The 57,139-nt window shown below is 43.4% G+C and carries 60 protein-coding genes (2 of these 60 only partly in view); 26 read left to right on the top strand and 34 right to left on the bottom strand.

The window, feature by feature from the left end:
- The 4 genes in view from ACFQZI_RS14230 to ACFQZI_RS14215 are tightly spaced (at most 58 nt apart) and all read right to left on the bottom strand, a layout consistent with a single transcriptional unit that may run on beyond the window.
- A protein-coding gene (locus ACFQZI_RS14230) for a RagB/SusD family nutrient uptake outer membrane protein (RefSeq protein ID WP_377143538.1) crosses the window boundary here: on the bottom strand, positions 1–538 show its 5' end (the start). Its footprint begins 1,094 nt before the window's first position; the window shows 538 of its 1,632 coding nt (coding positions 1–538); it begins with the start codon at positions 536–538; its stop codon lies beyond the left edge, outside the window.
- Between the two features lie 29 nt (positions 539–567).
- Positions 568–3,720, bottom strand: coding sequence for a SusC/RagA family TonB-linked outer membrane protein (locus tag ACFQZI_RS14225; RefSeq protein WP_377143536.1), 3,153 nt, complete (start codon positions 3,718–3,720; stop codon positions 568–570).
- A gap of 58 nt (positions 3,721–3,778) precedes the next feature.
- Positions 3,779–5,206 (bottom strand): sugar porter family MFS transporter, encoded by a 1,428-nt coding sequence (locus ACFQZI_RS14220; RefSeq protein ID WP_377143534.1) that lies wholly within the window; start codon positions 5,204–5,206, stop codon positions 3,779–3,781.
- Complete coding sequence (locus ACFQZI_RS14215; RefSeq protein ID WP_377143532.1) at positions 5,206–7,014, bottom strand: class I mannose-6-phosphate isomerase; 1,809 nt, start codon at positions 7,012–7,014, stop codon at positions 5,206–5,208. The genes ACFQZI_RS14220 and ACFQZI_RS14215 overlap by 1 nt, the downstream gene beginning before the upstream one ends.
- A 273-nt stretch (positions 7,015–7,287) precedes the next feature.
- Here ACFQZI_RS14215 and ACFQZI_RS14210 point away from each other — a divergent pair, with 273 nt between their 5' ends.
- Positions 7,288–8,016, top strand: coding sequence for a GntR family transcriptional regulator (locus tag ACFQZI_RS14210; RefSeq protein ID WP_377143530.1), 729 nt, complete (start codon positions 7,288–7,290; stop codon positions 8,014–8,016).
- 92 nt (positions 8,017–8,108) lie between these two features.
- Here ACFQZI_RS14210 and ACFQZI_RS14205 read toward each other — a convergent pair whose 3' ends face one another.
- The 4 genes from ACFQZI_RS14205 to ACFQZI_RS14190 form a co-directional block, all read right to left on the bottom strand.
- Positions 8,109–8,819, bottom strand: coding sequence for a hypothetical protein (locus ACFQZI_RS14205; protein ID WP_377143528.1), 711 nt, complete (start codon positions 8,817–8,819; stop codon positions 8,109–8,111).
- A gap of 163 nt (positions 8,820–8,982) precedes the next feature.
- Entirely contained in the window at positions 8,983–9,177 is a 195-nt protein-coding gene (locus tag ACFQZI_RS14200; RefSeq protein WP_377143526.1) for a hypothetical protein, read from the bottom strand.
- Positions 9,177–9,467 carry a hypothetical protein gene (locus ACFQZI_RS14195; protein WP_377143525.1) on the bottom strand — a complete coding sequence of 97 codons (291 nt, stop codon included), beginning with the start codon at positions 9,465–9,467 and terminating at the stop codon, positions 9,177–9,179. The genes ACFQZI_RS14200 and ACFQZI_RS14195 overlap by 1 nt, the downstream gene beginning before the upstream one ends.
- Before the next feature lie 60 nt (positions 9,468–9,527).
- Positions 9,528–9,965 carry an Hsp20/alpha crystallin family protein gene (locus ACFQZI_RS14190; RefSeq protein ID WP_377143523.1) on the bottom strand — a complete coding sequence of 146 codons (438 nt, stop codon included), beginning with the start codon at positions 9,963–9,965 and terminating at the stop codon, positions 9,528–9,530.
- 291 nt (positions 9,966–10,256) lie between these two features.
- Between ACFQZI_RS14190 and ACFQZI_RS14185 the strand changes: the two genes are divergently transcribed.
- Positions 10,257–12,584, top strand: a complete 2,328-nt coding sequence (locus ACFQZI_RS14185; RefSeq protein WP_377143521.1) for a S9 family peptidase — start codon at positions 10,257–10,259, stop codon at positions 12,582–12,584.
- A 68-nt stretch (positions 12,585–12,652) separates the two neighbouring features.
- Here the strand turns inward: ACFQZI_RS14185 and ACFQZI_RS14180 are convergent, their stop codons facing one another.
- Genes ACFQZI_RS14180 through ACFQZI_RS14145 form a run of 8 tightly spaced genes read right to left on the bottom strand, consistent with a single transcriptional unit; the run spans position 12,653 to position 17,290 of the window.
- Positions 12,653–13,051 carry a GlcG/HbpS family heme-binding protein gene (locus ACFQZI_RS14180; protein WP_377143519.1) on the bottom strand — a complete coding sequence of 133 codons (399 nt, stop codon included), beginning with the start codon at positions 13,049–13,051 and terminating at the stop codon, positions 12,653–12,655.
- Between the two features lie 39 nt (positions 13,052–13,090).
- Positions 13,091–13,534 carry a luciferase domain-containing protein gene (locus ACFQZI_RS14175; RefSeq protein ID WP_377143517.1) on the bottom strand — a complete coding sequence of 148 codons (444 nt, stop codon included), beginning with the start codon at positions 13,532–13,534 and terminating at the stop codon, positions 13,091–13,093.
- Between the two features lies 1 nt (position 13,535).
- Positions 13,536–13,895 carry a hypothetical protein gene (locus tag ACFQZI_RS14170; RefSeq protein ID WP_377143515.1) on the bottom strand — a complete coding sequence of 120 codons (360 nt, stop codon included), beginning with the start codon at positions 13,893–13,895 and terminating at the stop codon, positions 13,536–13,538.
- Between the two features lie 2 nt (positions 13,896–13,897).
- A complete protein-coding gene (locus ACFQZI_RS14165; protein ID WP_377143513.1) occupies positions 13,898–14,452 on the bottom strand; it encodes a hypothetical protein in 555 nt (184 codons plus the stop codon).
- Between the two features lie 12 nt (positions 14,453–14,464).
- Positions 14,465–14,962 (bottom strand): hypothetical protein, encoded by a 498-nt coding sequence (locus ACFQZI_RS14160; protein ID WP_377143511.1) that lies wholly within the window; start codon positions 14,960–14,962, stop codon positions 14,465–14,467.
- 11 nt (positions 14,963–14,973) lie between these two features.
- Complete coding sequence (locus ACFQZI_RS14155) at positions 14,974–15,900, bottom strand: TIGR01777 family oxidoreductase (protein WP_377143509.1); 927 nt, start codon at positions 15,898–15,900, stop codon at positions 14,974–14,976.
- 12 nt (positions 15,901–15,912) lie between these two features.
- Positions 15,913–16,728 carry a DCC1-like thiol-disulfide oxidoreductase family protein gene (locus tag ACFQZI_RS14150; RefSeq protein WP_377143507.1) on the bottom strand — a complete coding sequence of 272 codons (816 nt, stop codon included), beginning with the start codon at positions 16,726–16,728 and terminating at the stop codon, positions 15,913–15,915.
- A 55-nt stretch (positions 16,729–16,783) separates the two neighbouring features.
- Complete coding sequence (locus ACFQZI_RS14145) at positions 16,784–17,290, bottom strand: GbsR/MarR family transcriptional regulator (RefSeq protein WP_377143505.1); 507 nt, start codon at positions 17,288–17,290, stop codon at positions 16,784–16,786.
- A 131-nt stretch (positions 17,291–17,421) separates the two neighbouring features.
- On the opposite strand from ACFQZI_RS14145, the gene ACFQZI_RS14140 reads away from it, so the two are divergent.
- On the top strand, positions 17,422–18,270 hold the full coding sequence (locus tag ACFQZI_RS14140; protein WP_377143504.1) for a DUF3667 domain-containing protein: 849 nt from the start codon (positions 17,422–17,424) through the stop codon (positions 18,268–18,270).
- A 59-nt stretch (positions 18,271–18,329) separates the two neighbouring features.
- Here the strand turns inward: ACFQZI_RS14140 and ACFQZI_RS14135 are convergent, their stop codons facing one another.
- From ACFQZI_RS14135 to ACFQZI_RS14120, 4 genes are all read right to left on the bottom strand, one after another.
- On the bottom strand, positions 18,330–18,698 hold the full coding sequence (locus tag ACFQZI_RS14135) for a hypothetical protein (RefSeq protein ID WP_377143502.1): 369 nt from the start codon (positions 18,696–18,698) through the stop codon (positions 18,330–18,332).
- Positions 18,699–18,812: 114 nt separating this feature from the next.
- Positions 18,813–19,262 (bottom strand): ASPIC/UnbV domain-containing protein, encoded by a 450-nt coding sequence (locus ACFQZI_RS14130; protein ID WP_377143500.1) that lies wholly within the window; start codon positions 19,260–19,262, stop codon positions 18,813–18,815.
- 26 nt (positions 19,263–19,288) lie between these two features.
- Positions 19,289–20,809 carry a cryptochrome/photolyase family protein gene (locus tag ACFQZI_RS14125; protein ID WP_377143498.1) on the bottom strand — a complete coding sequence of 507 codons (1,521 nt, stop codon included), beginning with the start codon at positions 20,807–20,809 and terminating at the stop codon, positions 19,289–19,291.
- 32 nt (positions 20,810–20,841) lie between these two features.
- Positions 20,842–21,654 (bottom strand): DUF3108 domain-containing protein, encoded by an 813-nt coding sequence (locus ACFQZI_RS14120; protein WP_377143496.1) that lies wholly within the window; start codon positions 21,652–21,654, stop codon positions 20,842–20,844.
- Between the two features lie 244 nt (positions 21,655–21,898).
- On the opposite strand from ACFQZI_RS14120, the gene ACFQZI_RS14115 reads away from it, so the two are divergent.
- Together ACFQZI_RS14115 and ACFQZI_RS14110 are read left to right on the top strand one after the other, a co-directional pair.
- Complete coding sequence (locus ACFQZI_RS14115) at positions 21,899–22,918, top strand: sensor histidine kinase (protein ID WP_377143494.1); 1,020 nt, start codon at positions 21,899–21,901, stop codon at positions 22,916–22,918.
- Positions 22,915–23,625 carry a LytR/AlgR family response regulator transcription factor gene (locus tag ACFQZI_RS14110; RefSeq protein ID WP_377143492.1) on the top strand — a complete coding sequence of 237 codons (711 nt, stop codon included), beginning with the start codon at positions 22,915–22,917 and terminating at the stop codon, positions 23,623–23,625. The genes ACFQZI_RS14115 and ACFQZI_RS14110 overlap by 4 nt, the downstream gene beginning before the upstream one ends.
- A 99-nt stretch (positions 23,626–23,724) precedes the next feature.
- Here the strand turns inward: ACFQZI_RS14110 and ACFQZI_RS14105 are convergent, their stop codons facing one another.
- On the bottom strand, positions 23,725–24,399 hold the full coding sequence (locus ACFQZI_RS14105; RefSeq protein WP_377143490.1) for a tetratricopeptide repeat protein: 675 nt from the start codon (positions 24,397–24,399) through the stop codon (positions 23,725–23,727).
- Between the two features lie 232 nt (positions 24,400–24,631).
- Between ACFQZI_RS14105 and recF the strand changes: the two genes are divergently transcribed.
- Entirely contained in the window at positions 24,632–25,732 is a 1,101-nt protein-coding gene (recF, locus tag ACFQZI_RS14100) for a DNA replication/repair protein RecF (protein ID WP_377143488.1), read from the top strand.
- The gene (locus ACFQZI_RS14095; RefSeq protein WP_377143486.1) at positions 25,725–26,015 is read left to right on the top strand and encodes a DUF721 domain-containing protein; all 291 of its coding nucleotides are present in this window, start codon (positions 25,725–25,727) and stop codon (positions 26,013–26,015) included. The genes recF and ACFQZI_RS14095 overlap by 8 nt, the downstream gene beginning before the upstream one ends.
- 5 nt (positions 26,016–26,020) lie before the next feature.
- Here the strand turns inward: ACFQZI_RS14095 and ACFQZI_RS14090 are convergent, their stop codons facing one another.
- Both ACFQZI_RS14090 and ACFQZI_RS14085 read right to left on the bottom strand, forming a co-directional pair.
- The gene (locus ACFQZI_RS14090; RefSeq protein ID WP_377143484.1) at positions 26,021–26,221 is read right to left on the bottom strand and encodes a hypothetical protein; all 201 of its coding nucleotides are present in this window, start codon (positions 26,219–26,221) and stop codon (positions 26,021–26,023) included.
- A 138-nt stretch (positions 26,222–26,359) separates the two neighbouring features.
- Positions 26,360–26,779: a nucleoside-diphosphate kinase gene (locus tag ACFQZI_RS14085; RefSeq protein ID WP_377143482.1), complete on the bottom strand. Its 420-nt coding sequence runs from the start codon at positions 26,777–26,779 to the stop codon at positions 26,360–26,362.
- Positions 26,780–26,909: 130 nt separating this feature from the next.
- Here ACFQZI_RS14085 and ACFQZI_RS14080 point away from each other — a divergent pair, with 130 nt between their 5' ends.
- The 10 genes from ACFQZI_RS14080 to ACFQZI_RS14035 all read left to right on the top strand — a co-directional run bounded on the left by ACFQZI_RS14080 (position 26,910) and on the right by ACFQZI_RS14035 (position 35,520).
- Positions 26,910–27,920 carry a DHH family phosphoesterase gene (locus ACFQZI_RS14080; RefSeq protein WP_377143480.1) on the top strand — a complete coding sequence of 337 codons (1,011 nt, stop codon included), beginning with the start codon at positions 26,910–26,912 and terminating at the stop codon, positions 27,918–27,920.
- 15 nt (positions 27,921–27,935) lie between these two features.
- Complete coding sequence (locus ACFQZI_RS14075) at positions 27,936–28,901, top strand: FKBP-type peptidyl-prolyl cis-trans isomerase (protein WP_377143478.1); 966 nt, start codon at positions 27,936–27,938, stop codon at positions 28,899–28,901.
- A gap of 52 nt (positions 28,902–28,953) precedes the next feature.
- A complete protein-coding gene (locus tag ACFQZI_RS14070) occupies positions 28,954–29,949 on the top strand; it encodes an FKBP-type peptidyl-prolyl cis-trans isomerase (protein ID WP_377143476.1) in 996 nt (331 codons plus the stop codon).
- 42 nt (positions 29,950–29,991) lie between these two features.
- Positions 29,992–30,759, top strand: coding sequence for a TatD family hydrolase (locus ACFQZI_RS14065; RefSeq protein WP_377143474.1), 768 nt, complete (start codon positions 29,992–29,994; stop codon positions 30,757–30,759).
- Between the two features lie 31 nt (positions 30,760–30,790).
- On the top strand, positions 30,791–31,810 hold the full coding sequence (locus tag ACFQZI_RS14060; RefSeq protein WP_377143472.1) for an asparaginase: 1,020 nt from the start codon (positions 30,791–30,793) through the stop codon (positions 31,808–31,810).
- 108 nt (positions 31,811–31,918) lie between these two features.
- Positions 31,919–32,416, top strand: a complete 498-nt coding sequence (gene ribH / locus ACFQZI_RS14055) for a 6,7-dimethyl-8-ribityllumazine synthase (protein ID WP_377143470.1) — start codon at positions 31,919–31,921, stop codon at positions 32,414–32,416.
- Between the two features lie 236 nt (positions 32,417–32,652).
- Positions 32,653–32,982: a bacillithiol system redox-active protein YtxJ gene (gene ytxJ, locus ACFQZI_RS14050; RefSeq protein WP_377143468.1), complete on the top strand. Its 330-nt coding sequence runs from the start codon at positions 32,653–32,655 to the stop codon at positions 32,980–32,982.
- Between the two features lie 253 nt (positions 32,983–33,235).
- Positions 33,236–34,114 carry a lipoyl synthase gene (gene lipA / locus ACFQZI_RS14045; RefSeq protein ID WP_377143466.1) on the top strand — a complete coding sequence of 293 codons (879 nt, stop codon included), beginning with the start codon at positions 33,236–33,238 and terminating at the stop codon, positions 34,112–34,114.
- A gap of 24 nt (positions 34,115–34,138) precedes the next feature.
- Positions 34,139–34,693: an RNA polymerase sigma factor gene (locus ACFQZI_RS14040; RefSeq protein WP_377143464.1), complete on the top strand. Its 555-nt coding sequence runs from the start codon at positions 34,139–34,141 to the stop codon at positions 34,691–34,693.
- The gene (locus ACFQZI_RS14035; protein WP_377143462.1) at positions 34,693–35,520 is read left to right on the top strand and encodes an anti-sigma factor; all 828 of its coding nucleotides are present in this window, start codon (positions 34,693–34,695) and stop codon (positions 35,518–35,520) included. The genes ACFQZI_RS14040 and ACFQZI_RS14035 overlap by 1 nt, the downstream gene beginning before the upstream one ends.
- 227 nt (positions 35,521–35,747) lie before the next feature.
- Here ACFQZI_RS14035 and ACFQZI_RS14030 read toward each other — a convergent pair whose 3' ends face one another.
- The 4 genes from ACFQZI_RS14030 to uvrA all read right to left on the bottom strand — a co-directional run bounded on the left by ACFQZI_RS14030 (position 35,748) and on the right by uvrA (position 40,703).
- A complete protein-coding gene (locus ACFQZI_RS14030) occupies positions 35,748–37,253 on the bottom strand; it encodes an NAD(P)H-hydrate dehydratase (RefSeq protein ID WP_377143460.1) in 1,506 nt (501 codons plus the stop codon).
- Between the two features lie 38 nt (positions 37,254–37,291).
- A complete protein-coding gene (locus tag ACFQZI_RS14025; protein WP_377143458.1) occupies positions 37,292–37,546 on the bottom strand; it encodes a Txe/YoeB family addiction module toxin in 255 nt (84 codons plus the stop codon).
- On the bottom strand, positions 37,543–37,794 hold the full coding sequence (locus tag ACFQZI_RS14020) for a type II toxin-antitoxin system Phd/YefM family antitoxin (protein WP_377143456.1): 252 nt from the start codon (positions 37,792–37,794) through the stop codon (positions 37,543–37,545). Before ACFQZI_RS14020 ends, ACFQZI_RS14025 begins: the two co-directional genes overlap by 4 nt.
- A gap of 62 nt (positions 37,795–37,856) precedes the next feature.
- Entirely contained in the window at positions 37,857–40,703 is a 2,847-nt protein-coding gene (uvrA, locus tag ACFQZI_RS14015; RefSeq protein WP_377143454.1) for an excinuclease ABC subunit UvrA, read from the bottom strand.
- Between the two features lie 248 nt (positions 40,704–40,951).
- On the opposite strand from uvrA, the gene ACFQZI_RS14010 reads away from it, so the two are divergent.
- Positions 40,952–41,476, top strand: a complete 525-nt coding sequence (locus ACFQZI_RS14010) for a hypothetical protein (RefSeq protein WP_377143452.1) — start codon at positions 40,952–40,954, stop codon at positions 41,474–41,476.
- Entirely contained in the window at positions 41,443–42,252 is an 810-nt protein-coding gene (locus tag ACFQZI_RS14005) for an esterase-like activity of phytase family protein (protein WP_377143450.1), read from the top strand. Before ACFQZI_RS14010 ends, ACFQZI_RS14005 begins: the two co-directional genes overlap by 34 nt.
- Before the next feature lie 62 nt (positions 42,253–42,314).
- On the opposite strand, the gene ACFQZI_RS14000 is transcribed toward ACFQZI_RS14005, so the two are convergent.
- Together ACFQZI_RS14000 and ACFQZI_RS13995 are read right to left on the bottom strand one after the other, a co-directional pair.
- Positions 42,315–42,512, bottom strand: coding sequence for a hypothetical protein (locus ACFQZI_RS14000; RefSeq protein WP_377143448.1), 198 nt, complete (start codon positions 42,510–42,512; stop codon positions 42,315–42,317).
- Between the two features lie 186 nt (positions 42,513–42,698).
- On the bottom strand, positions 42,699–43,490 hold the full coding sequence (locus tag ACFQZI_RS13995) for a lytic transglycosylase domain-containing protein (protein WP_377143446.1): 792 nt from the start codon (positions 43,488–43,490) through the stop codon (positions 42,699–42,701).
- A gap of 221 nt (positions 43,491–43,711) precedes the next feature.
- Between ACFQZI_RS13995 and ACFQZI_RS13990 the strand changes: the two genes are divergently transcribed.
- The 6 genes from ACFQZI_RS13990 (at position 43,712) to ACFQZI_RS13965 (ending at position 49,347) form a co-directional block, all read left to right on the top strand.
- On the top strand, positions 43,712–45,130 hold the full coding sequence (locus tag ACFQZI_RS13990; RefSeq protein ID WP_377143444.1) for a pseudouridine synthase: 1,419 nt from the start codon (positions 43,712–43,714) through the stop codon (positions 45,128–45,130).
- 713 nt (positions 45,131–45,843) lie between these two features.
- Positions 45,844–46,530, top strand: coding sequence for an SIMPL domain-containing protein (locus ACFQZI_RS13985; protein WP_377143442.1), 687 nt, complete (start codon positions 45,844–45,846; stop codon positions 46,528–46,530).
- A 104-nt stretch (positions 46,531–46,634) separates the two neighbouring features.
- Positions 46,635–46,874, top strand: a complete 240-nt coding sequence (locus tag ACFQZI_RS13980; protein ID WP_377143440.1) for a hypothetical protein — start codon at positions 46,635–46,637, stop codon at positions 46,872–46,874.
- A gap of 85 nt (positions 46,875–46,959) precedes the next feature.
- Positions 46,960–47,370, top strand: a complete 411-nt coding sequence (locus ACFQZI_RS13975; protein WP_377143438.1) for a hypothetical protein — start codon at positions 46,960–46,962, stop codon at positions 47,368–47,370.
- 243 nt (positions 47,371–47,613) lie between these two features.
- Entirely contained in the window at positions 47,614–48,765 is a 1,152-nt protein-coding gene (gene bshA / locus ACFQZI_RS13970) for an N-acetyl-alpha-D-glucosaminyl L-malate synthase BshA (RefSeq protein WP_377143437.1), read from the top strand.
- Between the two features lie 81 nt (positions 48,766–48,846).
- Positions 48,847–49,347, top strand: coding sequence for a hypothetical protein (locus ACFQZI_RS13965; RefSeq protein ID WP_377143435.1), 501 nt, complete (start codon positions 48,847–48,849; stop codon positions 49,345–49,347).
- A gap of 120 nt (positions 49,348–49,467) precedes the next feature.
- Here ACFQZI_RS13965 and ACFQZI_RS13960 read toward each other — a convergent pair whose 3' ends face one another.
- The 5 genes from ACFQZI_RS13960 to ACFQZI_RS13940 form a co-directional block, all read right to left on the bottom strand.
- Entirely contained in the window at positions 49,468–50,601 is a 1,134-nt protein-coding gene (locus tag ACFQZI_RS13960) for a lactonase family protein (RefSeq protein ID WP_377143434.1), read from the bottom strand.
- 278 nt (positions 50,602–50,879) lie between these two features.
- Complete coding sequence (locus ACFQZI_RS13955; RefSeq protein WP_377143432.1) at positions 50,880–51,485, bottom strand: lipoprotein signal peptidase; 606 nt, start codon at positions 51,483–51,485, stop codon at positions 50,880–50,882.
- Complete coding sequence (locus tag ACFQZI_RS13950) at positions 51,486–51,863, bottom strand: TraR/DksA family transcriptional regulator (protein WP_067055645.1); 378 nt, start codon at positions 51,861–51,863, stop codon at positions 51,486–51,488.
- The gene (gene ileS / locus ACFQZI_RS13945) at positions 51,864–55,247 is read right to left on the bottom strand and encodes an isoleucine--tRNA ligase (RefSeq protein WP_377143711.1); all 3,384 of its coding nucleotides are present in this window, start codon (positions 55,245–55,247) and stop codon (positions 51,864–51,866) included.
- A gap of 220 nt (positions 55,248–55,467) precedes the next feature.
- The gene (locus ACFQZI_RS13940; protein ID WP_377143430.1) at positions 55,468–56,004 is read right to left on the bottom strand and encodes a hypothetical protein; all 537 of its coding nucleotides are present in this window, start codon (positions 56,002–56,004) and stop codon (positions 55,468–55,470) included.
- A 96-nt stretch (positions 56,005–56,100) separates the two neighbouring features.
- Here ACFQZI_RS13940 and ACFQZI_RS13935 point away from each other — a divergent pair, with 96 nt between their 5' ends.
- Positions 56,101–57,139, top strand: the 5' portion of a protein-coding gene (locus ACFQZI_RS13935) for a M28 family metallopeptidase (protein WP_377143428.1). Its footprint extends 611 nt past the window's final position; only the first 1,039 of its 1,650 coding nucleotides appear in the window; it begins with the start codon at positions 56,101–56,103; the stop codon falls past the right edge of the window.

The following is a 57,139-nucleotide window of genomic DNA, read 5'->3' as shown; positions in this document are numbered from 1 at the left end:
ATTCTTTAACCACAAAGTTTATTACATCAGCCTTTGGCGAACGCGGTATAGTTTGTGCTTCTTCCGGTGTTGCATCATGGTCTACAAGGGGTACATCACCATACCATTTAGTTAAGTTAAAATGTTCAAAAGCACGTATAAAACGGGTTTCGGCCACAAGCCTGGCTTTGGTAGCCGCAGGCAGCGTGGTGTTTCTGTCAATGTTTGCTAAAAAGATATTGCACGACTTTATAGCCGAATAATAATTATTCCAGTCGCCGGCAAATTTGCCTGTTTGCGATGTAGCATTACCGCTGGCAATTAAATTAAGGTCGCCGGAGGGCGAATATGCATTATCTGATATTGCTTCATTATCAAAATATAACCCGCTATTATATATTAAGCTATAGTTATTGTATAAAGCATTGTAAACGTTTGCATCAACCTGCCAAAAGGTAAGGTCAGAGAACCGGTCTGTTGGGGCGATATCGAGTTTCTTACAACCCGATACTGCTACAACCGCAACAGACACGATCAAAAGCTTTTTAAAAAATTTCATTTTCTTATGTTTTAAATATTATCTGTTCTTTAGAATGTAATGTCGAGGCCTGCACCATAAAATACCGGCAGTGGATATTGCCTCGCGCTGTTTGAAGCCGAGCCCGGGTTAAGGTTGTTACCAAACTCAGAAGTCTCAGGATCAATAAATTTCAGTTTGCTTAGTGTAGCAAGGTTTTGGCCTATAATAGACACCCTTAAACGCTGTATGCCCAGTTTTTTAGTGACGCCAGCTCCAAAATTGTAACCAATGTTCACGTTTTTTAATCTCGCGTAGGCTGCATTGTACTTATACAGGTCAGACCCGGTGCGCCAGTTGTTGGTGTTTGAAGGTGAACCTATGTTAGCCAATATCGGGTAACGGGCATCCGGGTTGGTTGGCGACCAAATATCCGTTTGGTGCTCATAAACCGTTGCCCCGTAACCATAGTGAAATGGCTCAACTAATTCGCCGCGCAGGAACGCGTCACGCTTGCCAACTCCCTGAATGAACAATGACAGATCGAACCCCTTGTAAGCTATGCGGTAAGTAAAGCCGAAAGTGTAACGTGGGAATGGGTTACCCAAAACAGTCTTGTCTTTTTCGTCAATGAAACCGTCGCCGTTACGATCCTTAAATTTAAGGTCGCCTGGTTGTACGCTGTTGCCTGCAATTTTTGGTGAGTTATCAATATCCTGCTGGTTTTGGAAGAAGCCATTGGTTTCGTAACCATAGTATTGTGTAACAGGTTCACCAACTCTTCTAATCAATTGGAAAACATCCTGATTATAAATAGTCTCTTTGGTGTTGCCTGTAAGTTGTAATACTTTGTTCTTATTATCAGCTACGTTTACACTAAAGCTTTGGCTAACTTCTTTCCCACGTAAATTATAGGTAAGCGATGCTTCCCAGCCGGTGTTACGAACTTTGGCTACGTTGTAGTCTGGTGAGCCGGCTCCGAAAATATAAGGCACATCGGCACGAGCCGCCAGGATATTGCTTCTTGTATCTCTAAAGTAATCGAACGTAGCGGTAATTTTGTCATTGAATAAACCCGCGTCAAATCCAAGGTTTAACTTGGCTGCTTTTTCCCAGGTAATATCGCGGTTAGCAATGTTGGTACCTGCGCCACCTACTATGTTATTACCAAAACCGTATGCATTAGGGTAATTGAAATAAGTAGTTTGATATTGGTAGTTATTAACGTTTTGGTTACCAACGGTACCGTAAGACCCCCTTAATTTAAAGAAACTTAAGGTGTTTCTAACAGGTTCCATAAACGATTCCTGAGTTACGATCCAGCCCGCGCTTACAGAAGGGAAGAAACTCGCCCTGTTACCTGATGCAAATTTTGACGATGCATCTTCACGGAATAAAGCTTCGAAGAGGTATTTGTCTTTGTAAGCGTAATTGACACGGCCAAATGCTGATAGCAAACCGTTTGAGTTTACAGCGATACTATTGGTAGAGTTTTGAGTATCAACAATTGTACCTGTAGTTGGCGTGCCTAACAGCGGGTCCGTAAGGGTTTTTTGAAGCTGAAAGCCACGTTGGCTGTAGGTTTCGCTCGAAACGCCCAACTGTACCTTGAAGGTGTGGTCACTTATTTTCTTAGAATACTCCGCAGATACTTTAGTATTTGTAAGGAAGGATTTGCTGTTACCATCTAACACGGTTAAATCATTACCATATACTCCGGCAGGTAGGTAATCTACCTGTGTACGGCGGAAGAAAGTACCGTTGTTTTGAACTGTTCCACCAAATTCGCCAACAAGTTTCAGGTCTTTAGTTATGCTAAGCTGACCGTTGAATGCTCCGAAGATCTCATCATTATCAGCTTGATTGTAACCGCCTTTTTCCAATACGCCATACTCGTTATATTGCGATGCAACAGGGTTGGTTAAATAGTTTCCGTTCTCGTCCTGCCAATTGTAGTTGTGAGGCACGCGGTTAGCATCAGCAAAAATATTGTTATCGCCTACGCTGTTGGTTTTGTTGCGTGTTTTGGTGTAATTTAAGATGATATTGGTCCTGAATTTACCTATGACCGATGTTTGGTTTACCCTTAAGTTATATTTTTGATAACCAAAGTCGGCACCTGTACCACCATTACCTATTAAGTTACTGCCCTGGTTTTGGTAACCGGCAGATATATAATACGAGTTGGTTTCGCCACCGCCTGTTATGCTTACATTGTGTGATTGTAAAGGCGCTTTTTTAAGCAGGTGCTCAATATCCCAGGTACCATTACCTGCATCTTTCAATGCCTGGATCTGATCTGGCGTATATGCAGCCGGTAAACCAGAGTTTATAAGCGACTGATTTTTGTAATAAGCGTTATCCCATGCATCAACTTTGTGTACCAATACCTTGGCATCTTGCAAACCGTAGCTACCATTATAGCTTACTGTTGGTTTTGCATTGAATTTGCCTCCCTTTGTGGTTACCAAAATTACGCCGTTTGCCGCGCGCGAACCATAAATAGCCGCCGACCCCGCATCTTTTAGTACCGACACGCTTGCAATATCATTAGGGTTAATGGTATTTAAGCTACCACCTATTACACCATCAATAACCACAAGCGGGGTGTTATCGCCAAACGTACCAACACCACGAATGTTAACTAAAACATCGCTACCAGGGTTAAGGTTAGTTTGCTGAATAATAAGGTTGGGCGACTCTCCCTGTAAAGCCTGGTAAGTGTTAAGCACCGGTTTGCTCTCGATGTTTTTTGAGCTGATAGTTCCCACTGCTCCGGTAACATTTACACGCTTTTGAGTGCCATAACCAACAACAACCACTTCGTTTAATGTTGAGTTATTCACTTTAAGGCTTACGTTAATTTCGGTTTTGCCCGCAATGGCAACATCTTGCTTAAGGTAACCTATAAATGAGAAGGTTAAGCTGCGGCCCGCATAGGCATCAGGGATGTTCAGTCTGTAACGGCCGTTAACATCTGTAACGGTACCAACGGTTGTTCCCGCGATACTTACGTTAACGCCTGGTAAAGGCTGGTTAGTTTCATCCAACACCCTACCGGTAACGGTAATATCGAACGCGTTTTTTGAATACTTGCTTGTTGCTTTTACCGGCGCTGCATCTGCCGCGCTGTTTAGCATGGCAAGGCCAAGCATCCCGGCCACCACGGGCCTGCTATAAAGCCGTTTAAGTTTTTTTAATTTTTGTAATAGTTTTAGTCTCATAACTACGGGGTTTGTTGGTTTATTTTGGTTGGTTTTATAATGATTAATTTGTTTAAGCTTAATTGCGCGCGCCGGCTTTATGCGTTTCCTTCCAATAGTTCTCAATATTTTCGAGCGAGCGGCCCTTGGTTTCGGGGATAAGTTTCCAGGTTATCCAAAGTGCAGGAGAACAGCATAGGGCGAACAGCCAGAAAGTCCATGAAGAACCCAGCCCTTCCAGCATTACAGGTGTTAACTGCCCCACTAAAAAATTGCCTATCCACAAGGATAATGTTGCCAGCGCCATAGCTTTACCACGAACGGCATTAGGAAATATCTCGCCTACAACAACCCAGCATACCGGGCCAAAAGAGAATGCGAAACAGGCTATAAATGCCAGAATGAAGATCAGGATCCATGGGCCCGAGGTTACCCCAAGCGCAAACAACGCACCTATGATAATAAGCGAAACTACCGCGCCGCCTACACCTACGTAAAGTAGTGGCTTGCGCCCCCATTTATCTATGGTAAAAATGGCTACAAAGGTGAATACCACGTTTACCAAGCCTATAGTTACCTGGCCGCCCAGGGCGTTGTTCAACGTAAATCCGGCCTGCTCCAGAATGCGAGGACCGTAATAGATTACCGCGTTTATACCACAAACCTGCGACAGGAAAGGCAGCAATAAGCCTATCCACAACGCTTTGCGGTAGACGGGTTTAAACAATTCCTTCAGGGAAGTATCGTCGTTATCATCTTGCTCTTTAAAGGCTTTTATCTCTTTAGCGGCTGCATCCGGGCCATCAATTTTTATGAGGATAACTTTCGCTTTTTGCTCTTCGCCTTTTAGCAGCAGCCAACGCGGCGACTCGGGAACCATAAACAACGACACTAAAAATATGGCCGCGGGTACTGCTCCTAAACCCAGCATGGCCCGCCATACCTCAGCAGAAAAAATGGTGTGCATAAGGCCGGTGCCGTATTGGTCGCCCGCGTGGTTGGCGAGGTAGGCATTAGTAAAATAAGCCAGCACAATGCCTATGGTTAAAGCTAACTGATAAAGTGATACCATCATACCGCGGTAGCGCGATGGCGAAAACTCAGAGATATACAATGGTGACACCATAGACGCCACGCCAATACCAAGCCCGCCTATCAAACGGAAAATAATCAGCTCGTTAAAACTGCTGGTAAGCATACAGCCCAGGGCCGAAGCCAGGAACAATACTGCCGACAGGATCAATACTATCTTGCGGCCATACTTGTCGCTAAGCTTACCCGAAAAACTTACGCCTATAATGCAGCCTAATAAGGCGCAGCTAACAAACCAGCCTTCGCTAACCGCATTCAGGCTAAAATCATTTTTTACCAGGCTTACCGTACCGGATATCACCGCGGTATCAAACCCAAACAAGAATCCGCCAAGCGCGGCTACCAGGCAAACCAGGTATAAATAAGTGCCGCTTTTTTTTGCAGCAGCAAGGTTTACTGTTTGTGTTGTTCCCATTATTTTAAAAAGGCTTTAATAACTTTTGCACGACCTTTGCCTAAATTGGTTAGGGTATATGAGCCGGCAGCAGCGGGTATCACAAAGGTTTCGGCGTAAGCGAAATCATGTTTGGTGCCATCGGCTGTTTCTACTGATATGGCTTTGCCTTCAACCAGCATCAGCACGTGGCATACATCGTTGGTTTCAAGCTTAACAATACGGTCAAACTCAATGCGGTGTACATCATAAAAATGCTCGGCGTGCGTAGGCACGTGTACCAACTGGTGATCTGCCGTTTTCTCTATTACCTGCGGTTTCGAGATCAGTTCGCGGTAAACCTGCTTTCCTTTGCGGTTAAAGTCGAGGTTGTTAAAGGCGTGATCGATGTTGATGGGGCGCGGGTTACCATCAAGATCAAGGCGCACCCAATCATACATTTTAAACGTGAAGATGTAAGGCGTGGCGCTTATCTCAAGCACCAGGTTGCCTGAGCCGGCGCTATGCACCGTGCTATTTGGGATCAGGAACAAGTCGTGCTTGTTTGCCGGGTGCGATTGTACGTATCGCTCAATCTCAATTTCGCGGCCGGTTTCCTGGCTTTCTTCTAAGGCAACCCTAAAACCTTCAGGGTTAATGCTTTCCTGGAAACCCAGGTAAACGCGGGCATTATCCTCGCATTCTAAAATGTAATAAGTCTCGTCCTGGGTGATGTTCTCGCCAAAATTTTCCTGTATGTATTTTAATTTAGGGTGGCACTGGATAGAAAGGTTTCCGCCTTCGTAGGTATCTAAAAAGTCAAAGCGGATGGGGAACTCCTCGCCAAAACGTTCGGAATGTTTACCCAAAACATTTCGGTTATTGCTAAACATCAGTGTATCGAAAGATACCTCAAGCAAATTGCCATCACTCTCAAACACCAAACCATTTTCGGGCACGATCAACTCAAACGACCAGGCAAGGTTTACTACATCGGTATTTAAATTTTTGATGTGCTGCTTCATCCACTGGCCGCCCCATGCACCCGGCTCAAACCACGGGCGTACACGCAATACAGATCTGCTTAAACCTTGCAAGCCTTTCAAAAGGTCGGCCTGGTACATCCAGTTTAGGGTATCGGGCCATTGGCCGTCGGCTATTACCGCAATTTTGCTGAGGATGGCTTTTTTGTGCGCGTTAAGCATTACCCAATCCACAAAATAAAAGCGTTTGTACATCCGGAAAGGCTCACTGACCTCATCGGCACCTAAATTGGTGATGCTACCGGCACGCATCCTGAATTGGATCTCGTTTTTCGGCAGGTCGAAATAGATGATTGGAGCATTCCAGCCCGCTAATGCGGCGCCTGTACCAATTACGATATTAATGTCGCTGCCGTTATCAGGAACTTGTGTGGTAAGATTATCATCATAAAGATCAATTAAAGAGAGCGAAGTTTTGGTACCCCAAACAGACGCCTGCTCGCCTAAAAATGGCTTCACTAATTCTTCAACCTCAGCAACAGGTTTTAAAAAACTTTCGGTTTGCACCCAATTTACGCTTAAGCCTGCCTCGGTAAAGCAGTCTTGCAAACCTGTTTGTATCTTGTGCCAAAGGATGCCGCCAAAGCCATCTATCACAACTGTTTTTTTGCTGATAATGTATTTCGCAAGCGAATCGAAGCCGTTAAAGATCTTGCCCGCGCCGAGTGGTGCAGCCGGGTATATATTGTACCCCCCATCTGTATCGAACGATTCGTCTAAATGCGGTGGCATCAGCCATTGTGATGTTTTACGCACTTGAGTTTTAACGCCTGACGACTCCATGTAATCTTTAGTATCAATATTCATTTATTTGTAGTAATGTATGTACATATTAAACACCACATAAGTTGACCACTTAAGGCCTTATTACTTTTAAAAATGTGGAATATTATAATTGGTTTATACTATAATGTACAAACATATGAACAAATTTAACAATACCAAATTTATTGAAAATTATTTTTTTGAAGGTGTAAAACGTACACATATAGGGAATTGAGGTTATTTACGCCCAACTATATGTACATACAATTGATACAATACCCGAAAAGTATTATCATTGCATAATTATCAACCTCAATGAAATATTCTATAGATCATAAAAGCCCTATCCCCCTGCACATACAGGCCGAGGAACTTTTAAGAAAGCTAATTGCCGAAGAGGAGTTTCAGAACGGCAAACTGTTACCTAATGAGGTTGAACTGGCCAAAGTGCTGGCCATCTCGCGCACCACGCTGCGCCAGGCTATAAACAAATTAGTTTTTGAGGGGCTGCTCATTCGTAAAAAGCGTACAGGCACCAAGGTAAACCAAGCTACTGTAAGCTCAAAATCCAACAACTGGCTTAGCTTTTCGCAAGAGATGAAGTTGCGTGGCATTACCATCAAAAACTTCGAGCTGCATGTTACCTGGGTGTACCCTGATGAAATGCTGGCTAACTTTTTTGAAATAAAAACCGACAGGAAGGTTTTGAAGATGGAGCGCGTTCGCGGCCGGTCCGACGAGCCTTTTGTTTATTTTATATCCTACTTCCACCCACGCATTGGCCTTACCGGCGATGAAGATTTTAAACGCCCGCTGTATGAATTGCTGGAGATGGATTACTCTACAGTGGCAACCCTCTCTAAAGAAGAAATAAGCGCCCACGCCGCAGATGATGAGATAGCCACCAAACTCCGCATAAAAAACGGCGAACCGGTATTGTTTCGCAAACGCTTTGTATTTGACCAGGGCGAACGCCCGCTTGAGTATAACTTAGGCTATTACAAAGCTGATAGCTTTATTTATACAGTAGAAAGCAGAAGGTAACTAAAAGATTATATTGGTTACAGCAGCCAACATCAGATACTTATCAGGTTAAGTGGCAGGTATTTTAATTAAGCGCAACAATAATACCGCCTTTATCTCTTGTCCTTTTTTAATGCTTGCTCGTATACTTTTAAGGCGCTGTTAAGGTCCTGCCCGTTAGTATGTATGGTTTCGCAAAATATTTTGCATGCGCCGGGGTTTTCGCTGTCTCCGCACTGGCGTTCGCAATCGGTTAAAGTGTTACGGGGCAAAATGTTATACATATGGGTAACCGTAAAACCCACTGCCAGGATTGAGGCAAATACACCAGCAAAGAACCATAAGGGGAATTTATTATTGCTAATTACCGGAATAGGCGGCGGGGTGTAGAATGGAAAAATAAACTTGATCCTGTCATAGTTCCAGCAAAGCAGGTAAATACATGCAATTACCATTAGCGGGGATGTGAGCAGCGACCCCTCGAACCTTACCGCAAGCGTTAATATGAAAATATTAAAAATGATAGGCAGATACAATAGCACACCTAACACAACTGTGCGCGGTATTAGCAGCAATAGTGCCGCTAAAACTTGTGCATAACCTATAAAAGTGTAATAATAACCTGTGCGATGCAATGCTTCGAGGTAATGCCCCATAGGTTGGTTATTATGCAGGTCGGTAAAGCGCTCGCCGATTATTTTTACGTAACCCGCCGGCAGAAAACCGGCCGCAAGCGCCAGGCGTGTAAAGGTTGTAAAATAACGCATCCATTTATTGCCTCTCACGCCTGCATGTATGGCATCTAATCTATTTATAAAATCCATTATTAAAAGTACTTTGAATAACAAAGTTAATTAATGAATTTTGTTTTGCAAGTTTATTTTTCATCTATAGGCGTCAATATTAATTGTTTAAACCAACCTGTTAAAAACTGACATTAGTTAACATGCATAGCTTATACAATTTTAACGTTTGTATAATATCCGATTATAATTGACCCGCCCAATCATCATAATCTCGACGGGTAAGTACCGAGATAAACCAACGTAAGAAAGCGAATAAGACGGTTTCTTTTACAAGATCTTCTGGGCGGTGTTCTGCAAAGCAAGCCCACCCTTCGCGCAATAATATTACGCCAAATAAAATCACTATAATGCCCTTAAACAACATTTCATTCTTCATCAAATCTCCTCCATGTTCTTTAAACGAAAAATTTCTTTTGCTATCAGTTTACTGTTCAAAGCAAGTTCATCTAACGTACAACATATGGTTTTTACCTTTACCGGCAAGCCTTTAACCGTTTCCATTAAATCAGTATGCAGAAGGCAGGTGTTGTTTATTTCGCGGCTGCCTTTTAACTGGCTAAACAGTTCGTTGGCCGCGGAGCGATCATTACCCAAAAAGAACTGTCCGTAATCAATAAACCCATCGGGCGTTTTTAAACTCAGTAAAATATAAAAACGTGTTTCCATTGCGCGCAAAAAAGAAGAGCCCCTGCCAGCAGGAGCCCTTAATTTTAAAAAAAATAACAATTACTTAATTTCTATCTGGCGGCGTATGGCTTTCGCCTCTTCGCGTTTTGCGATATCAATTTTCAGGATACCGTCAGTATAAGTCGCCTCTATCTGCCCATGGTCTGCGCTTTCGGGCAGCGTAAACGAACGCACAAAAGAACTATAGCTATACTCGCGCTTGCTGTAATTCTTCTGATCATCCTTTTGCCCGGCAGATTGTTCTACCGAAATGGTTAATACATTACGTTCGAGGTTCAGTTTAAAATCTTCTTTTTTTAAGCCCGGCGCTGCCAACTCAACATGATAGTTGTTTTCGCTTTCGCTGATGTTTACAGCAGGCACCCTGCTCACCAAACGGTCACTAAAAAAGTTATCGGTGAAGATAGAATCGAAAACATCATTAAAGCCTGGCATTAATGTGTTGTTAGGTTTGTTGTTAAATTTAACTAAGGTCATGGCCTTTTCTCCTTTAAATTACTTTAAAAAATAACGATCAATAATTAATTAAACTAACTACCTATATACAACCCTCATACCAATGTATAAACGAAGAAAAAATTTCAGTATCAGCCTGAATTTTTTTCAGCGCCGGTGTCATTTTTTCAGCTTATCAACGTCGAATGTTGCAGGTAATTCATAATATTAAGCATACCGCATGTAACAAGCATTATACTTTATTAGCCCTTGTTAATTGTTAAAATACTTTACCTTGGTATCTTCAAAGTTATACTGACTAATATTATTGAAATGAACAAATTTTTACTTACGGTAACGGCTTTCGCGATGGCACTAAGCGCCAACGCGCAACAAAACGCCACTATAACCGCTAAAGATTATGAGCGTGCCGAGGGCTTTTTAAGTTACAGCACTTCTCCACTGGTTTATAGGGCAAATGTTTCGCCGCGCTGGCTGCCTAATGGCAAATTTTGGTATAGCGTAAGCACTCCCAACGGTACCGAATTTATTTTAGTAGACCCGGTTAAGAGATCGCGCACGGCCGCTTTCGACGCGCAGAAACTTGCCTCGGCATTGTCAACTGCTTCGGGGCAAACCTATAATGCTAATAAGCTGCCATTTCAATCAATCGGCTACAGCGCCGATGGCAAATACATCACCTTTGGTGCCGATGGTAAAAAATGGATGTATGATGCGCAAGCCAACAAAGTTTTGGCCGACACTACAAAAGCGCAGGCTAATGCCGGTGGCCGCTTAACGGGCCGTGCCGCGCGTGGCGGTGGTAACGAAGTGGTATCTCCGGATGGCACCAAAGCGGTTTTTATACAGGATTATAACCTTTGGGTGCGCGATCTGTCCACTGGAAAAAAAACACAGCTGACTACCGACGGTGTAAAAGATTTTGGTTACGCTACCGACAACGCCGGCTGGACCATGAGCGACAGGCCAATTGTGTCATGGTCGCCCGATTCTAAGAAAGTTGCAACCTTTCAGCAGGATCAGCGCAAGGCAAGCGACATGTACCTCGTTACTACCAACGTTGGTAAACCAACCTTAATGGCGTGGAAATACCCATTACCGGGCGATAAAGATATTGTTACCATACAACGTGTTATTATAGATGTAGAGAAACCTAAGGTTATTCGTTTTAACATAGCGCCAGATCCGCACCGCGCTACGCTTAGCGATGATATTGCAAGCAGCGGCAGCCTTGATGATGCTGACTGGAAAGCCGATGGCAGCGAATTCGCGTTCGTATCAACCTCTCGCGATCACAAGAACGAAAAATTTCGTATAGCTAACGCCACTACCGGGCAGGTTCGCGAAGTGTTTGAAGAAACCGTTAAAACACAATATGAATCGGGCTGGGGCGCTATTAACTGGCGATACCTGCCTGCATCTAAAGAGATCATCTGGTTTTCGGAACGCGATAACTGGGGCCACTTATACCTTTACGACGCTACAACAGGAAAGCTAAAAAACCAGATCACCAAAGGCAACTTTGTAGTAACCAAACTGCTTAAGGTTGATGAGAAAAGTCGCACACTTTACTTTATGGCCGGCGGCCGCGAACCGGGTAACCCATACTTTGCACACTTTTATAAAATTGGCTTTAACGGCAAAGGCTTAACCTTGCTTACACCGGAAGCCGGTAACCACAACATTAGCTTCTCGCCTAAGGAGGATTACTTTGTAGACAGCTACTCGCAGCCAGATGTACCGGCGGTTACCGTACTGCGCGATATGAAAGGCAACCTGTTGGCTACCCTTGAAAAAACTGATATATCACGTTTGGAAGCCACCGGCTGGAAAGTGCCTACACCGGTTAAACTGAAAGCAAATGATGGTACAACTGACATATATGGGTTGATTTTTACCCCAACCAAAATGGATGCCGGCAAAAAATATCCGGTTATAGATTACATTTACCCGGGCCCGCAGGGCGGCAGCGTTGGCAGTTGGTCGTTCGCGGCATCACGTGGTGATAATCAGTCCCTGGCCGAACTGGGCTTTATTGTGGTGGTTATTGAAGGCACCAGCAACCCGCTGCGTTCAAAAAGCTTCCATGATATGAGCTACGGCAACATGGGTGAAAACACCCTGCCCGATCAAATAACGGCCATTAAACAGTTGGCTCCTAAATACCCTATCGATACTACTAAAGTGGGTATCTGGGGCCATTCGGGTGGAGGTTTTGCAACCGCTACCGCGATGTTTAAGTATCCCGATTTTTTTAAGGTAGGTATCTCCGAATCGGGTAACCACGAGAACCGCAACTATGAGGATGACTGGGGCGAACGCTATAACGGTTTGGTTGAAAATTCAAACTATGATGCACAAGCCAATCAGAACTTCGCTAAAAACTTAAAGGGTAAGCTAATGCTTGTACACGGTATGATGGATAACAACGTGCCGCCATACAACACTCTTTTGGTTGTCGAAGCGTTGGAGAAAGCTAACAAAAGCTTCGACCTGGTAATTTTCCCTAACAGCGCACATGGCTACGGGCAGTACAGCTACTACATGATGCGCCGCCGCTGGGATTACTTCGTAAAAAACCTTTTAGGTGCCGAACCGCCGTATGATTATCAACTTGGCCCAAAGGCTAACAAACGTTAAGATCAGCGACAAGTATAACAGTAAAAGTCCCGACAGCTATCGTCGGGACTTTATTATGATGCTAACTTTTATAAAGCTTCTGCACCTGCCGATGCTACTTCATGATCCTGGTCTACAGACCCACCTGATACGCCGATAGCACCAACAATCTTACCATCGCCGTCTTTCAGCACCACACCACCAGGAAAGCTGATCAACCCACCGTTTGAGTGCTCAATATTGTAAAGCGGCCCGCCGGGTTGCGACAGTTTGCCAATCTCGCCCGAGTTCATGTCAAAAAATCTCGCGGTTTTGGCTTTCTTGATCGCGATATCAATAGACCCCAACCAGGCGTTATCCATGCGGTGGAAAGCCACAAGGTTCGCGCCCTCATCTACAATGGCAATATTCATGGGTACGCCAATGGCGTTTGCTTTTTCTTTAGCTGCTTTAGACAATTGTTCTGCCTGTTCTAAGGTAACACTCATATTATTTTTGTTTAATTGAGTAGTTAGAACAGCCATCGCTTAACTAATGTTTAAATTATTTAACTCTTTTGTTTTAAGATCGCAAGCGATTTTGAATAAGCGCACGGCCAGATCCTTGTCAGCTTTTTCCTTCATATAAACACTTATCCATCCGCTGTTTTTAAAACTGTGATGATCTTTTATGCGTGCATCTTCGGCCATTAATTGGGCTTTTATGTTGCGGTTAAGGAGCATATCCAGCAAGCCGTTACTATGGATGTGCCCCATCTCGCGGTTGCCACAATTAAATTGCAGTCCGCCGTACTTGTGGGTAAAAACACGGATATTTTGCCAGCCTGAAACCTCGGTTTCGATTTCGTCTATCCATACCAGTAATTCGGGTTTTAAGACTACGGATTGCATCCTTAACATCCCGTCATAAACATGCGCCAATCCCGGTACAAATTTCAGGAAACCCAAATACTTGATAACGAATTTAAACATGCTAATTCTCCTCGGCCAGGTGTTTAATATGCTCCATTACGCGAAGGTGTACATTTCGGGTAATGCTTTCGGCCCAAATATCGTAATACCAAACCGGGAATACGTACAGCCTGTACCAGCTATTGCCGGTAAGCGTTGTGGTGCCGTCGCCGTTATCTTTTAACAGGAATTGCCCGCGCAAAATATCTATATGGCCCATAATTTCAGGGTCGCGGGGTTGGTTGGTGATATCGAAAGTGAGGTTTTTGTTCTCATTGTAAGTCACTATCTTTTCATCAAACACATAGCCGTTGCTAAAAATACATTTGCGTTTGGCGCCAAGGTAGTACCCTTCGGCAGTAGACTGCACCGGGCTCGGCATCCCTATTCTGAACAGCCAGTAATCACTTTTTCTCTCGATGCTTTATAAGCCACAACATACTTCCAAACCTCACTTGGTGGCGCGTTTATTACTACAGTATCGGCCACCATATTTTCATAATGATGTACAGATAGTGAATCGACCACAAAGATCCCGAATAGCATCACAAACACACTAACATTGAGCGTTTGATTGTTCTTCTCGAACATCCTTTTGCCTGCAAGTTCCCCTGTCCAAATAAATGTGAATAGCAGCGGTGAAACAATAACGAGGCAAATCATTCCTTCTCCCAAAAACACCGTGCTCAAAATACAGACGAATACCGTGTTATAAAAAGCCCAGGCTGCCAGCTTTGCGTTTTTGGGATCAAAGTCCCGCCAAAACCACGCGCTGATAATGCCCATAACAAATGGGACTATTATAAATTCAGAAAAGATAAGCAGGCCGGGGCTGTAAAAATATTTTTCAAAAATGTACCTGGTTATTCCTATTACTGTTAAAGCGAAAATGTTCGGGAAAATGAAGCCGTTGGCTTTTGGGCTAAAAATTTTATTCATGATGATAAGTTATCAGGTGGTTTTTAATATTTGTAAAGTTTCCAGTCTGCGGGCGTAGCGGTAAGCTACATACAACGGAATAATGCCAATTACCCCGAACGAGCAATCTACCAGTTGCCAAAACTGCGGGATGTGCCGGATAGGCCCGGCGATAAAAGCCAATGGAAAAATGAGCACGCAGGCAATCATCCCAAATTGCAGCACCCAGATGTTCCGGGCGGGATCGCGCAGCGGACCAATAAACGCCAGCGCGATAACCGCGTGGGCAAAGGCAAGCCAATCGGTGCCGTAACTTAGGTATGGGTATTGGGCGTTGGTAGTTTTTACCGCAGTGTAAATTGTAGTAAGCCACTGCTGCATTGTGGGCGAAAAGGCATCGATGTTATGCATGGCGACGGCCATTTCACTTTCTATCGGGAAGGCGGTTATGCCGCTTAATATTAAACCCACCATCAGAAAGATGATCCATCTGCGGGCTTTTGTTTTTAATTGTGTTGGGGTGAGGTTCATGGTTGTGTAGGTTATAAACGAATACTTAAAATATCTTTAAGGGCATGTTCGGCTTTGGCGAATTGGAATTCGAATCCTCCGTCGAGCAATCGTTTAGGCAACACCCAGCGACTCTTTAATATCAGTTCGGTTTCGGTACCAATAATGGCCGCGCCCATTTCCAGCAACCAGGCCGGTGCAGGCAAACCGAAAGGGATGCCAATGGCATGGCGCAGTTCCTTCATAAGTTCGGCGTTTTTAATGGGTTCGGGCGCGGTGCAATTAACTACGCCATCTATGTTTTGGTGTTGCATGAGCCATTCGGTTGCCTTAACCACGTCCTGCTCGTGCACCCATGAAACATATTGCTGCCCGTCGCCCTGCTGGCCACCCATGCCCGCCCTAACCAGGTTGATCAACCGCGGTAAAGCGCCATCTTTACGGCCAAGCACAATGCCGATACGCAAGGCCACCTTGCGGGTTTTAGGTGTAGGTTGGTCAAAGAATGTTTTCTCCCAGATCTTACAAACCTCAATAGAAAAGCCGTAGCCGATCTCGCCGGTCTCTTCATCTTGCGGGCGGTCCTCGGCGTGGCGGTAAATTGTAGCAGATGCAGCGTTTATCCAAAGTTTAGGCGGATTGATCAAACCATCTGCAACCTTGCCCAACAACGTGGTAGGCTCAACCCTTGAGCTGATGATCTCATCGCGGTTGGCTTTGGTGTAGCGACAGTTCACATTTTTACCGCAAAGATTGATGAGCATATCGGCATCTTCCAGTTCTTTGGCCCAATCGCCCTGGGTACGGCCATCCCATACCAAAGTTTTAATATTGCCCTTATCGGGCTGCGGGCGCCTGCTCAGGATGATAATCTCTTCGGCATCGTATTTATAATGTTCGGCAAGGGCCTTGCCTATTTGTCCGTTTCCGCCTGCTAATATGAGTTTGTGGTATTTCATGGTACGTTAGGTTTATAAAAATAAAATGACAGCTAAGATGGCCGCGCGATAGATGCTCCATGTGATGGTAAGCGCCCATCCAATATTAAGCAACTTACTCCTGCGGATATGTTCTAAAAACATCAGCCCGGCTACCGCAATAAAGTAGCCTGCATAACTCACAGGATGCGCGCCCATAACTTTGGCCGCCGGTAACATCAACAGTAATAATAATCCGCCTGCAAAAGAAATGGTCATCATGTTTCCCAGGTAATCCCACTTCTTATCTTTAGCAATTATGCTGATCACCATACCCTGAAAGATAATCTGTCCGCCGCAAATGAGGGCTTCGCGGTAAAGGTTGCCTACGGGCATAATGCCCTGTAGCAGGCCTGCGTAAAAAGTAAGGATGTATGAGGTAACCGCCCATGTAAACACCAGGTAGGCGATGTGGTATTTCAGTTTAAAAGTTGGTTGTATGCCACTCCTATCGCAGGCGGCTGGGATAATTACGCGGCGATTGTAAGATATAAACGCGTAAACTTTACTCATGAACCACACGAATGGCGCGAAAGTGAACAGTGGCTTAAAAACAGGCGCGGCATTACCAATAATTTTAAACAAGCTTTTAATACCATAAGTTACCTCGCCGGTTTGGCGGTTCACCAAAGCGATTTCGTTTGCGGCGCGCTGCCTGTCGACCATTGGGCAGGCGGCGGCGTTAATATGCTGGTAAGCTTCACGACCGTTTGCGTCCAACATCCCGGTTTGTACAAAGACATTGGTGTACATTTTGCACATAGGGCATTCGGCATCGTAAAGTATATAGTGATCGTTTAAGGTTTTCATTATCGTATTATTTGTATTTTCAATAAATATTGAAACATTACAAGCAAAAAAAATGCTACTTGAACATTTTAAAAATAGAACCCCAAAACCAGCTTTCTTCTGCTTTAAGCATAGTCTCTAAAGTTTTATCTACGTTTTTAGCCATCTTGTTTATATCCGTTACCGATTTATTGAAGGTAGTAAATTCAGGATCTTTTTTGTCGCCGGTTACTTTTGTAAGTTCATCTAAAATTTTAAGTACGGGTTCCAATTCGCGTTTGCGGCGTTCTTTGGCTACCTGGCGTGCAATGTTCCAGGTGTTTTTATCTGCAAAAAAGTATTCTTTACGTTCGCCGGGTTTGTGTTGCTTTTCAACCAGGCCCCATCCTATCAGGTCGCGCAGGGTCATGTTGGCGTTACCACGGGATATGCTCAGGCTTTCCATAATATCCTCGGTAGTGAGGGCATCGGGCGTTACCAGTAATAAGGCATGCACCTGTGCCATGGTACGGTTTATACCCCACTCGGAGCCTAATTTGCCCCATGCTTCAATAAACTTTTGCTTTGCTTCAGGTAATTCCATGCACAAATGTAAACATCTTTTCAAACTTTCAAAATATTTTGAAAGTTTATTTTCATTTTATTCAAAATTCTTTTCCGATACTTTTTACTCAAGCTAAATTTTTATATTTTTAGGTAAACCGAATACCTGCCATGAGCAAACTACAAGAGGCACAGATAGCTATAACCGAATGCCCAACCTGCGGCGCGGGGTTTATGGGTAAATTTTGTTACGCCTGCGGCGAAAAGCAATGCACCGATAAGGATCTTTCCCTGAAGAAATTCGCGGAGCAAACGGTAGATATATTCACTCATTTCGACGGGAAATTTTTTCTTTCGATGAAATACCTCCTGTTTTATCCCGGTAAATTGACAACTGAGTTTTTGGCGGGGCGGAGGGTTAAGCTGATGAAACCCCTGCAGCTTTACATAATCATTAACATTGTGTATTTCTTTTTGCTAAAACAGGTGGACCTTTTTCTGCAATATGCCAAATACATGGTACAGGGCAAAGGCGCCGTGGCAGATGCGAGCCGCCATTTGGTGGCCGTGGGCGCTGCCCACAAAGGCATAAGCACACAGGCTTATATTGAAGAGTTTGACAAGACACTGCCCGATACTGCCAAGGCGTTCATCATCCTGCTCATCCCATTACTGGCGATAGGTTTATGGGCAATCAATATAACCAAACAAAAAAAGATAGTACCTCACATTGTATTTGCCACGCACTTCTTCTCATTTTTACTGGTGTTTTTTATGATCTTCGCCGCGCTGGTAATCTTCCCTATTTCTAAAACAGATTTTTTTAAGGATCATCGTCAGCTTATTATTTCGCTGATAGTTGTGCCTATTATATGGTATATGTATGCTTCTCTGAAGCGGGTGTACAGGCAATCGGTTTTCATCACCACGCTTAAAACGGTGGCTTTTTTGGCGTGGTTTATAGCAGTTATAGTTTTATACCGCAACGGTATTGCCTACGTGCATTATGCCTTGCACTAAAAAAGAAAGCCGCCCCGATAATACCGGGGCTGCTTTTTAATATTGTTATTTATCTGCTGTTAGTTTGATGCGGTTGCGCTCCAGCCATCACTCCAGCCGGTGCTGGCTTTACCAGAACCTTTAACCAATTTATCGTAACGCACTTTTTGTGCAGGGGTTAAAACGGCTTTAATCTTCTGAATAGTTGTTGCACGCAGCGGGCGTATAGCTACTAACATTTTATCATTATTGCCATTTTGCTCAGTTTTGATCTTCTCGAACTTTTGCGCCGATTCCTGGTAGATAGCTGCAATTTTAGCAGTTTGCTTATCGGTAAGCTTAAGCTTGCCTTGCAGCTCTTTTGCCTTTTCAACGGGATCACTCGTACTGATGCGGGTTTGCGCATTTGCTGCAACGGCAAGGCCGAAGAACATGCAGATAATTAACATTATTTTTTCATAACCTATTGATTTACGTTGGATTAAATATAACTAAAGTTAGCTTTTGGTTTTAATATTTTAAATATAGTATCATATATCGTTAATATTTTTTAACGCTTGCCATCATAGGCATACAAACTGCCACACCTTTTTATTTTTTAAAGTAAGCTTATCGAGTTTTTTCGCCACCAGATCGCCCCCTTCGCTTAGATGTAAAAACTGACCGGGCGCTACATTTTTAAACGTTTGTATGGTACCGCTGCCTGCCCATTTTATTTCCATCTCATCAATAATTTTGGCCCGGCCAATACCAATTTCCTGAGTTAGAGGCGATGCACCAAAACTCCCGCCCGAATTTACATCCTTGTAAATGCTGCGTTTAACACCATTCTCGGTAATGCTTAGCTTAATGTGGCTGCCAATAGCCGCTTTGTTTGATTTAACACCAGCAAGTTTTATACTTATCCAGCTATTGCTACTTTGCCCGGGATTAAGGTATAACGAACTGGTGTATGAGTCGCCTATGTATGCTCCCCCCATCTCTAAAATTGCGCTTATAAAAGCAACATTCAAAATTATTTCAAAGAAAAATTTTCGCTTTACTTAATGTAACCACTCTGCGAATCAAGCTCTTGTAAAAAACATTCGGCGCTTTTTAAATGTTTTTCGCGCTTTTCAGGGGGCATTTTATCAAATGTTTTAATGAGCATCCCCAGCCTTGGGTTTTGTAAAAAGAAATTTCGGTGCACATGCATAAAACGCCAGAACAGGCCATCCCAGGTTTCCTGCCATTCACCTTTTGGCCAATCGCCCATTTTCATGAGATAATTGCTACCGCTAATGTATGGTTTAGTCACCATCAGGCCGCCATCAGCAAACTGGGTCATGCCGTAGGTGTTGGGTACCATCACCCAGTCGTAGGCATCAATATACATTTCCATAAACCATTGGTATACGTGGTGCGGGTCAAACTCGCATAGCAGCATAAAGTTACCCATCACCATCAGGCGCTCAATATGGTGGCTGTAGCCAGTATCTAAAACCTTTTTAATCACCATATCTACCGGCACTATCCCGGTTTCGCCCTTCCAGAATGACGCGGGGATCTTCCTTTTAAATCCCCAGTAGTTTTTGGTTCGCTGCTTTACGCCTTCACGCTCGTAAACAATATGAATAAACTCGCGCCAACCCATAACCTGCCGAACAAATCCTTCGAGGGAATTTAACGGAACTGCATTATCTGCAGCAAAATCAAGCGCTGCATCAATTATTTGCTGAGGGTTTAATAAACCAACATTAAGCATTGGCGTAAGCACCGAATGGTATAAGAAGCTCTGCTGTGCCACCATGGCATCTTCGTAAATGCCAAAATTGTGAAAACGCTGTTTGAGGAAATTGTGTAGCCATTGCCCGGCCTCCTGGTAAGTTACCGGATAAAGGCCGCCGAGGTTACCAAATGGCGATGCAGTGCTGCCATAATTATCCGGATAGTTTTTATCTACCCATTTCCGGGCCTCCGCTACATATTTATTTTCGGCAGGGATATCCAGCGTTGGCGCGACCTCTCCTTTAGGGAACCGCGCCCTGTTCTCGCTGTCATACGTCCATTTACCGCCTATAGGTTTGCCATCTGCTTCCAGCAAAATTTTTCGCTCCTTGCGTTGAGTAATATAAAAATCGGTTTGGAAGTAGGTTTTGCGGCCATCAAAGTACTCTGCTACATCATCAGCACTGTTCAGGTAGTTGGGGCTCCGGTATTTTGCCAACGCGATGTTGTGTTTCCCGCAACTGCTGTCCAAGCGTTTTTCCAGCCAATCGTCGGCAACATCTGCATAATGGATGTTTTCTGCCCCCTGTTTGGCTAAATAGGGTATCAGCTTACGTACATCGCAAAGCTCGTCAGTGGCTTCTATGTATCTTACGTCAATCCCCTTATCCCTAAGGAACCCCGCATAAAACTGCATGGATGCACGGTGCAATACCAGCTTCTTTTTATGAAATGTATATTGGTTAAAAAACAGCTCCTCCTCTACTAAATAAACCAAACGCCCATCTTTCACAGCCGGGTGTTTCTGAAACAACTGGTGCGGAAAAATGAGCGTTATATTTTTTGCATGCATGGTTTTAGAACATGCCGGGCGGGGTAATTGTTCTATTTGCGAAACCTCGATAGCACATTATAAGCAGCACCCGGTAACTTTACTTTGTAGCGAAAACCACCGGGGAAAGTGTCTTCTTCCTTAATAAACTCATGGCCTTTTTTACTTATCCAAAAAGTTTGGGTAGCATGTTGTCCCTTAAAATCGCTTTCGTTAACAAGCTTCCAGCAATCAACCGTTTTGTCATCCATCGTCATAATTACTTCGCTACCTGTAACTTTGTAAATAGTATATTCCGGCTTACCCAGGCCGGCATCGTAGAAATTAATGGCAAAAGTTTTACCCGCGGCCAATGGCAGCATCTGAAAAGTTTCTATATCTAAATTCCAGTTAAAGTTGGGCGAGGTAAAATCAAGCGAAAAGGTTTTTTGCATATTGGTAGCTACTGTGTCGGCACCTCTTATTTTATCTTCGCTCCAATTATACGCGCGGTTATTGCCGGCAACGTTCTCGGCATGGTATATAGGCGCAAAATCGCTCATGCGGTTCACCGAGTAAACGGTGCGGTAACTCGTGCTATCGTTGCCATACCAATGCTGGCTGGTTACAAAAACCTTTTGCCCATTGCGGTTCTCTACTTTTGTATCGCGCAGCCAAAGCCAGTATCCAAGGCTTTTTGTTTTCCTTGGCGATTGAAAATAAACCAGGTACTGGCGCATGCCCGGCTTTAAAGTAGACGTGTTTAAACGATGATCTTTTAGCCGGATGGTATCAACCTGTGCCGATGCATATTTGGGGTTTGCCAATAACAATGCGGTGGTGAGGCAGGTTATAAACATACCTGCTACTGATGTATTAATTTTCATGATGTAATGCGTTTAAGTTAATTAATGTTCCAAAACTGCGGTTTGCGACTGCTCATGTAAAATTTTTTCAATACAACACCCAAAGTATTTAGCAGGTAGTGGTTTATTTTCAACCGCTAAGCTTGTAATACGTTATTTATTAAAATAGGCTGCTGGTTTAAAAAGAGGGGGCATTGGTTTAATTAACCTGCTATGCTGTTTAAAGTGATACGCATCTACAAAAAAGGTTTGTACATTTATAAGCATGCTGTTAGTTAAAAATAAGCCCGCCATAACACAATTACAGTGGATGGTTTGGGGCTTTGTATTCCTGGTAATAACACTATCCCTTTTAGCGATGGATAGCTTTTGGCAGGCCATAACCTACGCGCTTTTAAATACCGCCTTTTACGCGGCCATTGTGTATGGCAATATTCTTTGGCTCTTCCCCCGGTTGTATCAAAAAGGTCGGGTTATTGGGTATGTGTTAGCGGTAATATTGTTCCTGTTAGCTATTGGTGCGGCAAGGGCGTTTGTTACGCTTTACGCCTATAATTTGCTATTTGCCAAGCACCCCGAGCCCATGAGCATAAAGGCAATAGCAAGTATGGTTATTGGCGGTGTTATGATATTCCTACTTAGTTTTGTGTTGCGTATAGCGCTTGCATATTTCACTTTAAAACAACAATCGGAAGAGATAATAGCGCAGAAAACACAGGCCGAGCTAAACCTTCTAAAATCGCAGGTGCAGCCGCATTTTTTGTTTAACACCCTTAACAACATTTATTACGAGGCTTACCTGGAGGCGCCGCGCACAGCATCCCTTATAGAACGCCTGAGCAATATTATGCGCTACTTTGTCGATGAGAGCCCTAAGCAAATGGTTAGCCTGGGTACCGAGATCCAATTTTTAGAGAACTATATTGAGTTAGAAAAAATAAGGATAAGGTACGATACAGACTTAACTTTTAATAAGGATTGTGATACCACCATCGATTTGCCACCTATGCTGTTAATGACTTTTGTAGAAAATATTTTTAAACATGGCATTGATAAAAGCAGCAGCAATAACAAAATAGAGATAACGCTGATGCAGCAAAACCACAGGTTGAACTTCACTACAAGCAATACGCTTCCGCATAACCCTTTAAGCACCTCGTCGACAGGGTTCGGTGTCGAAAACCTGCGCAAGCGCCTGGAATTGCTGTATGGCGACGATTTTGATTTGCAAGTGCAAAATAAAGGCGACCTTTATGTGGCAAAGCTAAACATACCACTGGCATGAATTTAAGGTGTATTATTATTGACGATGAACCCAACGCGGTTAATTTGCTGGAAGTGTTAATTGGCCAAACTACCCAATGGCAGCTTTTGGGTAAATGCTACAACTCGCTTGAGGCAATGGATTTTCTGAAAAAGAACACCGTAGATTTTATTTTCCTGGATATTAATATGCCGCACCTTACAGGTATGGAACTTGCCGCACTACTGCCTAAAGAAACCAAAATTGTATTTACTACAGCCTATGCAGAACATGCTGCAGATAGCTATAGCTTCCAAACTATCGACTACCTGCTAAAGCCTATTACGCTTAAACGTTTCCTGGCTGCAACACAAAAAATTGAAGCAGCTTTTGCCGCACAACCCAACATTGAAAAAAATGAAGATAGGGTTGATAATGGCTATTTTTTTGTAAAAACAGGCAAAACACTGCGCAAGATATTACTTGATGAAGTATTGTATTTTGAAGGAGAAAAAGAATATGTGCGCCTGGTTACAGGCACCAGCGACCTATTAATTTATCGCCGTTTAAAAGATATTGAAGAACAGTTGTCTGCCCCCTTTGCGCGTGTACACAACTCATACATCGTAAACACCAAATTACTCAGCAAAATTCAAGATAACCACATTTATATTGGAGATAAACAGATCCCGGTGAGTGAAAAATTCCGTGAGGGTTTTATGGAACTGATAAAACAGCGGATATTTTAAAATTTATCTAATAATAAGGAATTACAGTTAACTTATTGCACTAAACAAATAATGCCTGCTTTTAAGGCAGGCATTACTGTTTATAATATAGCGGATATTTTATTTCGCTTCAACACGAGCGATGTACCCGTCAATATTTTGTGCTTCGGCGCTGTCAAAATATTCGGTTTTTATTTTCTTGTAAGTATCAGCAGCAGCTTTGTTATCCTTTTTAGCTTCGTAAACCAGGCCCAGTTTCTTTAAATAAAACGGAGAAAGGAATTTATTGCTGGCTTTGTCAGCAGCTTTTTTGAAGAAGGTTTCAGCTTTATCGTAATCTTTTAATTCAACATAAGCATCGCCTGTGCTACCCAAAGCTTCGGCAGCAACCATATTATCATCGCCACGATAGTTGGCAAGGTTGTCAATTGCCTGGCGGTATTCGCCTTTGTTTAAATAAGCAGTGCCTAAGTAAAAGTAAGCAAGGTTAGCAACTTTGGTGTTGCTATAATCGCTTATGATCTTTTTAAATCCAGGGTAACCGGCATCACCGTTAATAGCTTTGTCCCAATCTTTTTTAGCCCAAAAATCTTGTGCTACGTGCATTTGGTTCGCAGCGGTAACCTCCCTTGGTGCAAGGTAAAGTTTAAGGTAGGCTACGTAAATAACAATCATTACAACAATAGCCGCTGCAATAAATAATAAGCTTTTTTGGTTCTCCTGAACAAAACTACCGCTCTTTACAACACGTGGTTTCTCTGCTGTAGTTTTTGTATTCACCTCGATTTCTGACATCTGTATTAAAAAATTAAGTTTGCAAAAATACGGTTTTCAATCCTTTTAGCAAATTTATATTTTGGATAGTTAAGGGGTTTGTTATTAGCGGCTAATGAGGCATTTGAATTTAAGGTTTAGGCTAACCTTTATTGGCAATATCTGCCTTGCACTTAAATACAGAACCACCCCTAAAACTAATGAGCCAATGAACAAATAAACCGCCATAAAACACTAAATTTGCCTTCCGTTTATGTATCTGCAGCAACTCTCTTTCATCAATTTTAAAAATTACGCCGAGGCCGAAATTTCGCTTGCCGAGGGGGTGAATGCCTTTGTGGGTAATAACGGCGCGGGTAAAACCAATCTGCTGGATGCAGTCCATTACCTGTCGCTTTGTAAAAGCTACTTTAACCCTATCGATAGCCAGCAGATTAAGCAAGGCGCCGATTTTTTCATGATAAACGGCGTTTTTCAAAAAAACGGCAGTAAAGAGGTTGTGGCCTGCGGGGTAAAGCGCAACCAAAAAAAACAATTTAAGCGCAATAAAAAGGATTACCAGCGCCTTGCTGACCATATTGGTTTGTTACCGCTGGTAATGATCTCGCCTTACGACATCAGCATCATTATAGAGGGCAGCGAGGAACGCCGCAAGTTTATTGATAACGTTATCTCGCAAACCGATCATCAATATCTTGATGAATTGATAGCCTATAATAAGGTGTTAACTAACCGCAACGCGCTGCTTAAGCAAATTGCCGATACCGGTCGTTACGATCCCGAGTTGCTTGCTGTTTTTGATGAACAAATAATAGCATCGGGGAAAAAGATATTTGAAAAACGCCGGGCTTTTATGGAAACATTTACGGCCATATTTAACAGGCACTACCAATTCATCAGCGAAGATGCAGAACAGGTGGAACTAAATTATGAATCGCAATTGCTGAACGATGATTTTGCCGCGCTGTTAAAGAAAAGCATGGAGCGCGACAGGATCCTGGAGCGTACCACTATGGGCATCCATAAAGACGACCTGCAGTTTAACATCCACAGCATGCCCATGAAAAAGTTTGGGTCGCAGGGGCAGCAAAAATCCTTTCTGATAGCGCTTAAGCTTGCGCAATACACTTTCCTCACTCAAAAAAACGGGTTTAAGCCATTGCTGTTACTGGATGATATTTTTGATAAGCTGGACGATAACCGCGTAACCAAGCTAATGCAGATGGTATCAAACAACGATTTTGGGCAGGTATTTATAACCGATACCAGCAGCGCCCGGGTTGAAGGGATATTTGAAAAAATAAGCGTTGAAGTGAAATTATTTAAAGTAACGGAGGGCAATATAGATGCGTAAGGCCAACGATAAATCGCTTAAGGAAGCTATTGAGCAAATGCTTAACGTTTACAAAATTAAACGCCGGTTTGATGAAACCGCTATTGTAACATTGTGGCCTGATCTGGTGGGGAAATCTGTAGCCAACCGCACTAAGGAGTTATTTATACGGGATAAGAAATTGTTCCTGCGAATAGAGTCATCGGTAATTAAGCACGAACTGGTAATGATGCGCGAACAAATCATTCAAAAAATAAACGAGTTTGCTAAAACCGAACTGGTAGCAGATATTATATTCCTGTAAAGCTGTTACCTGCCGCGGGATAAACGAATACGATGGGAAACCTTGCGGAAGCTATCGTCCATAATTTGCGAAAATGCCAATAAGAAGATACCGGGAAATATAAACGCGAACTGTGCTTCGGGATGATCCCTAAAGATGTTCATAGATGTCACAATAATAGCCACGATAACTACAGAATAGATAAGGTATTTAATAAGTGACTTCATGATAACTGCGTTAATTAAAGGCGTTTACCGGCTTTGATATGTAAATATACATACTATTTATTAATATACAAGAAAAGCTAAAACAAAAGGCTTTGTAACTGTTGTGTTACAAAGCCTTTTACCAATGTTAAATATAGCTTAGAAGCGCTCAAAAGCCGAGAAAAAGAAGTTACCTTCTATCTCCGCGTTTTCGTCAGAATCTGAACCATGAACCGCGTTGGCATCAATAGATTTAGCAAATAAGTTACGAATAGTGCCTTTTTCTGCCTTAGTTGGGTCAGTAGCGCCTATCAACTTACGGAAATCTTCAATAGCATTATCTTTTTCTAAGATTGCCGCCACAATAGGGCCCGATGACATAAAGCTAACAAGGTCTGCAAAGAAACCGCGTTCCGCGTGTACAGCGTAAAACTCACCTGCTTTTTCAGCGCTAAGCGATGTGTATTTTAATGCTACAATTTTAAAACCCGCTTTGGTTATGTGGTCTAAAATAGCACCAATATGGCCGTTTGCAACTGCATCGGGCTTTATCATTGTAAAAGTTCTGTTATTTGCCATTATATTATGTTCTTTGTTGATTTAAAGAGGCGCAAAAGTAGGGTTTTATAACTGAAACTTAAAGTATTTGCTATAAATATGATATACGTATTTAATTAATTTACTTAGCTTTGCAACTCTTTTTAAATTGATGTTGGATTTAGCCTCGCTTTCTGAACTTTTAAGTCAGCCCCGTAAAATAGTAATAACTACCCATCATAAACCCGATGGTGATGCTATGGGTTCGTCGTTAGGCATGTATAATTACCTTATACAACAAGGCCACCACGCAAAAGTTATTGCACCAACAGATTATCCCGAGTTTTTAAACTGGATGCCGGGCAATGGAGAGGTGATCATCTTTACAGAGAACCGCGACCTTTCTGCCACATTAATCGCCGATGCCGAGATCATATTTTGCCTTGATTTTAACGCCCTGAGCCGTATTAACGATATGGGCCCTTTAGTTGGCGAAAGCAAAGCTTATAAGGTGATAATAGACCATCACCTGGAGCCCGAAGATTTTGACGATTACCGCCACTGGGATATCAATGCCTGTGCGGCCGCGCAACTGGTTTATACTTTTATAGTTGGTCAGTTACAGCATCCGGAGTTGATCAATAAAGATGTGGCTACCTGTTTATACACCGGCATCATGACAGATTCCGCGTCGTTCCGTTTGCCAAATACAACATCAGAGGTACATCGCATAGCGGCTCATTTAATAGACGCGGGTGCAAATAACTCGCGCATACATGAGTTAATATACAGTAGTTCATCAGAAAACCGTTTGCGCTTTTTGGGCCATTGCCTTGCAAACTGTTTAGAGATACTGCCCGAATACAATACCGCTATCATGTCGGTTAGCAAAGCCGATATTGCAAAGTTTGATGTAAACACCGGCGATACCGAAGGAATTGTTAATTACGCACTTTCAATTGCAAGCGTGCATTTGGCAGCGTTCATAGTAGAGCGCAGCGATAAGGTTAAACTATCCTTACGGTCAAAAAATGAGTTTCCGGCTAATGAGATCTGCAAAAAGTATTTCCAGGGCGGAGGCCACCGCAACGCGGCAGGCGGCCAGTCTGATGAATCGCTGGAGGCAACAGTAGCAAAATTTAAATCAATATTACCCGAGTATAAAACACTATTATTACAATAAGAACTAACAAGAACAATGAGAAAAAATTTAATGATCATAGCAGCGGCGGCATTAGGGCTTGCAAGCTGCAAAGGTGGTTTTAAACAAGGTGCCGGTGGCATGTTATACAACATCCGTACAGATAAAGCCGGGCCAACTATTAAGCCCGGCGATTTCATTAGCCTTAACCTTATCCTGAAAACAGATGGCGACTCAGTATTAGGCAGCACTTACGAATTAGGCCGCCCCGTACCACAAATAATGGAGAAAGAAACCCGTAAAGGCGATGTTTCTTCGGCATTCCTGTTATTAAGTGAAGGCGATAGCGCTACTGTAAAATTAGCTATCGACTCGATGTTTAAAAAAGGCGCCCCAAGGCCTCCGGGCATTAAAGGTAAATACCTTGTTTACGAGATAAAAGTTGAAAAAGTAATTCCGCGTGGCAACCAAACAGATCCTGTTTTCCAGGCACACGTTACCGATTATTTTAAAGCGCAAAGCGAGATCATCAAGAAGAAAGAGCCTGCGCAGATAAAAAAATATATCGAGGACAAAAAACTTCAGTTAACCACTACTCCATCTGGTTTACAATACAAAATTAACACCCCGGGCAGCGGCCCTAACGTGGCTAAAGGCGATACTGCCGTTGTTAACTATACCGGCAGGTTGTTAAACGGCAAATTGTTTGATACCAGCATCCAATCTGATGCTAAATCAGACCCTAAAATTTTTGATCCGCGCCGTAAATACGAGCCAATTAAAGTTCCGGTTGGCGAAGGCCGTGTAATTGCAGGTTGGGACGAAGGATTGTTGTTAATGAACAAAGGTTCTAAAGCTACATTTGTAATACCATCAAATATTGGTTACGGCGAGCAGGGTTACCCGCCGCGTATAGGTTCATTTGCCCCAATAACTTTTGAGGTAGAATTATTACAGATCATTAAACCAGATCCTAACGCACCAAAACCGGTACAACAACCGGGAATGCCGCAAGTAAGATAATTAACAAAACTTATACAGCCTTCCGGAGCATACCCGGGAGGCTTTTTTTCTTATGAAGAATACTATTTTTTTAGGTTTAATACTTTGCCTGTTTGGGGTTAACGCAAACGCGCAGTTCCAGCGTACCGCTAAGGGCCTGCAATATCAAATCATTAGTACTAACCCGGGAGCAAAGCTTAAGCAAAACGATATTATTACATTTAACGCTATCCAGGCTACCGAAACAGATTCGGTTTTATTTAGCACCTACAAACAAGGGCAGCCTGTAAAAACGCAGGTTCACCCCTCAACAAACATTGCCGACCTGATGGATATTTTCTCGCTGATGTCGGTCAATGATAGCGCTATTGTAAAAGTCCCTGTCGACTCGATATTTAAAGGCCACGAAACCGAAATGCCGCCAATTTTCAAAAAAGGCGCTAATCTTATTTTTAAGCTTAAAATACTTGGTGTACAAACCTTAGAAGAAGCTATGGCCGAGCGTAACGCCGCTATGGAAAAATTAAAAGCCGAAGGCGAAAAGCTAAAAGCCGGTGAAGCTTCTTCAATTCAAGCATACATTAAAAATAAAGGCCTTGTAACAAAGGTTACACCATCAGGCTTGCAATATGTAGTTAAATTGGCAGGTGCAAAACCAAAGCCGCTTAATGGCGATACGGTATATGTTAATTACACCGGCCGCACGCTGGATGGTAAAATGTTTGACAGTAGCGTAGAAGCTGATGCAAAGGCCGGCGGCCTGAACCAGCCCGGGCGTACTTACGAGCCAATTAGCTTTGCTTTGGGCACCGGCCGTGTCATAAAAGGTTGGGACGAAGGCCTCGCGCTGCTCAACGAGGGTTCTAAGGCTACTTTCATCATCCCATCGGCATTAGCTTACGGCGACCGCGGTGCAGGTGCCGATATTAAACCATATTCAACATTATTGTTTGATGTAGAACTGGTAAAAGTTGCAAGGGTTAAACACACTCCTGTTAAACCGGCGGCCAAAGCTCCTATAAAAAAAGCGCCGCTTAAAAAGCGAACTGCCGTAAAAAAGAAAAATTAATATAAAAGCCTTCCGAAACGAAGGCTTTTTTACTTTTGTACCATGGTATTTACCGATACACATACCCATTTATATTACGAGGCTGATGCCAATAAGCGCCAAGCTTTAATGCAGCGTAGCCTGGATAATAATGTTAATCGTCTATTCCTGCCCAATGTAGACGCGACATCAGTACCCATGATGTTTGATTTGCTGCAGGCATACCCCGATAACTGTTATGCCATGCTGGGCCTGCACCCCTGCTCTGTAAAGGAGGATTGGGAACATGAGCTATCGCTTATTGTGGCATCGTTACATAAATATCCGGTATATGCCGTTGGCGAAATTGGCATTGATCTTTACTGGGATAAAACATTTTTGGCCGAGCAGAAACAGGCGTTTAAATTGCAAATAGACTGGGCCAAAAGCATGAACATGCCTATAGTGATCCATTGCCGCGATGCATTTGACGAGGTTTATGAGGTTTTACAGGCCAATAACGATGATAAACTGCGCGGCATTTTCCATTGTTTTGCCGGCACGCTTGAACAGGCCAATAAAATTACCGATATGGGATTTTACCTGGGCATTGGAGGTGTAGTTACCTATAAAAATGCAGGCCTTGATAAAGTACTGCCACAAATTGATATAAAGCATATCGTTTTAGAAACCGATTCTCCGTATCTTACACCTGTTCCGTACCGTGGTAAACCTAACGAAAGCTCTTATTTAACTTACGTAGCCCAAAAAGTGGCGGAGTTATATCAAATACCCATTGATGAGGTGGCGGCTATCACCACCCAAAATTCAATAAAGATATTTGGTGTATAATTTATTATTTTAAAGCATAAACCTGACCTAAATGAGCCAGATACTGATCATCTATACCGGAGGGACAATTGGTATGATGAGCGACCCTGTTACAAAAACGTTGGTACCCATCAACTTTGAACAGATTATGGATAACGTGCCCGAACTGGAGAAGCTTAATTGCAAAATTAAGGTACACTCCTTTGAGCATATTATCGATTCATCAAACATGAACCCCGAAGTTTGGGCGGAACTTGCCGCACTTATAGAAGCTAATTACGACACGGTAGATGGGTTTGTTATACTCCATGGATCTGATACGATGGCGTTCACCGCATCGGCCTTAAGCTTTATGCTGCAAAACCTGGATAAGCCGGTAATTTTCACCGGGTCGCAGTTGCCCATTAGCGCGGTACGTACTGATGCTAAAGAGAACCTGATGACCGCCATAGAGATAGCTAAAGCCAAAAAGAACGATAAGGCTCGTGTGCCCGAGGTTTGCATATACTTTGATTATAAGCTGTTTCGTGGCAACCGGGCATTCAAGTATAATTCATCAAAATTCGAGGCGTTCCGCTCTCCAAATTACCCCATACTGGCCGAGTCGGGCGTGCACCTGCGTTTTAGCGTAAACGATATTCGCGAACCGGGAACAGGCCCGTTAAAGATCCATAACACCCTGGTTAACGATGTGGCCGTATTGAAACTTTACCCCGGCATTAGCCCCAAGGTGGTAGAAACCATATTAGGCGCTGATGTAAGGGGAATTATAATGGAAACATTTGGCGCGGGTAATACCACTACCGACCAATGGTTTATCGACCTGCTTAAAAACGCGATAGACAATGGCAAAGTCATCCTTGATATATCACAATGTAAAGTGGGCACTGTTGAACTTGGCCGATATGAGACCAGTAAGCAGCTAAAAGACATAGGTGTAGCCAACGGTTACGACATGACCTATGAAGCAGCAGTTACCAAAATGATGTACCTCCTGGGCGAAATTGAAGACCCTAAAGAAGTAAAACGCTGTTTGGAAAAGGATCTAAGAGGCGAATTGACCGAATCTTAAGTATCGACCGATGTTGTAAGCTTTATAATCATAATTTCTATCTTTAACCAAAATTAGGGGCTCAATATATGTTTATTATAACATTACCACCCCATTCTAAATAACAAAATGGCTACTCAATTAAAAAACCTGTCAGATTTTTCAACCGCGAGCGAGATCCCATCGGCCCAAGGCTATAGCTTTGGTATTGTGGTTGCCGAGTGGAATGCAGAAATAACCAATGCACTATATCAGGGTGCTTATAACACCCTTATAAAATACGGCGCCAAACCCGAGAATATCCATTCGTACCCGGTGCCCGGAAGCTTTGAGCTAACTACAGGTGCCGAGCTGTTACTTAAAAATAAAAAGTTTGATGCTGTAATTACCCTGGGTTGTGTGATACAGGGCGAAACGCGCCATTTTGATTTTATTTGCGCCGCGGTTGCAAATGGCGTAACCAATGTTGCCATAAAATATTCAAAACCTGTTATATTTGGTGTATTAACTACTGATAATCAGCAACAGGCTATTGACCGTAGTGGCGGCAAACATGGCAATAAAGGCGACGAAGCTGCTGTAACAGCTATTAAAATGGCCGGCTTGAATGAAACATTAATTGGATAAAAACCGTACAAATACTCAGTTGAACAAGCACATGAAAAAAATATTATACATAGCAATTTTCGCACTGGCCTTAGGCACCATGGCTTCATGCTCAAATAAGTTATGCCCTGCATACGGTTCGTACCCTAACCACCGCTAATACAGCCATTTGTCATATTAACACCTCTTTGCCTAAAACTAAAGCAGTTTTACATTGTTTTTACGTTTGAACAGGCACTATATACTACCTTTGTTTTATGGAATGGATATCGTTGGATACGGCAGAACAGATAGATAATATTAAACAGCAAGCGGGTTATAGCTTAATTTTTAAACATAGCACCCGTTGCTCTATCAGCATGATGGCTAAAAGGCGTTTTGAGATGGATTGGGAGAACCTGCCGGCAGATATGCCGCTTTATTTCTTAGATCTTATCAAACACCGCGACCTGTCAAACAAGGTAGCGCAAGATTTTTCGGTTTACCACGAATCGCCGCAGATGCTGCTGATCAAAGATGGTGAATGCGTGCTCGACCAATCGCACGGCTCAATCTCTATAGATGAAGCTATGAGCGTGATGGCTTAGTAGAATTGAGATATAAGAGTCAACAGAAAATGATATGATCCGCAGGACTTATTCTGCGGATTTTTTTCGCGTCATTGCGAGGAGCGATAGCGACGTGGCAATCCCCTACTTACAGAGCCATTAACCGATCGCTACAAGATTGCCACACTTCTCATCTATAGGATTAAATAAACTCTTTCCCCTATTATCCTTTCTGCGTAATATTCGTTTACACACCGGATGCACCTATTTGCTTTTTACCTATTTTTGTATCATGATAGATTTGCCAGTAGTACCCGCCATACAGCCGCAGCGCAAGCCCGACTGGCTAAGGGTTAGGCTTCCGGTAGGGAAGGAATACGCCCATGTACGTGGGTTGGTTGATGAACATAAGCTGCACACCATTTGCGAAAGCGGTAATTGCCCCAATATGGGCGAGTGCTGGGGCGCAGGTACAGCTACATTTATGATACTTGGCAACATTTGTACCCGCTCGTGTTCGTTCTGCGCGGTTGCAACCGGGAGGCCGCTTGCTGTTGATACTGATGAACCAAACCGAGTGGCAAATTCGGTTAAGCTGATGCAGGTTAAACACTGTGTGATAACATCGGTAGACCGCGATGATATTAAAGACGGTGGTTCTATCATCTGGGCCGAAACGATTAATGCTATCCGCCGCGAAAGTCCGGATACTACCCTTGAAACTTTACTGCCCGATTTTCGTGGCATTTGGGATAACCTTGAGCGCGTTTTAGAAACGCGCCCCGAAGTTGTATCGCATAATTTAGAAACCGTACGCCGCCTTACCCGCGAAGTGCGTATACAAGCCAAATACGACCGCAGCCTTGAGGCGTTAAAGCGCACATCGGCTACAGGGCTCCGCACCAAATCGGGCATTATGCTTGGCTTGGGCGAGCGTGAAGAAGATGTACTGGAAGCAATGGACGATTTACTGGAAGCAGGCGTACATATCCTAACCTTAGGCCAGTACCTTCAGCCAACACGCAACCATCACCCGGTTGTAGACTGGATCCACCCCGATCAATTTGCGAGCTATAAAGAATGGGGATTAAAGAAAGGTTTCAGGTATGTAGAAAGCGGTCCGCTGGTTCGCTCATCTTACCATGCCGAAAAACATTTGTTTGAAATGTAAGTTTTCCTTTCTATCTTCATCAAATTGAGCCCCAAACGCAAAATATCATTATCTGAGGATGAATTAGTCCTTGCTTTGCGCAATCGTGAGAAGATAGCGGTTGAGGCATTATATGATATGTATTCCGCGTCGCTGTTCGGTGTTATCTCACGCATCATTACAGATGAAGCCGCGGCTGAAGATATTTTGCAAGAAACATTCGTAAAGATCTGGCATTCATTTTCGGGCTATAGCGCCGAGAAGGGCCGGCTTTTTACCTGGATGGTTAATATTGCACGCAATTTAGCTATTGATAAGATCCGGTCGAAAGATTTTAAGAACCAGAGCAAAAACCATGAGCTTGAAAATAACGTAACTTTCATTGACGAACAAAAAAACACAGTTTACAAGCCTGAGTTATTGGGTATCAAGGATTTAGTATCTACTCTTAAACCCGAGCAAAAGTCAATTTTAGACCTTGTGTATTTTAAAGGGTATACCCACGTGGAAGCCGCCGAAGAACTTGGCGTACCGCTTGGAACCATAAAAACAAGATTAAGAATGGCCATACTACAACTCAGAAAACATTTTAATGAATAGTGGAAGACGTTAAGGCATATATCGAATCGGGCATCTTAGAACTTTATGTTCTGGGTGACATCAGCGCTACTGAAAAAGCGCAGGTGGAGGAGATGGCTGCGAAACATCCTGAGATTGTGGCGGAGATTGCGGAGATAGAAAGATCGATGGAGTTGTATGCAGAGGAACATGCCATTGAACCATCAGAACATTTACGTTCGCGTGTTTTAAACAACCTGCTGGTTAATTTGGGCGACGATAACACTTTCAGTAAAGCTGTTACGCATCAGGATGATGACAATGTTGTAGCCCTGCCAATTGCACGTGTAACCAGCTTTTATAAATACGCATTTGCCGCATGCCTTACACTCTTATTAATAAGCGTATATGGCCTGGTTAACCTATATAGCAAACTGCAGGACTCAAACACCCAGCTTACCGCTTTACAAGCAGATAAGTTGCGTATGGCCAACCAGGTTAGCCTGCGCGATAACGAATTACAGGTATATCGCGATACAGCCTTTAAAGTATTAAAACTTAAAGGCACCGCTAAAACACCTGCAGCAACCATGGTGCTTGCATGGAACACGGTAAGTAAAAAAGTTATGGTTGATATGCCCGGCATGAAACTGCCACAGCACGACCAAAAACACCAATACCAATTATGGGCACTTGTAAATGGCAAACCCGTAGATATGGGCGTATTTGACTTGCCAAAGGCAGATACAGCCGGTATAAAAGAGATGAAGGCCATAGCATATGCCCAGGGCTTTGCTGTTACGCTTGAACCTAACGGAGGCAGCATTAACCCAACCATGGATCAAATGGTAGTTATAGGCACGTTTTAATAAAAAAATTCCTTTCTGAAACGCCGTTTTGTGACTTGCAAAACGGCGTTTTTGTTAAAGTTTTGTTAAAAAACGTATATCAAATAAAACAAACAAATATTTAGCGTTGTTAGTGTAACTATTATATGGCTCGTACGTCATATATGTAATTAGTTAGAAGTATATAGTTCTTTATAAGATCAGTTAATAGTTTGAAAGCGAGTGTTTGATACTGACATTCGCTTTTTTTATGCCTTAAATTTTGCCATGGTAACGGGTAACCGGCTTATAATATTTGTGGGTAACACTACATTTAATCGGTTTGGCATCGCCAGTTCATCGCCCGCCTTGCCATGTATGTAAACCCCTAATATACACGCATCAAGCGGAGAATACTTTTGAGCCAGCAATGATGTGATAATGCCGGTAAGTACATCGCCCATGCCGCCTGTTGCCATAGCGGCATTCCCTGTCGAATTAAAATAAAGCTTTTCATCGGGCGTAGTCGTAATGGTATAATCGTTTTTAAGGATGATGTATATGTTAAGTTCTTTAGCCTTAGCCTTGGCCGTTTGCAGGCGCTGCCACCAATTGTTATGCTTACCAAATAAGCGGTCAAACTCTTTCATATGAGGCGTTACAATGCTACCCGCAGGCAGTTTTTTTAACAGTCCTTGATTTTCGGAAAGAATGTTCAACGCGTCGGCATCTATTACAATTGGCTTATCATAGTTTTTGATTACCGCTTTTAGCAATTTGAGCGTACCCGGCTCTTTTCCCAAACCCGGGCCAATACCTATAGTGCTATATTTATCCCATTCAATATCGGGTGTTTTGCCTTCATCACGCACCAAAGCCATTACCTCGGGCATCGAACTATTTAAAGCAATCAGTCCGCTGCGTGGGATGCATGCCGTTGTAAGCCCTACCCCGGCATGAGCGCATGCTGATGCCGAGAGTAGCGCTGCGCCCATAGTTTCATCCTTTCCCGCTATGATCAGCGCATGACCATACGTTCCTTTATTGCTAAAACGATGGCGTGGTTTAATGATTTGCCGCGCGTCCTGTTCTTCTACCAGATAGTAAGGGGTGTCAACACTTTGCAGGAAGTTTTCATCCAGCCCAATTTTGACTACCTCGCAGCAATTGATATATGGCCCGCTCTCGGGGAGCAGAAAGTTCAGTTTGGGTTGCTGGAAGGTAATCACCAGGCCGGCCTTCAAAACGGTAGCATCTTTTGGGATCTCTCCATCGGTGTAAAACCCTGTGGGCACATCAACGGCAACCACGGTTTTTTTCAGATCATTAAGGTATTCCACCAACTTTTTGTAGTCGCCTTCAAGTGGTTTATTCAGGCCACTGCCCAGCATCGCATCAATAATTATTTTAGCATTTTCTACAGGCGTTTTCAAGCCGTTTTTAAGTTCTTTTATGGCGATTTTTGTCGTTTTAAGTCTCTTAAAATTTGCGTTAAAATCATTGCTCGCCTTCTCGCTAAACCGGCAAATTTTCACATCGATATTACAGTACCCATGGTCGCATAAAATGCGGGCGATGGCCAGGCCGTCACCGCCGTTGTTGCCGGTGCCGCAGTAAACGGCAATAGTTTGTTTCTTATCCTGAAAGTGATTGATGAACCAGCCTACAAAAGCCTTACTGGCCCGCTCCATCAGGTCGATAGAACTTACAGGCTCATGAGCGATGGTATAAGCATCCGCTTCGCGAATTTGTTGTGCAATTAATAAGGGCAGCATATACCTTAAAGATAGGATTTATGCTTTTTGTTTGGAGATTAATAATGATATCTGCATTGTATTATAACAATTGCATCGCCATCAATTTTATATACCAGCCTATGCTCTAGGTTAATCCTGCGCGACCACCAGCCCGAAAGATTGTATTTTAAGGGTTCAGGCTTTCCATTGCCTTCAAAAGGCAGCCGTTCAATTTCCTTAACTAATGAGTTGATCTTTTTAAGAGTAGCTTTATCTGTGCCCTGCCAATAAAGGTAATCTTCCCATGCTTGCTCAAGAAAAATTATCCTCATTCCTGGATTAAGCTTCTTTCTTTACCTAAACCTTTTTCGTAATCCTCAATACCTTTTAATAATCTTGCAGCATTTTTAGGGTTTTTTAAAAGGTAAAAAGTTTCTTCCATACTTTCATAATCAGATTTTGAAAGCACAACTACATCCTCACCGTTCGCAGTAGTAACAAAAAGCGGCGAATGGCTGCTTCTAACCTTATCTAAGTATGCCTTTAGCTGTTGACGGAAATTTGTGTAGGTGGTAATCATAAAATTGATTTTTATAAAGATACTAAAGCACAATTACATGTACAAGTTTCTGTACATGTAATTTACTTCACCCCCATTTCCTTTTTCAAAAACTGGCCTGTAAAGCTCTCTTTAACCTTGCACAAACCCTCGGGGGTGCCACTGTAGAGGATCTTACCACCGCCTGATCCACCCTCGGGACCAAGGTCTATCACATGGTCAACCACTTTAATCACATCAAGGTTATGTTCTATCACCAGCACCGAGTTACCTTTATCTACCAGTTGATTGATAACGCCAAGCAACACATTAATATCCTCAAAGTGTAAACCCGTAGTTGGCTCATCTAATATGTAAAAAGTGTTGCCGGTATCTTTTTTACTTAGCTCGGTTGCCAGCTTTACACGCTGCGCCTCACCGCCGGATAAAGTGGTTGATGATTGCCCCAGGGTGATATAACCCAAACCCACATCATTCAAAGTTTTAACCTTGCGATAGATGGACGGGATATGCTCGAAGAAAGGCGTAGCATCCTCAATGCTCATATCCAAAACATCGCTGATGGACTTGCCCCTGTAACGCACTTCCAGGGTTTCGCGGTTGTAGCGGCGGCCGCCACATTCTTCGCAAGGCACTTGAACATCCGGCAGGAAATTCATTTCTATCACCTTTTGGCCTGCCCCCTGGCAGGTTTCGCAGCGGCCACCCTTTACATTGAACGAGAAACGGCCGGGCTTATACCCGCGGATCCTTGACTCTGGCAGTGCCACAAACAGGTTCCGGATATCTGAGAACACACCTGTATAAGTAGCCGGGTTTGAGCGGGGTGTGCGGCCAATTGGGGTTTGGTCTATCTCAATTACCTTATCAATGTGTTCCAGTCCTTCTATCTTATCGTAAGGCAAAGGCACTTTTTTAGCACGGAAGAAGTGATGGTTCAGTATCGGGTATAGGGTCTCGGTGATCAAACTTGATTTACCACTACCCGACACCCCGGTTACTCCTATCAGTTTACCCAACGGGAAATCAACAGAAACCTTCTTTAAATTATGCCCCGTCGCTTTTTTAAGCGACAATGTTTTACCATTACCCTCACGGCGCTTTTTAGGTATGGCTATTTCGCGCTCGCCGTTGATGTATGACGTGGTTAAGGTATGGTGTGCCATTAACTCCGCAGGGGTGCCTTGTGCTACAATAGTACCGCCGTGCACTCCGGCAGCCGGGCCCATGTCAATAACGTGGTCGGCTTCCAGTATCATATCCTTATCGTGTTCAACAACCAACACGGTATTACCTAAGTCACGCAGGTTTTTAAGAGCATTTATTAATCGTTCGTTATCGCGCTGGTGCAGGCCGATGCTTGGCTCATCCAAAATATACATCACATTCATCAACTGCGAACCTATTTGCGTAGCCAGCCTGATGCGCTGCGCCTCGCCACCCGAAAGGGTCTTGGCGGTACGGTCGAGCGTTAAATAACTCAAGCCCACATCCAGCAAAAATCCAATGCGCGCGCGGATCTCTTTTAAAATCTCTTTAGCAATAACATTCTGGCGCTCGCTCAGGCGGTCTTCCAGGCCGGTATACCATTTATCGAGCGTTGTAATATCCATGCAGGCTAATTCAAAGATGTTCTTCTCATCAACCTTAAAATGCAGCGATTCCTTTTTTAAGCGGGCGCCGTCACAAACGGGGCAGGTACGCAATACGCGATAGTTTTCCATATCGTCCATACCTTCCTCGTTGCGTCGCTCCTGCTGCTCTTCCAGCATTCGTATGATACCATCAAATGTAACCTGGTAGTTTTGTACGTTCCATTTATTATACTCTACGGCAACGGTTATCATATCCGGCGTGCCGTTCAATATCATATCCAGTTGCTCGCGGGTAAGTTTTTCTATCGGTGTCGATAAAGAAAAATCATACTTTTTAGCCAGCGCCTTTAACACCTGGAAGATCCAGGTTTCGCGGTATTCGCCAATTGGTGCAAGCCCGCCGTTTAAGATGCTCAGTTTAGGATTTGGCACTACCGATGCTTCATCTACCTCAAATATATAACCCAGTCCGTTACACTTTTCGCAGGCACCATACGGCGAATTAAACGAGAATGTATTTGGCTGAGGCTCATCGTAAGAAATGCCCGATACCGGGTCCATCAAATACTTACTAAAGTAAGCCACGTTATTGTCTTTATCCGCAATACGGATAATACCCTTGGCGGTTTTTAATGCCGATTGCACCGAGGTATAAAGCCTTTTGCTATCTGCTTCGCTAACTACCAGGCGGTCAACCACTATATCAATATCATGTATCTTATAACGATCCAGCTGCATTTTGGGCTCTACATCAACTATAGCGCCGTCAACATATACTTTTAAATAACCTTGTTTACGTATTTGCTCAAAAAGTTCGCGGTAGTGACCTTTACGTGCTTTTACCACAGGCGCCAGGATGTTTACCGGCTGCCCGTCAAACTTTTCCATAATGGTTTTCAGGATCTGGTCCTCGCTCATGCGCTCCATCTTTTCGCCTGTGGTATAGCTGTAGGCATCACCTGCACGGGCAAAAAGCAAACGCATAAAGTCGTATATCTCGGTAATGGTACCAACTGTACTGCGCGGGTTTTTGCTGGTTGTTTTTTGTTCGATAGCGATCACCGGGCTAAGGCCCGACACTTTGTCCACATCAGGCCGCTCCATACCGCCCATAAACTGGCGCGAATAGGCCGAAAATGTTTCCATATAACGGCGCTGCCCCTCAGCATAAATGGTATCGAAGGCTAATGACGACTTGCCGCTGCCGCTTAACCCGGTTATTACAACCAGCTTATTACGGGGGAAAGAAACGTCGATATTTTTTAAATTATGTACCCGGGCACCATAAACCTCAACCTCACTTTGTTCGCCCAGATCTAATGTTTTTTCGCTCATATATTGTTATGGAAAACGCTATAAACACGGCTTGGTTTTAATTGGCCGTGTTAATACTAAAAAAGTTCGCAAATATACGCAAAAACAACACGGATTTATAACTCTGGGCAGGGCCAGAAGTGCCTGTTAATGTAAAATTAACCCTCGTCATCAATATGTTAATTAGGCTGCAAAACAAATGTTTTTAAGTTAACAATGTATTTACAATACATGGCTTCATTTGCCAAAACAAACAAGCGCTATTCCAAATGAAAAAAACTTTACTCAGTGTTCTTGCTTTTGCAGCCATCAGCTTAGCTGCATGTAAAAAAAATAATCATGACGTGGTTGTAACGCCACCTGTAACTTACCCGGATATGGCCGAGGCTAATGACCCTGCCGTATTATTTACCACAGCCGGTGGTGTAAAAGTGTACAATGGGGGCTTCGGCTCGGCAGTAGCTGCCGACCCTAACGACCCTAATGTTTTTTATTTACTTACCGACCGTGGGCCAAACGTTGCCGGCACAATTGCCAACTCTATAATCCTGGGTAAATCAGATTTCACCCCGGCCATTGGGAAATTCCGTTTAAAGGATGGTAAATTATACCTCGAGCAAACCATCAACCTTAAAAATGCCGCGGGCGCTAACCTTAACGGTTTACCCAATCCTGTTGGGCAGGGCAACAGCGGCGAAACGCCGTATGACCTGAATGGCGCTGTATTGCTACAAGTGCCGATGGCATCGACTCGGAGGGTATGGTACTTGCCGCAGACGGCACATTCTGGATAAGCGATGAATATGGCCCACACATAGTACATTTTGATGCTACAGGCAAAACTATAGAACGCATCAACCCCTTTGGTACAGGTACTGGTGGCCGAACCTTACCTTTGGTATTTGCAAAACGCCGCGCCAACCGTGGTATGGAAGGTTTAACCATTACGCCTGATGGTAAAACATTGGTAGGCATCATGCAATCGCCAATGTACAACCCTACAAAAGCAGCCGTAGCTAACTCGGTAGTGTTACGTATTTTAACTTACGAAATTGCATCCGGTAAAACCAAACAATATGCTTATACAATGGAGGACAAAGCGCTTACGGGCTGCAGCGAAATATTAGCAGTTAGCGCTACTACTTTTTTAATCATAGAGCGTGATGGCCTGTATGGTGGCGCGCCAACTAACCCGGCTACATTCAAAAAGATATTTAAAATTGATATTAGCAACGCTACTGATATTTCTGATGATGCAAATAGCGCCAATGGCAAGCTTTACGGCGGCAAAACTGTAGAAGAATTAAATGACGCGGCCGGCTTACAGGCAGCAGGTATAAAACCTGTTACCAAAACCTTGGCAGTAGACCTTTTAAAAGATCTGCCAAAAGTTTACCCTCACGATAAAGCCGAAGGCATTACCCTGTTAAAAGAAAACATACTGGTTATATCAAATGATGATGATTTTGGTGTGGTGGATAACGGCGCAAGCGGTTTTGCTCAAAAAATATTACCGGCTACAAATTCGGTAGATCACAACAGATTATATTTTGTAAAACTGAAATTGTAATTATTTAATACCCCTTTTACTTTTAGCCCCCTGGTTATACTGAGGGGGCTTTTTTGTGGGATTTATATCCAAAACATGGCCCTTATATCATCCTGTATGTGTGATGGCAGTGTGTTGTTAATGATGCTAACGTTTACCGTATTACCGGCATGGCTGATGGCTACACAATCGGTTATCTTCAGGCGGTGTTTAGTAAAGTAATCCTTGTATTTTTTTTCTACAGCTTGTAAATACCTAAGCGCATGCTCCATCTTACTCATAGTATTGTTTTTAAGGTACCGTTAAAGTATTAGTACAAAAGCGTTGGCTGCAATTAATTAGGGGAGGATATTGTGACCGGTACGGTTATCACCCATTTACGAATATTTACAAGACGCGGTTTTTAACCAAAAAAGCCACCCCTACCTGGGATGGCTTTTGAATGTGCTCCGTAATATTAAATTACTTTAATTGTTGTATGCCATTAAAAACGGCATTGGCTTTTGCATATAGCTATAAAAGTTTTTATAACCATATTTTGCAGGCTTATTAATGATCTCTTTCATCGCTATAAGCTTGTAAACGTACGAACCGGTTTCGCGGTTAAGCGTCATGCGGAAGTAGTTATCCTCATTTTGCCTGTTCATGGCGCGTTCCAGTTTTACCGAACCGTTGTTGTAGGCTGCAGCGGCCAGTGTCCAGCTATTAAACTCACCGTACAGCTCTTTAATGTACTTACACGCCGCAATGGTAGATTTACGCAGGTTCAAGCGCTCATCTTTTCCCTTACCAACCTTTAAACCATAAGTGCGTGCGGTGCCGGGCATAAACTGCCATACGCCACGCGCGCCTTTTGGCGATGTACCTTCACATAAGCCCGATTCTACCAGCGGTACATATTTAAAATCTTCGGGGATGCCGTAGAATTTCAAGATAGGCTCGATGATAGGGAACATCTTGTCGGCTTTTGCATGCAAAACGTTCGACTGAACCGTTTTGTACCTGTGTTTTGCTATTGATTTTTTTAATTTAAAATCTACTTTTTTGTCGTTTACAGGCAGGGCTTCGTTGGCAAAATTATACGTTGCTTCGGCTTCTTCGGCATGCTTATTGAAGATGTAATTTGAAGGTACGTTAGCGATAGTTTTGTGAACGTAAACGGGGTCTGTACTGTAAATGTTAAGTCTGGAAATGATAACCAGCACCAAGATTACGGAGCACGTAATTAAGTGTTTTTTAGTCATTTCAATTTTACTCATTAATTATACTTTTTGGTATGATGTGCTGCAAAGGTACGTTATATTAGGCAGATTGTCAAACACTTACTAAAAGCTTAGTGTTTTGAGAATTTTAAAACAGCTGCAAAATCGTGGTTTAAAACGGTTTAAACGTACTTTTTGAACCCGATTAAAAAGTTGTTTTTTTGGTTAAAATGTTGTACTTTTGACCCTCACGCTGCGAAAGCGCAAAACAAAAAATTATGGTATTTAAACGACCAGCAGGTAGTCGCGACGACAGGCCGAACAACTCTCAAGACCGATCTAAAAGCGGTGGCGAAAACGGCAAAAGGCCTTCATCATCCTCTACAGGAAAATCATTCGGCGCAGGCCGTACAGATGGCAAAAAAAACTTCTCGGTAGACAAACGCGGATCTGCCTACTCAAAACCCAACACAGGTAAACCAGATGCTGAAGGCACCGACAGGCCAAGGAAAGCTTATGGGCAATCCTCATCATTTAGCGGTGGCGATAAAAAGGCATTTGCACCTAAAGGCCGCCCATACAGCGGCAGGCCTACAGATAACGACAGGCCTAAACGCAGCTTTGGCGATGCACCACAGGGCGACCGCAAATTCACCCCGCGCGATAAACCTTACAACGGCCGTGCACAAAGCGGCGATGGCGAAGGTGGCAGCACTTTCCGTAAACCAAGTTTAGGCCCTGCATCATACGGGCCACGCAAGAACCCGGTTGCAGGCGATAAGCCATTTAACAGGCGCCCCGCAGGTACCGACGGACCAAAGAAAAGCTTTGGTGGCGATAACAAATTCCCCGGCACACGTGGCGGCACGAAAAACTTCCCAAGCACTTCTACAGGCTTCCGCAAGCGCGAGGGCGATGCCACGCCGGCAAAACCTACTATGCGCGGCCGTAAAAACCCGGTTGTTAAAGCTAAAGACGATGGACTGATACGCCTTAACCGTTATATTGCCAATGCAGGTATATGCAGCCGCCGCAAGGCCGATGAACTGATAGCCGCGGGCGTGGTATCGGTAAACGGTGAAGTGATCTCCGAACTGGGCCACAAAGTTGATCCGCTTAAAGACCTGGTGCGCTATAACGGCGAAGCCTTAAAACGAGAAAAGATGGTTTATGTGCTATTGAATAAACCAAAAGACTATATTACCACCACCGACGACCCGCAGGAGCGCCGTACCGTTATGCACCTGGTAGAAAAAGCCAGCCGCGAACGTATTTACCCTGTTGGCCGCCTTGACCGTAACACAACCGGTTTACTCTTAATGACCAATGACGGCGACCTTGCCGACAAGCTTTCGCACCCACGCAACAGCGTTACCAAACTTTACCTGGTAGAGCTTAACAAAGCGCTTAGCCAGGGCGACCTGAATAAAATTGAATTTGGTTTAGAGCTTGAAGATGGTGTGATAAAACCCGATAGTGTATCGTACGTAGCGGGTGGCACTAAAAAGGAAATAGGCATCCAGATCCACAGCGGTAAAAACCGTATTGTACGCCGTATTTTTGAATCATTGGGTTATGAGGTTGTAAAACTCGACCGCTCGGTTTACGCCAACCTTACCAAAAAAGATCTTCCGCGTGGCCGCTGGAGATATCTTGATGAAAAGGAAGTGATACAATTGAAACACTTGATAAAATAGAGATCAGAATAAATGAAAGGCGTCGTAAGGCGCCTTTTTTGTTTTATCCATCATTTCGCATTGCTACCAGAAAAAATCTTGTTATATAAAATACAAGTTTACAATTAGTTCTTCGTTAGGTTTGGCAGTGACTCTTTTCAAGCCTGTGGAAGTAACTTTTCTTTGCCTTAGCCGCAAAGAAAAGTAACCAAAAGAAAAGGCCAAGTCAAAGCGACGCTTCCGCCCGCCCTGCCGGTTCTTAACGCTTTCTCGCCGCATGCGCGGACTTCGACGCTAAACCGTCATTCCCGCCAACACCCGGCCCGCCCGCTTTGACGTTTAGGCCACCGCTCTTAAAAAGTATTCTGAAAATTCGGGTTCAGACAAAAAGAATCCTGTAAACCTCACAGATCAGTTTAATCACGGTTCAAGACAATTCATAAGGGAAAGAACCGATTAGCAGTAAATAGCGTTAGGGATAGCAGCGGATACCGGCCCTGTGGCTAAGGCCTGTGCAGTATGAGCGGATAGCCCGGGCCGCAGGCAACGCCCCTTGCCATCATAAATATTATTAAAATATTTTATCTTTTTATTATTTCCTTAGGTGTTTATTATCAACTTATTAAAACACCAAAGCATGTTATGGGTTACTGATTTGTATTTATTGGGTGTTGCATATTAAACTATCGGCACGTAATTAACTCTACATTATACAAACATTTAGAACAGACATCATGAAAAAATTAATCCTAATAGCCGCCCTTGCTGCCACCACTTTTGGGGCATTCGCACAAAGCGCCGACTTGCGCCGTAAAATTGAAGTTACCGGCATTGCCGAGCAGGAGGTAACGCCCGATATTATCAACGTATCCATCTCGTTAAGGGAATACATGAACGGTAAAACTAAGGTCACCATCTCCACACTGGAGAAGCAACTGGAAAAAGCCGTTGCCGAAGCCGGCATCGCTAAAGAGGATTTTACCATCAACAGTTTGTCGTCATGGAATTACCAGACTGAGAAAAAGAAAAACCCGGATTTTTTAGCCAGCAAACAGTATAACATCAAATTTCATGATTTGAACAAATTTGACCAGATACTGAGCAAGGTTGACGCGAAGGGCATACAAAGCACCAATATAGACAGCTACGATTACTCTAAAATAAACGAAATAAAGAACGCGCTTAAGCTAAAGGCATTAATAGGCGCGCGCGATAAAGCAGCCTTTTTAGTAAATGGCTTGGGCGATAAGTTGGGTAGCGTACTAAACATTACCGAAAGTGATAACAGCAGCTTCCCGCAACCAAGGATGTATGCTGTACAGTTTAAAGCAGCATCTGCGGATGCCACGCCCGAATCTGATATCGACGTTAAAAAGATCAAGCTAAGCTTCCAGATCAACGCCGTTTTCGAAATAAAATAATCAACTCTATTATACCAAGCAGCCCCTCATTGCAGGGGCTTTTTTGTTTGCGGCAAACATTTAATTTGCGCCAACGTTATTAAACTGAACTAAACACTAATTGTATGAAGTCTTTAAAATATATCGCTGCCGCCCTTGTTTTATCAGCAACTATCACCGCATGTGGTGGTAGTGATAGCAAATCTATCGGCAACTCTGCAGATACTGTTGCTAAGGCAGGTACCGGCGACCCAAACAATAGCCATGCGGCGGATTCTACCAAAATGGATAGTGTTAACAAAGGTAATGCCGACCCAAGCGGCCGCGGCGCAAGCGACACTTTAAATGCGCGACCCGTTCATTAACAGTAACTTAACGCATACTTTTTGCTCAAAAAGGTTGGTATTATAAAATATACATTTTATATTCGTGTCCCCCAATGGTTTGAGCATGATACGTACCCGATCTAAGAGAGTACTTTTCGTAGCCCCGCAAGCTTTTCCCGACCAGTTACTGGCCGAGTACGATAATGTAAAGCACATTTTTGCCGTTACCGCCATATTTCCATCCATACACGAAATTAAGCCGGATGTTATTTTGTTTGACCATGCACATATGGCCGGTAATCTAGAACGTGTTTTACGCAGGCTGCAAGCAAACCCCTTTTACAAGCATATTAAAATTTGCTGCTATAAACGCAACGAGAGCATCACCGCCGATGCCATGCTTAAAGTGCTTGGGGTAGACCACATGATCTACCAAGCAGATCTGCAAAAAACTGCTAAAAGCAACACAACACTAAATGCCATTAACAACTTGGTGAACGCGTCGTTGCTGAGGCTGATGGCAGGAGTGGTTTAAGGTTCATTAGTTCACTGGTTCATTAGTTTTTGTTAGTTCATTGGAACTGCCTATGCAACTACCTTTTCTCATCCGACTATTTGGGTACTCCCGACTTCGGACTTCCTACTTCCAGCTTTCCTATCCATCAATCATTTTACATAGGGGTAACACTTTTACAACAAATTGCTGTTAAACTTGTACGCTCATCATCAGTGTTAATTTATTTAATATTGTTTAGGGCTTAAAGCGTATCACACAAAAATGAAAATAGGAATAGTTTGTTATCCCACCTTTGGCGGAAGCGGGGTTGTTGCTACAGAGTTAGGTAAGGCCCTTGCAGACCGCGGTCACCAAATTCATTTTGTTACTTACAACCAACCTGCACGCCTCGATTTTTTTTCGGAAAATCTTTTTTACCACGAAGTGTCGGTATCGCAATACCCCCTATTTGATTACCCGCCCTACGAGCTGGCACTGGCAAGCCGCCTGGTAGATGTAGTACGGTTTGAGAAGCTCGACCTATTACACGTACACTACGCCATTCCACATGCATCCGCGGCGTTTATGGCTAAGCAGATATTAGCTACTTACGGCATTTCTATCCCGTTTATTACCACCCTGCATGGCACCGATATTACCCTTGTTGGGCAGGATAACACCTACAAACCCGTAGTTACTTTTTCTATTAACCAAAGTGATGGTGTAACAGCAGTATCTGAGCATTTAAAGAACGATACCTACAAATACTTTAAAATAGAAAAGGACATTAAAGTAATACCCAACTTTATTGACCTTACCCGTTTTAGCCTGAAACCGAAAGACCACTTTAAAAAGGCCATAGCGCCAAACGGTGAGAAGGTTTTGGTGCACACCTCTAATTTCCGCAAGGTAAAACGTACCGAAGATGTGGTGAAGATGTTTGCTAAAGTGATAGAGAAGATCCCATCCAAACTATTAATGGTTGGCGATGGTGGCGAACGCTCGTTATGTGAACGCCTTTGCCGCGACCTGGGTATTAGCGAGCATGTTCGCTTTTTAGGGAAACAGGATGCTATCGAAGAGATCTTATCCGTATCAGACCTGTTCCTGATGCCTTCGCAGTCGGAAAGCTTTGGTTTGGCTGCGCTGGAGGCAATGGCCTGTAAAGTACCAGTTATAAGCAGTAACGCGGGCGGTTTACCCGAACTGAACATTGAGGGCGAAACCGGCTTTTTACTGGATATTGGCGATGTTGACGGTATGGCCGAAAAGGCGATATATATTTTAGAAGACGAGGACAGGCTTAACCAATTTAAAGAGAACGCCCTTAAACGCGCTAAAGAACTGGAGCTTGCCAACATTATGCCTTTGTATGAAAACTATTATAAAGAGGTGATAGAAAAAAACAAACAGCAGATTGCCGGCGTGCAATAAATAAATAGTGTATTATTATGATAACCTTTTGGCCTGATTTGTGTTTATAAACCAATCAACATATATTATAATACATACACCATGAAAAAGATATTCCAAACAACTATCGCGATCTTAGCCGTTGCCTTTATTTTTTCGGCCTGTTCTACTCCCCAGCAAACCACAGCCTCTACAACATCGGGCAGCAACATATCGCGCGGTAAATTTACCGGCACCTGGACGCTTACCAACGTAAATTACGAAGGGCTTTTACCCGGCGCTGTGCAAAACGTATTTGACCAGGCATCGCCAAATGATTTTGTAGGCAGTACCTGGAAACTCACCAATAGCGGTAATGGTATTTATACTCTGCAAAACGGCGCGTCGCAAACCATATTCTGGTCGGTATTTAACGGTGGCAGTACTGGTACACAGTTCCAGTTCAAGAAACTTTTCCAGGGCGATAAAGCTAAAAACGTAGCCGAAGGTTACCGCCTGGATATTGGCAATATTGATAACACCAACATGACCCTTCGCTCGGCAGTGCCAATTGGCAACAGCGGCACAGGTTATATCGTTTACTCGTTCACTAAAGCGCAGTAATTTCAAGTAAAAATTCAAAAGTAAAAAGTAAAAAATCTTTACTGATAAATGCAGAAGCCGATAGTGGATGACACTATCGGCTTCTTTTATTTTTTGAATTTTGACTTTTAAATTTTGACTTTACATTGCGGGGGCAAATTTGATACAAACCGGGTTGCCAACTTCCGCACGGCTAACGGCCTGGCCTATTTTACCGGTGTTCTCATCTATCTTATAAACAATAATGCTATCGCTGTTTTGGTGCGCTATAATAATAAACCTACCGGTTGGGTCTATAGCAAAGTTACGCGGACCTTTACCGCCTGTAGGCTTACGCTCTATAAAGGTGAGTTCGCCATTCTCCTGGTTAATGCCGAATACAGATATATCGTTGGCATCGCCACGGTTAGTAGCATAAAGGAATTTACCGTTTGGCGAAATATGGATGTCGGCAGCACCGGTTGCGCCTTTAAAGCCATCAGCCAGTAAGGTGATATCCTGTTTAAGCTTTGGCTTACCATTGTTGTAATCATAAACCAAAACGGCGCTCCCCATCTCCATAATAGCGTATAAGTACTTTTTATCGTTAGAAAAGGCTAAATGGCGGGGGCCATAACCCGGTGTTACGCTAACAAATGCCGGTTTCGATGGAACGATAGGGTTGTTTTTACCACCTTTATATTTAGTAATGTTTATTTTATCGGTACCAAGGTCGGTATATAAAACATACTTTTCATCGGGCGATAATACTGCCGTGTGCACATGCGCTTTTTCCTGGCGTTCTTTATTGATACCATGGCCGTCATCTTTGATGGTTTGTACAGCAGCCCCAATGGAGCCATCCACGTTGATAGGCAATACCGCAATGTTACCTCCGGAATAGTTGGCAACAAACAGGTTTTTCTGGTCTTTATCAACCGACACATAGCAGGGCGCGCCTCCCAACGTCGACACTTTGTTGATGAACGTTAGAGCGCCGGTTTTTGGCTCGAACTTAAAAGCGCTTACCTCGCCATTATCATTCTCGTTTACGGCGTAAACAAATTTGTTATTGGCCGATACCGCAACGTACGATGGGTTACTTACATCGTCGATACGGTTTAGGTAGGCTATGCGGCCACTTTCGGTATAAAAGCGGTATACCGACAGGCCGCTGCTTTTACCGCTGGTATAAGCGCCAATTATAATGTCGTAACTTTTTGGTCCCATATTCTTTTTCTGAGCAAAAATCAACCCGGGAATAAGGGTTAAAACAACTATCAGGAGTTTTTTCATTAGTATATATTGGTTTATAAATGCAAGTTACTAAAACAATTTAAAAAGATAGCGGCACCGTTTAGAGCATACATAAAAGATATTGATATAATGGTGTCAATACTATGCCACCACTTTTTAGATGAAACAATTAATATCCAACCATTTATAGAAAACATAGCTGGTTGTGCAAACGTGAACGTGAACATTTTACCTCTTTTTTCTACGCGTTTTACATAATCTATTTCAACAAAAAAGCCCCGATAAATCGGGGCTTACAATTTTGTATAAGAAGTTTTTTATTCTTCTACCATCTCACTGTTGGGGCTGCTAACCTCGGGCTCTTCCTGTTTAAAGTAGCGTTTTTGGTTTAGCAATATCATAATAACACCTACGGATATAGCAGCATCAGCCAGGTTAAACACCGGCCGGAAGAAGATAAACTCTTCGCCGCCCCATATCGGTACCCAGGCAGGGAAATGACCCGTTAACAGCGGGAAGTAAAACATATCTACCACGCGCCCGTGAAATAAACCGGCGTAATTATAAATGATACCGTAAAAGGTAGAATCGATAATATTACCCAGCGCGCCGGCAAGTATTAGCGCAACCATCATCACCAAACCACGATGGTATTTATGTTTGATAAGGAATACAAGCGCATACCCAATACCACAAACCGCAACAATTCGAAACAGCGTTAAAGCCAGTTTACCCAGCTCGCCGCCCAGTTCCATGCCAAAGGCCATCCCGTTATTTTCGGTATAATGCAGCATCCCACGGTTACCCAGCAAATGAATTTCTTCGCCAAGGAACATGTGTTTTAGTACCCAGATCTTAATGATCTGATCGAGCAAGACAATTAAAGCAGCAGTAAAAAAAGGTTTTGTATAAGCAGCCTTCATTTATTGCTTAAGTTTTGCTTCCATAGTTAGCGTTGTGTGCGGCACGGCACGCAGGCGTTCTTTAGGAATAAGCTTACCGGTTTCGCGGCAAATACCGTAGGTTTTATTTTCGATGCGCACCAGGGCGGCCTCTAACTGCTCAATAAATTTCTTTTGGCGGGCTGCTAACTGGTTTATTTGTTCTTTCTCCAACGTTGCAGATCCATCCTCTAATGTTTTATAAGTACCGGCAGTATCATCTGTACCATTCGCGTTTGGCGAACTTAATGAGGTAGCCAGTGCATTAAGCTCTTCTTTAGAGCTGCGTAGTTTTTCTAATAATAGGTCTTTAAATTCTTTTAATTCCGAATCAGAGTACCTTGTTTTTTCGTTTTCCATTTAACTTTTACTTATAGCAATCAAAATTTCATATTCGTCTATAACGGCCTTCTCACCATCATTTAACTGATTATCAAGCACAAGGCTGTCAGCCAAAATTTCGGCGCAAATATAGGATAAATTATTCTCCGTCGCTTTCCATATCTCCGTACCACAATTCACAGCTACTTTTATTTTATCGGTAACTTCAAATTCTTTAGCCTTACGTAAGTTTTGTATGCGGTTTATTAATTCGCGGGCAATACCCTCCTCTTTCAGCTCGTCGGTAATCGTAACATCTAAAGCCACGGTTAGTTTTCCTAAATTTGCAACCTGCCATCCCGGTACATCTTCAGCGATAATTTCCACGTCTGATAATAGTATCGAGTACTTAGTATCAAGTATCAGGATAGAACCTTCGCTTTCTAATTTGGCTATCTCTTCCTGGCCAAAAGCATTGATGGCCGCGGCAACATCCTTCATATCCTTACCTACTTTAGCGCCTAGGGCTTTAAAGTTTGGTTTTATTTTTTTCTTGATGAAACCGGCGGCATCGGTAATGTATTCGATATCCTTAATATTGGTTTCAGACAGGATGAGTTCTTTCACTTTCTCTACCTGTTCTTTAAAGTTCTTATCCAGTATAGGCAATAAAATTTTGCTTAACGGGCGGCGAACCGGAATCTCTATTTTCTTACGAAGCGATAATACCAATGATGATATATCCTGAGCCATTTGCATACGCTCTTCAAGAGCAGTATCTACCAACTCGTTGTGATACTCGGGATAATAAGCCAGGTGTACCGATTCGAATTCCTCTTTGCCGGTAACACTATTCAGATCGGTATATAAACGTTCTGCGAAGAACGGCGCGATTGGTGCCATCAGTTTGCTAATGGTAATCAAACAAGTATAGAGCGTTTGGTATGCCGAGAGCTTATCTTCCGAATTATCCGACCTCCAGAAACGGCGACGGCTCAACCTGATGTACCAGTTGCTGAAGTGCGCATCAACAAACTCCTGAATGGCGCGGGCAGCTTTGGTAGGTTCAAAATCGGCATAAAATGCGTCAACCTCTTTGCTCAGTGTATTTAATAATGATATGATCCAACGGTCAAGCTCGGGGCGTTTGTCGATGGCTATTTCGGCTTCTTCGTACTTAAACTTATCGATGTTGGCATAAAGCACAAAGAACGAATAAGTATTATACAGCGTACCAAAGAACTTACGGCGGACCTCGTCCAACCCTTCGATATTAAATTTCAGGTTATCCCAGGGAGCGGCATTGCTTATCATATACCAGCGGGCGGCATCAGCGCCAAACTGTTCGATAGTTTCAAACGGATCTATACCATTACCCAAACGTTTAGACATTTTGTTGCCGTTCTTATCAAGCACCAAACCGTTTGATACAACGTTCTTGAACGCCACGCCTTTGTTGCCAACCTGTTCGTTTATAGCTTTCACCTCATCGCTGGCTTCGCTCAACATCACCGCAATGGCGTGCAAGGTAAAGAACCAGCCGCGGGTTTGGTCTACACCTTCGGCAATAAAATCGGCCGGGTATGCAGCAGCAAATTCATCTTTATTCTCGAAAGGGAAATGCCATTGCGCGTAGGGCATGGCGCCGCTATCAAACCAAACATCAATCAGGTCGGGTTCGCGCAGCATGCGTTTTCCGGTTGATGAGGTCAGGATCACATCATCCACATAAGGACGGTGCATATCCTCCAGCTTAAAGCCGGCAGGCATTAAACCTGCGGCGATAGACTTCTCTATCTCGGCATTCAATTCAACTATAGAGCCGATGCATTTTTCTTCTGTGCCATCTTCCTCGCGCCAGATAGGCAGCGGGGTACCCCAGTAGCGCGAACGCGACAGGTTCCAGTCTACCAAATTCTCCAGCCAGTTGCCAAAACGACCTGTGCCGGTGCTCTCCGGTTTCCAGTTGATGGTTTTGTTAAGCGCAACCATTTTATCCTTTACCGCGGTGGTACGGATGAACCAGCTATCCAGCGGATAGTAAAGGATAGGCTCATCAGAACGCCAAGAGTGTGGGTAGCTGTGCTCGTATTTCTTAACGTCGAACGCGCGGTTCTCGGTCTTTAATTTTATAGAGATGAGCACGTCGGTAGGTTTAAACCCTTCCTCGCCGCGTTCCTCGTTGGTGTAATATTCTTCTTTAACGTAACGGCCGGCAAAATCGGTCACTTCTTCTACAAAGCGGCCCTGTTTATCAACCAGGGGAACTTCTTTACCATTCTCGTCCTTCACCAAAACAGACGGCACATTATTTTCCTTACATGCCCTAAAGTCATCCGCACCAAAAATAGAAGCAGTGTGTACAATACCTGTACCATCCTCGGTAGTAACAAAATCTGCCGGGATCACACGGAAAGCGTTAGCTTCCAAATCGGCATTGGTTACATATGGCATTAATTGCTCGTAGTGGATGCCTAACAGGTCGGTACCTTTACACTCGCGGGTTAACGTCCATGGGATGATTTTATCGCCACCTTTGTAATCTTCAAAAGATGCGTTCTCGCCTTCGGCTTTAAAGTATTTTTTTATCAGGTCCTTAGCCAGTACTACACTAACGGGTTCGTAGGTATATGGGTTAAAGGTGTTTATTTGAACGTAATTGATGCTTTCGCCAACTGCCAAAGCACAGTTTGATGGCAGTGTCCAAGGGGTGGTCGTCCAGGCCAGAATGAAAACATCTCCGTTTGCTCCGTCAAAAAGGAAAGCCGAATCTTTATCGTTCTTTACTTTAAACTGGGCTACAATGGTAGTATCCTTTACCATTTTGTAGGTACCCGGCTGGTTCAGCTCGTGCGAGCTAAGACCTGTGCCCGATTTTGGCGAATACGGCTGCACAGTATAACCTTTGTAAAGCAGGTCCTTATCATAAAGCTGTTTCAGGATCCACCAAAGGCTCTCGATGTATTCGTTCTCGTAAGTAACATAAGGATTGTCAAGATCTACCCAGTAGCCCATTTTAAGGGTAAGGTCGTTCCAAACATCGGTATATTTCATTACCTCCTTGCGGCAGGCATCGTTGTACTCTTTTACAGTAATTTTTTTGCCGATATCATCCTTGGTGATACCTAACGATTTCTCAACAGCAAGCTCGATTGGCAAACCATGTGTATCCCAGCCGCCTTTACGCTTTACCTGGAAACCTTTCAGGGTTTTATAACGACAGAAAATATCCTTAATACTCCGCCCCATAACGTGGTGAATACCGGGCATACCATTAGCGCTGGGCGGGCCTTCATAAAAGGTGTACGGCTTGCTTGCCGGCCTGCTGCTGATACTTTTTTCGAATATGCCGTTCTGTTTCCAGAAATCGAGCACGTCTTTACCTGTTTGAGATAGATTTAACTGCTTATATTCCTTGTACATCAATGTGTTCGCGTCGAATTTTAAAGGTTGCAAAAATAGCGAATTTTATTATTAAATGATAGTTAAATAGGGAATTATGACGAAGAGGTTTTGGATGGTAACAGTAAGTTAACCACAGAAGGCAGCCATGAAATATTCACCTTATAAAATTGGCGAGCCAGATTTGCAATACATAATCTGATCGGCAAAACGTTTTGAGTATTGTTATGATATTGAGATGCTATTTCTCGTAAACAGTAGCTTTAAGCTTGTAAACTCCGCTTGGTGCCGCATAACTAACATTTATTTCGGGAATTGTGATTGCCAGCTTACCGCCTTGTTTCACTGTTATCTCTATTTTATCACTCACGTCAGGACTAAAACAATAAAAGCCGCTTCCGCTCTCATTAGCTCCTATTACTTTGCATTCGTTGTCATTTTCAAAAGTATCGTTACTGTAACGCACAATCTTATAAGTACCAGCAGTAGTAGGTATTGTTTTGAACAATATATACAAGTTTGCTTTACTTCCCGTTTTAGCATCTTTAAATAATAAGCCTTTTTGATTTATATTGAAATCGTAATGGCTGCTGCTTCCTACCGTAAATGTGGTAAACTTTGCCTGTTCGAAATCGCTAAGTGCCCATGTATTATCCGGTTCCGGTACAATTGGATCGGTAGTTTTAGAGTCTTTTTTACAGTTCGAAAAAGATAGCACACAAAGCGCAAGGCAGAAAAATGAAATTTTATAATTATGCATAAGGTTATTTATTTCCAATTATAATTAATTTTTACAACATCAGCCCCTGTTAAGAAGCTCACTTTGTGGTAAAACAATGTTTCCTATATTTGACTAACGAACACATCACACCCAATGAAACTAAACTTCATAAACCTTTTAGCAGTCGCCGCCCTTTTTGCTGGATGCTCCGGAAACGAAAAGAAAACAACTACCACAACCACCACGCCCGACACCGGGATGGCGGCAGATATAAGGCAACATATCGCCGTTCTAGCAAACGACAGCCTGCTTGGCCGCAAGCCATTTACCAAAGGGGAAGACAAAACCATTGCCTACATTGCCAACGAGTTTAAAAAGCTGGGCATGGAGCCGGGTAACAAGGGTAGCTACTTTCAGGAGGTGCCCCTGGTAGAAATTACATCTGCAGCGCAGGATATGAACATTAGCGGCGCGGCTACCACTGCCCTAAAACCGGGCGTAGATTTTGTGGCTTCTACCCGCCGCGAGGTGGACAGCCTGAGCCTTAAAAATTCGCCTTTGGTTTTCGCCGGCTTTGGTGTTGTTGCGCCGGAGTATAACTGGAACGACTATAAAGGCCTTGACGTAAAAGGCAAAACCGTTATCGTTTTGGTAAACGACCCGGGTTTTAAAGCAGAAGAAAAGCTTTTTAAAGGCGACACCATGAGCTACTACGGCCGCTGGACATATAAATATGAAGAAGCCGCGCGACAAGGTGCCGCCGGAGTGATCATTGTTCACCAAACCGAACCGGCGAGCTATGGATGGCAGGTTATTCAAAACAGTTTCGCAGGCGCTAAACTCTACCTGCAACAGGCCGATAAACACATGAACCGCTGCCAGGTTGAGGGTTGGATGAGCGAGGAAGCCGCTACAAAATTGCTATCATCGGCAGGTATAAGGGGCGATATCCGCGCTTATGCGCGCAAAAAAGATTTTAAAGCTGTGGCCTTAAACAGTACGGTATCATTATCCTTAAAAAACACGCTTAAATACTCCAAATCGCATAACGTAATTGCTACGCTAAAAGGTTCGGCCAGACCGGATGAAACTATTCTGTACACCGCGCATTGGGACCACTTTGGTATTGGCAAACCCGACGCAAAAGGCGACAGCATTTACAACGGCGCTATTGATAATGCCAGCGGTGTTG

This window comes from Mucilaginibacter lutimaris (genome assembly GCF_042676625.1).
In the GTDB taxonomy this organism is placed as follows: Bacteria; Bacteroidota; Bacteroidia; order Sphingobacteriales; family Sphingobacteriaceae; genus Mucilaginibacter; species Mucilaginibacter lutimaris.
Note: the sequence above shows the minus strand (reverse complement) of the source record. Positions and strands in the feature narration are given on the sequence as shown.

Bases quoted from the DNA above. Each gene is read 5' to 3' on its own strand.
- ACFQZI_RS14225 (WP_377143536.1), bottom strand. From the start codon at position 3,720: ATGAGACTAAAACTATTACAAAAATTAAAAAAACTTAAACGGCTTTAT.
- ACFQZI_RS13950 (WP_067055645.1), bottom strand. From the start codon at position 51,863: ATGGAAAACGAAAAAACAAGGTACTCTGATTCGGAATTAAAAGAATTT.
- ACFQZI_RS14090 (WP_377143484.1), bottom strand. From the start codon at position 26,221: ATGAAGTCACTTATTAAATACCTTATCTATTCTGTAGTTATCGTGGCT.
- ACFQZI_RS14075 (WP_377143478.1), top strand. From the start codon at position 27,936: ATGAGAAAAAATTTAATGATCATAGCAGCGGCGGCATTAGGGCTTGCA.
- ACFQZI_RS14115 (WP_377143494.1), top strand. From the start codon at position 21,899: ATGCTGTTAGTTAAAAATAAGCCCGCCATAACACAATTACAGTGGATG.
- ACFQZI_RS14125 (WP_377143498.1), bottom strand. From the start codon at position 20,809: ATGCATGCAAAAAATATAACGCTCATTTTTCCGCACCAGTTGTTTCAG.
- ACFQZI_RS14010 (WP_377143452.1), top strand. From the start codon at position 40,952: ATGAAAAAAACTTTACTCAGTGTTCTTGCTTTTGCAGCCATCAGCTTA.
- ACFQZI_RS14020 (WP_377143456.1), bottom strand. From the start codon at position 37,794: ATGATTACCACCTACACAAATTTCCGTCAACAGCTAAAGGCATACTTA.
- bshA (WP_377143437.1), top strand. From the start codon at position 47,614: ATGAAAATAGGAATAGTTTGTTATCCCACCTTTGGCGGAAGCGGGGTT.
- ACFQZI_RS13960 (WP_377143434.1), bottom strand. From the start codon at position 50,601: ATGAAAAAACTCCTGATAGTTGTTTTAACCCTTATTCCCGGGTTGATT.
- lipA (WP_377143466.1), top strand. From the start codon at position 33,236: ATGATAGATTTGCCAGTAGTACCCGCCATACAGCCGCAGCGCAAGCCC.
- ACFQZI_RS14030 (WP_377143460.1), bottom strand. From the start codon at position 37,253: ATGCTGCCCTTATTAATTGCACAACAAATTCGCGAAGCGGATGCTTAT.
- ACFQZI_RS14215 (WP_377143532.1), bottom strand. From the start codon at position 7,014: ATGAATATTGATACTAAAGATTACATGGAGTCGTCAGGCGTTAAAACT.
- ACFQZI_RS14120 (WP_377143496.1), bottom strand. From the start codon at position 21,654: ATGAAAATTAATACATCAGTAGCAGGTATGTTTATAACCTGCCTCACC.
- ACFQZI_RS14000 (WP_377143448.1), bottom strand. From the start codon at position 42,512: ATGAGTAAGATGGAGCATGCGCTTAGGTATTTACAAGCTGTAGAAAAA.
- ACFQZI_RS13985 (WP_377143442.1), top strand. From the start codon at position 45,844: ATGAAAAAATTAATCCTAATAGCCGCCCTTGCTGCCACCACTTTTGGG.
- ACFQZI_RS14110 (WP_377143492.1), top strand. From the start codon at position 22,915: ATGAATTTAAGGTGTATTATTATTGACGATGAACCCAACGCGGTTAAT.
- ACFQZI_RS14165 (WP_377143513.1), bottom strand. From the start codon at position 14,452: ATGAATAAAATTTTTAGCCCAAAAGCCAACGGCTTCATTTTCCCGAAC.
- ACFQZI_RS13995 (WP_377143446.1), bottom strand. From the start codon at position 43,490: ATGAGTAAAATTGAAATGACTAAAAAACACTTAATTACGTGCTCCGTA.
- ACFQZI_RS14190 (WP_377143523.1), bottom strand. From the start codon at position 9,965: ATGACCTTAGTTAAATTTAACAACAAACCTAACAACACATTAATGCCA.
- ribH (WP_377143470.1), top strand. From the start codon at position 31,919: ATGGCTACTCAATTAAAAAACCTGTCAGATTTTTCAACCGCGAGCGAG.
- uvrA (WP_377143454.1), bottom strand. From the start codon at position 40,703: ATGAGCGAAAAAACATTAGATCTGGGCGAACAAAGTGAGGTTGAGGTT.
- ACFQZI_RS14095 (WP_377143486.1), top strand. From the start codon at position 25,725: ATGCGTAAGGCCAACGATAAATCGCTTAAGGAAGCTATTGAGCAAATG.
- ACFQZI_RS14005 (WP_377143450.1), top strand. From the start codon at position 41,443: ATGGTACTTGCCGCAGACGGCACATTCTGGATAAGCGATGAATATGGC.
- ACFQZI_RS13975 (WP_377143438.1), top strand. From the start codon at position 46,960: ATGATACGTACCCGATCTAAGAGAGTACTTTTCGTAGCCCCGCAAGCT.
- ACFQZI_RS14105 (WP_377143490.1), bottom strand. From the start codon at position 24,399: ATGTCAGAAATCGAGGTGAATACAAAAACTACAGCAGAGAAACCACGT.
- ACFQZI_RS13965 (WP_377143435.1), top strand. From the start codon at position 48,847: ATGAAAAAGATATTCCAAACAACTATCGCGATCTTAGCCGTTGCCTTT.
- ACFQZI_RS14070 (WP_377143476.1), top strand. From the start codon at position 28,954: ATGAAGAATACTATTTTTTTAGGTTTAATACTTTGCCTGTTTGGGGTT.
- ACFQZI_RS14155 (WP_377143509.1), bottom strand. From the start codon at position 15,900: ATGAAATACCACAAACTCATATTAGCAGGCGGAAACGGACAAATAGGC.
- ACFQZI_RS14205 (WP_377143528.1), bottom strand. From the start codon at position 8,819: ATGGATTTTATAAATAGATTAGATGCCATACATGCAGGCGTGAGAGGC.
- ileS (WP_377143711.1), bottom strand. From the start codon at position 55,247: ATGTACAAGGAATATAAGCAGTTAAATCTATCTCAAACAGGTAAAGAC.
- ACFQZI_RS14150 (WP_377143507.1), bottom strand. From the start codon at position 16,728: ATGAAAACCTTAAACGATCACTATATACTTTACGATGCCGAATGCCCT.
- ACFQZI_RS14210 (WP_377143530.1), top strand. From the start codon at position 7,288: ATGAAATATTCTATAGATCATAAAAGCCCTATCCCCCTGCACATACAG.
- ACFQZI_RS14200 (WP_377143526.1), bottom strand. From the start codon at position 9,177: ATGAAGAATGAAATGTTGTTTAAGGGCATTATAGTGATTTTATTTGGC.
- ACFQZI_RS14085 (WP_377143482.1), bottom strand. From the start codon at position 26,779: ATGGCAAATAACAGAACTTTTACAATGATAAAGCCCGATGCAGTTGCA.
- ACFQZI_RS14180 (WP_377143519.1), bottom strand. From the start codon at position 13,051: ATGAGTGTTACCTTAGAACAGGCAGAACAATTGTCTAAAGCAGCTAAA.
- ACFQZI_RS14175 (WP_377143517.1), bottom strand. From the start codon at position 13,534: ATGTTTAAATTCGTTATCAAGTATTTGGGTTTCCTGAAATTTGTACCG.
- recF (WP_377143488.1), top strand. From the start codon at position 24,632: ATGTATCTGCAGCAACTCTCTTTCATCAATTTTAAAAATTACGCCGAG.
- ACFQZI_RS14185 (WP_377143521.1), top strand. From the start codon at position 10,257: ATGAACAAATTTTTACTTACGGTAACGGCTTTCGCGATGGCACTAAGC.
- ACFQZI_RS14195 (WP_377143525.1), bottom strand. From the start codon at position 9,467: ATGGAAACACGTTTTTATATTTTACTGAGTTTAAAAACGCCCGATGGG.
- ACFQZI_RS13955 (WP_377143432.1), bottom strand. From the start codon at position 51,485: ATGAAGGCTGCTTATACAAAACCTTTTTTTACTGCTGCTTTAATTGTC.
- ACFQZI_RS14140 (WP_377143504.1), top strand. From the start codon at position 17,422: ATGAGCAAACTACAAGAGGCACAGATAGCTATAACCGAATGCCCAACC.
- ACFQZI_RS14080 (WP_377143480.1), top strand. From the start codon at position 26,910: ATGTTGGATTTAGCCTCGCTTTCTGAACTTTTAAGTCAGCCCCGTAAA.
- ACFQZI_RS14065 (WP_377143474.1), top strand. From the start codon at position 29,992: ATGGTATTTACCGATACACATACCCATTTATATTACGAGGCTGATGCC.
- ACFQZI_RS14170 (WP_377143515.1), bottom strand. From the start codon at position 13,895: ATGCCGAGCCCGGTGCAGTCTACTGCCGAAGGGTACTACCTTGGCGCC.
- ACFQZI_RS13980 (WP_377143440.1), top strand. From the start codon at position 46,635: ATGAAGTCTTTAAAATATATCGCTGCCGCCCTTGTTTTATCAGCAACT.
- ACFQZI_RS14060 (WP_377143472.1), top strand. From the start codon at position 30,791: ATGAGCCAGATACTGATCATCTATACCGGAGGGACAATTGGTATGATG.
- ACFQZI_RS14220 (WP_377143534.1), bottom strand. From the start codon at position 5,206: ATGGGAACAACACAAACAGTAAACCTTGCTGCTGCAAAAAAAAGCGGC.
- ACFQZI_RS14160 (WP_377143511.1), bottom strand. From the start codon at position 14,962: ATGAACCTCACCCCAACACAATTAAAAACAAAAGCCCGCAGATGGATC.
- ACFQZI_RS14135 (WP_377143502.1), bottom strand. From the start codon at position 18,698: ATGTTAATTATCTGCATGTTCTTCGGCCTTGCCGTTGCAGCAAATGCG.
- ACFQZI_RS13990 (WP_377143444.1), top strand. From the start codon at position 43,712: ATGGTATTTAAACGACCAGCAGGTAGTCGCGACGACAGGCCGAACAAC.
- ACFQZI_RS14145 (WP_377143505.1), bottom strand. From the start codon at position 17,290: ATGGAATTACCTGAAGCAAAGCAAAAGTTTATTGAAGCATGGGGCAAA.
- ACFQZI_RS14025 (WP_377143458.1), bottom strand. From the start codon at position 37,546: ATGAGGATAATTTTTCTTGAGCAAGCATGGGAAGATTACCTTTATTGG.
- ytxJ (WP_377143468.1), top strand. From the start codon at position 32,653: ATGGAATGGATATCGTTGGATACGGCAGAACAGATAGATAATATTAAA.